Genomic DNA, 56,556 nt, shown 5'->3' on the forward strand with positions numbered 1-56,556 from the left:
GTTGGGCAGGCCGGCATTGGGGTGGGCCGAGACATGGGTATCGGCCTTGGTCGCCAGCTCTTCCAGGTAGGGGCGCAGGTCCTTGGCGCCGAGGGCGCAGTTCAGGCCCACGGAGATCGGCTTGGCGTGGCGCACCGAGTTCCAGAACGCCTCGGTGGTTTGTCCGGACAGGGTGCGGCCGGAGGCATCGGTGATGGTACCGGAAATCATGATCGGCAGCTCGACGCCGTCTTCCTCGAACACCTGCTGCACGGCGAAGATCGCCGCCTTGGCGTTGAGGGTGTCGAAGATGGTCTCGATCAGGATCAGGTCGGCGCCGCCCTCGATCAGGCCACGGGTGGCCTCGGTGTAGTTTTCCACCAGTTCGTCGAAGGTGACGTTGCGGTAGCCCGGGTCGTTGACGTCCGGGGAGATCGAGCAGGTGCGGCTGGTCGGGCCGAGCACGCCGGCGACGAAACGCGGTTTGTCCGGGGTCTCGAGGGTCTTGGCGTCGGCCACCTGGCGGGCGATGCGTGCGCCCTCGACGTTCAGTTCGTAGACCAGCGCCTCCATGCCGTAGTCGGCCTGGGAAATCTGCGTGGCGTTGAAGGTGTTGGTCTCGAGGATATCGGCGCCGGCGTCCAGGTAGGCCTTCTCGATGGCGGCGATGACATCGGGCTGGGTCAGCAGCAGCAGGTCGTTGTTGCCTTTCACGTCGCTTGGCCAATCGGCGAAGCGCGTGCCACGATAGTCGTGTTCCTCGAGGCGGTAACTCTGGATCATAGTACCCATGCCGCCGTCGAGGATCAGTATGCGCTCCTTGAGTGCTTGCTGAAGTGCTTGGAAACGAGCGCTGCGGTCGGACATAGGAACTACCTGGTCGGGCAAATGACAGAGGGTGCGCCATGATAACAAAGGTGCGCGGTTTTTAGACGCATCGCCCGTTTGCATGAATTTCCTTCATGTTCGCGCACCCCCTACCCGCCAGGCACATCGTGATGGCTTACAGGAACCAGGACATTCGGCACATGGTGCATCGCTTACTTGCCGGCGCCTTCGCGCTGCTCATCAGCGGCGTGGCGGCGGGGCAAGCCCCGCAATCGAGCCCGGCAATCTCCTACACCCGGGATATCCAACCGATCTTCACCGAGAAATGCGTGGCCTGCCACGCCTGCAACGACGCCGCCTGCCAGCTCAAGCTGGAAAGCCCCGAAGGGGCGGTGCGCGGGGCATCCAAGGTCCCGGTGTACCAGGGCGACCGCAGCAAGGCGGTGCCCACCACGCGCCTGTTCTACGATGCCCACAGCGAGGAGCAGTGGCGCAAGAAGGGCTTCTACTCGGTGCTCGACAGCCAGGGCAGCCAGGCCGCGCTGATGGCGCGCATGCTCGAACTCGGCCACAAGACCCCGCTCACACCCAACGCCAAGTTGCCCGAGGAGATCGTCCTGGGGCTCAACCGTAACAACATGTGCCCATTGCCCCATGAGTTCGACGCCTATGCCGGCGCCCATCCCAAGGAGGGCATGCCCCTGGCGGTCACCGGCCTGACCGACGCCGAGTACCAGACCCTGCAGCGCTGGCTGGCGGCCGGTGCTCCGGTCGAATACCAGCCGATCCAGCCCAGCGCGGCCGAGGCCAGGCAGATTGCCGAGTGGGAGGAGTTGCTCAACCGCCCGGGCTCTACCGAGGCCCTGGTCGGCCGCTGGCTGTACGAGCACCTGTTCCTTGCCCACATCTATTTTGTCGGTGGCGAGCCGGGCCACTTCTTCCAGTGGGTGCGCTCGCGCACGCCGAGCGGCCAGCCGGTCGACGTGATCGCCACCCGCCGGCCCAATGACCCGCCGGGGACCGACTTCTACTACCGCCTGGTCCCGGTGCAGGGCGTGATCGTGCACAAGACCCACATCACCTACCCGATGGGGCCGCAGAAGCTCAAGCGGGTCAAGCAGCTGTTCTACAGCGGCGACTGGCACGCCACTTCGTTGCCCGGCTATGGCCCGCGTCACCGCGCCAACCCGTTCGAAACCTTCGAGGCGATCCCGGCGGTGGCGCGCTACCAGTTCATGCTGGACAACGCCGAGTACTTCGTGCGCACCTTCATCCGTGGCCCGGTGTGCCGCGGCCAGATCGCCACCGACGTGATCCGCGACCACTTCTGGGCACTGTTCCAGGAGCCGGCCTACGATCGCTATGTCACCGATGCCCGCTACCGTGGCGAGGCCACGCCACTGCTGGCCATGCCGGGGCAGATCGACGACGTCGGCAGCGTGCTGACGCTCTGGCACGCCTACCGCGACAAGCGCAACGCCTATGAGACTCTGCGCCGCGAGGCCTACGCGCAGATGCCGGCGCCGAGCTGGTCGACCCTGTGGGCGGGCAACGACAATGCGCTGCTGACCATCTTCCGCCACTTCGACAGTGCCTCGGTGAGCAAGGGCCTGATCGGTGACGTACCCTTGACCGTCTGGCTATTCGACTACCCGTTGTTCGAGCGCACCTACTACCAGTTGGCGGTCAATTTCGACGTGTTCGGCAACGTCTCGCACCAGCTGCAGACGCGTCTGTACTTCGACCTGATCCGCAATGGCGCCGAGGTCAACTTCCTGCGCCTGATGCCCGCCGACCAGCGCGGCGCGATCCTCGGCGACTGGTACCAGAACAGCGGCAAGGTGAAGATGTGGCTCGACTACGAGGACATCGATACCAGCACCCCGAGCGCGCTCAAGTTGGACGAGCACGACCCCAAGCGCGACTTCGGCCTGAAACTGTTGCAGCGTACCGGCAGCCTCAATGCCGCGCCCGACCCGATCAACCGCTGCCAGGGCGCCTATTGCTCGCGGCCGGGGTTGGCGTCGGAGTTCCGTGACGCCGAGCAGAGCCTCAGCCGCCTGGTGTCGCGCCCGGCCGCAGGCTTGAAGGTGATCGGCCAACTGCCCGAGGCGACCCTGCTGCGCATCGAAGGGCAGGGCGGCCATCGCCAGGTCTACAGCCTGCTGCGCAACCGCGCGCACAGCAACGTCGCCTTCCTGCTCGGCGAGGCCTACCGCTACCAGCCGGGCCTGGACACCCTGACGCTGTACCCGGGCGTGCTCAGCAGCTACCCCAATTTCATCTTCAACATCCCCACCCGTGATGTGCCGGAGTTCGTCGAAGACATGGAGGCGGCCCGTGACGACCAGGGCAAGTTCGAGACCCTCGTCGAGCGCTGGGGCGTGCGCCGTAGCCATCCGCAGTTCTGGCGTTACTTCCATGACCTGAACCGCTACATCCAGGAGACCGACCCGGTGGAGGCAGGCGTGCTGGACATGAACCGCTACGAGAACCTTTGATCGGTCGCCGGGAAGGGCGCCTGACCTTTCCCGGCATCCTGCGGTCCCACGCACGGGCGGTCCCGCTTGGAGCTGCCTGGCCTGTGGGAGCGCCCGCTGAGGAACGGCGCTCCCCCCTGTGAGGCGAGCTTGCCCGCGAGCGCGTGCGAGGCACGTGCCAGGCGATGAAAGCGGGGCCTGAATGCACCAGAAAACGCAGGGCAATCCATGCTGTATTCGCTTCAGGCACTACGGGCGTTCGCCGCCTGGGTGGTGGTCTGCCACCATTTCATGCAGATCTTCTTCGACTTCCATGCCACCGGCCCCATCGGCCGACTGTTCAGCCACCGCGGCGCGGTAGGCGTCGATATCTTCTTCGTCATCAGCGGGATGGTGATCTACCTCTCGACCCGCGACAAAGCGGTCGCCCCTGGGCAGTTCCTGCTCAACCGGGTGTTGCGTATCGTCCCGGCCTACTGGTTCTACACCTTGCTCATGGCCTTGCTGTTGCTCGCCGCCAGCCGTTGGATGCCGCACCAGGTGTTCGAATGGCAGCACCTGCTGCTGTCGCTGCTGTTCATCCCCGCCGAGAACCCAGGAGGCTACGGGCTGTACCCGACCCTCAATGTGGGCTGGACGCTCAACTTCGAGATGTTCTTCTACCTGCTGTTCGGCCTGGCCTTCCTGGTGCGCCAGCGCCATCACCTGGTGCTGGTCAGCGCCGCGTTGCTGCTGGTCAGCGAGGTGCTGGGGCGCCTGGGCGTGCTCAGCCGCTTCTACAACAACGACATCATCTACGAGTTCCTGCTCGGCATCGGCCTGGGCGTGCTGTACCGTCGCGGCATGATCCGCGAAGGGCTGTGGCTGCCCCTGGCGGTGCTGGCGGCGGCAGGCTTTGCGCTCTATCACCTGGACGCCTCGATGCGGCTGCTGCATTGGGGCCTGCCCAGCGCCCTGGTGGTGTTCGCGTTCGTGGCCCTGGAGCCCTGGTTCCGGGGCAACCGGGTGCTCAAGGCACTGGGCGACTGTTCCTACTCGGTGTACCTGATCCATGTGCTGGTGCTCTATGGCGGGTGGTTCGCCAGCCGACGCCTGGGGCTGGACCCCTACCTGGCGTTCGCCTTCTGCGTGCCGCTCATTGGCCTGATGTCGTGGCTCAGCTACCACTGGCTCGAGCGCGGCCTGTACCGGCGACTGCAGGCCTGGTTCGCGGCGCGGCCTGGGCAACGCCAGGCGCTGGCGCTTTCCCGAGTCAAATACTAGGACTTTGTTCAGGCGCCAGCTTGGCGTACACTTGCCGGCAAGTCTGTGAGGAACTTCCATGAGCGCTATAACCATTACCGACGCCGCCCATGATTACCTGGCCGATCTGCTGTCCAAGCAGAACACCCCGGGTATCGGCATCCGTATCTTCATCACCCAGCCGGGCACCCAGTACGCCGAAACCTGCATCGCCTACTGCAAGCCGGGCGAGGAAAAACCCGACGACACCGCCGTGGGCCTGAAGAGCTTCACCGCCTACATCGATGCGGTCAGCGAGCCCTTCCTCGAGGACGCGCTGGTCGACTACGCCACCGACCGCATGGGCGGCCAGCTGACCATCAAGGCGCCGAACGCCAAGGTGCCGATGGTCAACGAGGACAGCCCGCTCAACGAGCGGATCAACTATTACCTGCAGACCGAGATCAACCCGGGCCTGGCCAGCCACGGCGGCGCCGTGAGCCTGGTCGACGTGGTCGAAGACGGCATCGCCGTGCTGCAGTTCGGTGGCGGTTGCCAGGGCTGCGGCCAGGCCGACGTCACCCTCAAGGACGGCATCGAGCGCACCCTGCTCGAGCGTATTCCCGAGCTCAAGGGCGTGCGTGACGTGACCGACCACAGCAACAAGGAAAACGCCTACTACTGATCGGCAGGCGACAGGCGTTTGTCATGTGGGGGCGCTTCGTGCCCCAAGATGGCAAGCGCCGCTTGACCGACTGGCACCTGACCGCGTCTTCATCTAGCAACAAACTGTTACCGATTCAACCCCTGCGACAACAGGCCGCAGCCCGTATTCAAAGGCCTGCAGGCCGATGCCCCATTCGTCGGGTAGAAGACCCGCGGGTGTCATGCCAGAATGCCCCGGTTTTTCGCTGGCCTGTCCCAAGGGCCGGCACCTTCCCTGTAAAGGATGGTTCCATGACTGATCTACTGACCCGGCGTGCTGTCGTCGCCGGGATGGGCGTTCTGGGGCTTGGCCTGCTGGCGGGCTGCAGCCCGGCCCGGGGGCTCGAGTTCAAGTATGGCAAGAACATGAGCAACGAGATCCTCGGGCGCAAGTTCCGCCTGAAGGACACCCAAGGCAACGAGCGCACCCTGTCGAGCTTCTACGGCACGATGCCGATGATCTTCTTCGGTTTCACCCAGTGCCCGGCGGTGTGCCCGACCGCCCTGGCGCGCGCGGTGCAGATCAAGAAGCTGATGGGGCGCGATGCCGGCTTCCTGCAGGTGGTGTTCATCACCCTGGACCCGGAGCGCGACACCCCCGAGGTGCTCGATGCCTACGTCAAGGCCTTCGACCCGTCGTTCACCGCCCTGACGGGCACCCCGGAGGAAATCGCCGAGGTGGCCAAGGAGTTCAAGGTGTTCTACGAGAAGGTGCCGGCCGGCGACACCTACACCATCTCCCATTCGTCCACCAGCTACGTCTACGATTCCCGTGGCACCCTGCGCCTGAGCCTGGGTCATTCCCTGAACGCCAAGGAATGCAGCGAAGACCTGCTCACCCTGATGGAGATCTGCTAAATGGCAATTTCGATGCAACCGATCAAGCGCGGCCTGGCCGCCCTGGCCTTGATGGGCCTGGCCCTGCCGGCCCTGGCCGAAACCACCGTGAGCGACGCCTGGGTCCGCGCCAGCGTGCCGCACCAGCAGTCCACCGGTGCGTTCATGACCCTGACCGCGAGCAGCGACAGCAAGCTGGTGGGCGTGGCCTCGACGGTCGCCAAGACCGTGCAGATCCACGAAATGACCATGGATGGCGACGTGATGGGCATGCGGGAAGTCAAGGCCATCGAGCTGCCTGCCGGCAAGGCCGTGAGCCTGGATCCGAGTGGGTACCACGTGATGCTGATGGGCTTGAACAAGCAGGTCAAGGAAGGCGAGCAGGTGCCGCTGACCCTGACCATCGAGGACGCCAAGGGCGCCAAGCAAACCTTGCAAGTGCAGGCCCCGGTACGCCCGCTGACCGAAGGCGCCGGCCACGGTCACGACCACGCGCACATGCACTGACCGCCCACCTCGCCTGGGGCTGCTGCGCAGCCCATTCGCGGCGGCCCGGCAAGCCCACTCCTACAAAGCCCACGTCGACCACGCATGATACGGCCTGCAGGTTCGTGTGGGAGCGGCCTTGCGTTGCGAAAGGGCCGCAAAGCGGCCCCATTCAGCTACGAAACCGCGGCAACGGTCGTTCGATCGACAGCGATGTCAGGGTCTTGCGCAGCTGGGCTTCGTCGGCTTCCAGGGCCTTGAGGCTTGCGCGGATCTTGCCAGCGGCGGGCACGTCGCCCTGCCGGTCGATCCAGTCGGCGATCTCCTTGCAGGCGCTGCTCAGGCAGGCTTGGCGCTGGTTCATCAGCGTCAGGAGGGTGGTGAGCTCTCTTTCGGACATGGCAGGATCCTCCATTCAGCCTTGTCAGTGTAGCAGCGGCCGGGCAGCTTGCCTGGGGCCAACTGCCGCACGGTGCCAGCGCCGCTGGCGACTGCCGTCACGGCTGCAGGCAGGCTTGCCGATAGGCCCCCGGCGTCACCCCATAGGCTTGCTTGAACTGCCGGTTCAGGTGGCTCTGGTCGGCGAATCCCAGGGCGAAGGCCACGTCCGAGGCGGGCAGGCCGCTCTTGAGGAACTCCCGGGCGCGGGCCAGGCGTCGCTGCTTGAGCCAGGCATGCGGCGGCAGGCCGGTGGCCTGGCGGAATACCCGGGCGAAATGGAAGGGCGAGAGGTTCACGGCACTGGCCAGGGCTTCCAGCGAGGGCGGGTCGGCCAGTTGGCTTTCCAGCAATTCCCGAGCGCGGGCCACGGCCAAGGGCTCGTTGCCCGGCGCGGGCGCCTCGGCGCAATGGCCGTGGCGCTGCACCAACGCCAGTACGGCATGGCGCCAGGCCGTCTGCTGCTCCAGGGCGCTGGCGCCAGACTCGGAGAGCTGGTGCAAGTGGCTGAAGGCCGCGGCCAGGGCCGGGTCCTGGATCACGCTCTGCTTGAAGTGGGGCATGCCGTGGCGGCCCAGCTCCAGCTCCTTCAGCACGCCAGTGACCCGCTCATGCTCCGGATAGAAGCCGCGATAACGCCAGCCCGCCTCATGGGCGGTGGCCCCGGTGTGCAGCTCATCGGGGTTGATCAGCACCATGCTGCCGACCGGTGCCAGGTGCTCGCTGCCACGGTGCCAGAAGCGCTGGGCGCCTGACTCGATCACGGTGAACACATAGCCTTCATGCACGTGCGGGGCGAAACGCTGCTGGAAATACCGCGCATGCAGCATTTCCACGTCGCCCAGGGCCGGTGCCTGCCAGAGATGGGTCTGTTCGCGCAGGGATGTGCTCATGCCAGCCAACTGCGCAGGAGAAAGAAAATCAGCATGCTCGCCAGCATGCTCAGCAATACGCTGCGGGTCAACAGCACCAGGCCGATAGCGACCAGCGCGCCGAGCAGGTAGGGGTTGCCCGGGCTCAGGTCGAGCTGGTGGCCGGGCAGGAAGATGATCGGCCCGCAGATCGCGGTGAGCATGCCAGGCACGGAAAAGCCAAGGAACTGCCGGGCATTGGAACTCAGGCGCAGCGGCAGGCGCGGCTCGAGGAAGGCGTAGCGATTGAGGAACACCACAGCGCCCATGGCGAAGATCAGCAACCAGGTCATGGGCGGGCTCCCGAGAGTTTCTGGCAGACGAAGCCGGCCGCCATGCCCAGCAGGCCGGCGGCGACCAGGGCGGTTTCCCAGTGCCAGTAGCTGAACAGCACCGAACAGAACAGCGACACTGCCACGCAGACCAGCGTCGGCAGGTTGCGCACCAGCGGGGCGATCAGCGCGACGAAGGTGGCGACGATGGAAAAATCCAGGCCCAACCGATCCAGGTGCGGGATGTTCTGGCCGAGGACGATGCCGGCCAGGGTGAACAGGTTCCAGGCGACGTAGAACGTCAGGCCGACCCCCAGGGCGTACCAGCGGTTGAATTGCTGCTGGTCGTACTGGCTGGTCAGGGCGAAGAATTCGTCGGTGAGCAGGAAGCCCAGCCCCAGCCGCCAGCGCAGCGGCTGGCCGGACAGCACCGGGCGCATGGACAGGCCGTAGAGCAGGTGCTGGGAGGTCAGCAGCAAGGTAGTCAGCAGGATCGACAGCAGGTTGGCGCCGCCCTTGAGCATACCGATCGCCACCAGTTGTGCGGCGCCGGCGAAGACGATGGCGGACAGCCCTTGGCCTTCCCAGGGGCTGAGTTTGGCTTCGATGGCCATGGAGCCGGCGAGCAGGCCCCAGGGCGCGACGGCCAGGGACAGGGGCAGGATGGCGACGGCGCCGTGGAGGAAGGCTTGGCGAGCGATGGGCGGACTGCTGGGCATGGTGGCGGCGATGAGTCGACAGGGAAGGACAGCATGCCAGAGGCGCAAGGGGCGTGGCTTGAATGATCTTGCTCTGCTTGCGAGGGCTGTTCGCTGCGATGCTGTTCAACGCTATTGGGGGGCTGCAAAACAGCCCCAAATGCAGCACAACCGACTGACCTTGGGGGCTAGCGAAGCCCCTAGTGGCTGCTGGTCAGCCGCTGCTGGGCCGCGGCGCAGCCGTTGATCTCCACGGCTTTTTGCAGCAGTACCTGGCGATGCTGCGGATCGAGGTCGCCGAGCAGGCGGTAGACTTCGGCCTGGTAGTCGCGCTGGCGCCCCCATTGCATCTCCAGCCCCTGCGGTTGGCTGCGGTTACAGGCCAGGCGCACCGCCGGTTGCGGGTAGTAGGGCGCATACAGGGTGGCCATGCCGGGGATCGCCTCCAAGGCATCGCGATAGGCGGGGCTGGCGTTGTAGGGCGGGCACCAGGTGGCGATCGCCGGCGCCGGCGGCGCGAAGCCCTGCTTGAGACTGGCCTGCAGCAATGGGCAGGCTGCATCGGGAATCTGTGCGGCCGGCAGGTAGGTCATGTAGTACAGGGCCAAGCGGTACTGAGCCACCGGGTGGCCAAGCGCTACTGATTTCTTGAGCAGCGCCACGGCCGTAGGCAGGGTCCTGGCCATGGCCTGGCCTTGGCGGCTGAGCTCCGGATCGCTGTCGACGGCGGTACGCAGGGTGCTGGCGCTGTCGTCCTGGGCGTCGGCCTGTTCGAGCAGGGGCAAGGCCTGGCGATAGAGCAGGTCGGCATGTGGATCGATCTGCACCTCCAGCGCGTGGGCGCCGAGCGGTGCGAGGGCCATGAGCAAGGGCGGCAGGAGCGCGGCACGACTCACGGGCAGACCTCGGTGGCGGACCGTTTACGGCGTGCGGCCAGATGTGGCAGGGCGGCTTCGATGTTCACGGTTACACATGTGCCTCAGGCAAATCAGAACGACAAGCCCGTATTCTAGCCACCGACCGGTACATGCCGGAAGCCCATTTCCCGACCTGTCGGACGAGCCAGACGGGAGGCAGCTTGTAATTCGTACTTTTCCTGGGCCAGCCCCAGCTTGGCGGTGATCACCTTGGCCAGGGCATTGTTGCCCAGGTCGTTGAAGTGCAGGCGATCGACGAACAGGGGCTCGCCGAACACCGGCGAGCTGCTGAGCATGCTGTTCATGTCGTAGCACGGGACTGGCCCGGCCTGGTCCTTGATGCGCCGGAAAAATGCCGTGTGCAACTGGCTGTCGAAAACGTCGGCCAGGAGCCGGTCGAAATTCGTCGGTTGCTGTTGCAGCGCCGTGAGCATGGCCTGTTCGCCGGCCGGCAGGCTCTCCCGGCACCAGGGCAGCAGGGGCTGGAGAATGAAGGTGAGGGTGGCATGGCCGTTGGCCAGGAGCCGGTCCCACTGTTGCAGGGTGCGGCCGATGCAGTCTGCCGCCTGGTTCAGGCGTTTGCCCGGGGCCGGCAGCGTCCAGGCGACCGCTGCGGGCTGGTGGCGGGGCGCGAAGGCCTTGCCCAGGCGCTGCCAGAACGATTCGCGGCGCGGTGCGTCGCAGGCCTGTACCCCTTCGTTGAAACTGTTGAGCACATCCTGGTAGGCGGTGGCCTGCTCGCTCGCCAGGACCTCGCCCAGTGCCTCTTGCGCCAGGGTGTTCAGGCCGCTCAGCACCACGACGTGGCCGATCTGCGCGAAACGGTGCTGATGACTGAGGAAGGTCAGCAGTTCCTGGGTGGCGTTGAGCCCACAGCCGGCCAGGTTCAGCCAGACCTCGCCGGTGAGCCGCGACAGGTAGGACGCCACCGTGTGTTCATCGGAACTGGCGCCAATCCCCAGGGCGGTCGAGCCGCCCACCAGCAGATTGACCCGCTTCGCGCCCTTGTGTTCGGCCACCGAGTAGCGCTTGTCTCCCGCGTGGCTGTAGCGCATCCCGAGGGCGTCGGTATTGATGGTGCCGGATCGATAGCCACGCTCGTGCATGTACAGGGTATGCGGCGCCCGGCGGCTACCCAGCAGCAGGAAGCGCTGGTAGTCCTGGGGCAGAGGAAGGAGGCTGTCCTGGGCGTGCGTGGCGTGATCGATCGGCCTCATGGGCGCTCCTTGTCGAATCGACGGTCTGGGGCGTGCCGGCTTAGCCGGCCAGCGCCTTGATGTTGTAGGCAAGCCCGCCGACGGCGATCAGCAGCAGGGCGACGCCCGATGCCAGGGTGATCAGGCGATTGCTGCGCTGCGAGGTGATCCTGCCGATGGCGAAGATGTACAGGCTGAGCACGGCGAAATCGATGGCGATCCACAGCAGCGACAGCACCACCATGCTTTTTTCGAAGGATTCGGTGATCTGGATGAACTGCGGGAAGAAGGAAATGAAGAAGATGATGTCCTTGGGGTTGGAGATGCCCACCATGAACCCCTGCAGCAGCCCACCGCGCCCGGGCCCGGCGGTGTCGGGCCCGGCCTCGGCGATGGGGGCCTGCAGCGCTTCCCTGAGGGTGCCGATGGCGATGTAGCCGATGAACAGGCAACCCAGCAGGCTCATGCCGCTGAGCCAGGCCTTGTCGACGGCCGCGCTGGTCATGATGATCCAGGCCGCGGCGCCGATCAGTACCAGCGAGGCCCAGTTGGTGCCGACGGCGGTGAACAGGGCCTTGCGCGTGCCGGAGGCCGCGGCGGTGTTGACGATCAGTGCCACCACCGGGCCGGGCGTGGCGATCAGCAGCAGGACGGTGAGGGCGTAGGTGGCGGTCAGTGCGGTATTCACGTTCAGTTCTCGATCAGTGTGTCGGGTGTCGCAAGGGCCTGGAACGGGCAGCGCGGAGGATTCAGCGAGCCCGGTTCCTGGAGTTGGTACTGGCGCCATTCGAAGTTGTCGGCCTGGCCGAAGAAGCCCAGGGTATCGGGCATCACCCCGTCGTTGTAATGGCGCACCCGTTCGCGGATGCGTGCCCGGATGCGTTGGCCGCTTTCGCTGGTGGCGCTGGCCACTTCGTCGAAGCTTTCCCGGGGGTTGATGACGAAGACGATATGCTCGCCCAGGTTGCGGCTCTTCATCTGCTGGTGGGCCGGGAAGTTCATGTTGATGAACAGGGGCATGCCGGCGAAGCAGAACGACCAGCCGCTGTCGTGGGGATCCTTGGGGATGTCCTCCGGCCAGGGCAGCGGGTCGTGCTCATGCAGCTCTTGCAGCACCGACCAGGCCAGCGCCTGCTGCTGCGCCAGGCTGCTGCCGGCATGGGTCTCGAGGAACACCAGCAGTGGGTTGCCGATGCGCTGCTTGAGCGGCACGGGCTCGAGGGCGCGTACGTATTCGGCCAGGCCCCGGGCAATGTCCGCGGCCAGTTGCCCGGCACGGGCGAAGACGATGGAGCAGGTGCCGGCGGCCACCGCCTTGCGGCCGAACAGGCACGGAAAGTCGGGGTTGGCGAGGATGGCGCGAAAGCGTTCGATGGTTTCGTACGCCCAGTGTCGTTGGTTCTGGATATGTTCAGAGGCTAGCTCTAGCGCATCCAGGCGATAGCAGTTCCCATAACCCGTAAACATGATTACCCCAGCAGTTCTTTTGAACTTCCCGCCAGATACAAGCGGTTTCGCTATATATGTTTATTGTTTACCTGCATTTTCTGAGAACACCCCCAGGTTGTAAAACGCCTGGAACTATGACCTACTATTAGCTTCACTCATGCTTCGGACGCTGCGAATGTCGGAACGGATCCAGGCGCTGCATGCCCTGCGTGCCTTTGAAGTGGCATCACGCTACGGCTCTTTCACCCGGGCGGCGCAGGAGCTGGCCCTGACCCAGGGGGCGGTCAGCCACCACATCAAGACCCTCGAGACCCTGTTCGGCTGCGACCTGTTCGAGCGGCGCGGCCCCAAGTTGCGCCTGACCGAGCACGGCCGGCTGCTGGCGCAGGAGCTCAAGGTCGGCTTCAAGATCATCGAGAACGCCTGCGCGCTGTTGCGCCAGGACCGCTACGGCCTGCGCCTGAAGGCCCCCTCGACCCTCACCGTGCGCTGGCTGCTCAAGGCGCTGGATGCCTTCAAGAAGGTCGACAACAGCTGCAGCGTGCAACTCTCGAGCGTGTGGATGGACATCGACACGGTGGATTTCTATTCCGAACCCTACGACTGCGCCATCCTGCTGGGCAGCGGGCGTTTCCCGGCCGACGTCGAGAGCCTCAAGCTGTTCGACGAGTGGCTGATCCCGGTGTGCCATCCCGAGTACCTGGACCAGCCGAAGCCGGACCTGGCGGTGCTGGAGCGCTGCGAGCTTTTGCACCCCTCCGCGGACCGGCGCGACTGGCGGCGCTGGCTGGCGCGCATGGATGCGCTGGACATCAGCATCGACAGGGGGCAGGTGTTCGATACGCTCGACCAGGGCATCTCGGCAGCCCAGCAGGGCCTGGGCATTTCGGTGGTCGACCTGGTGCTGGCCAGCGCCGACCTGGCTGCAGGGCGGCTGGTCATGCCGTTCAAGCATGCGGTGGCCACCGGCGACGGCTACTACATGACCTGGCTCAAGGCCAGCCCCAAGGCGCGGCAGATGCACCGGCTGCGCGACTTCCTGCTCAGCCAGGTGCCGCCATTGGCGCACAAGGACATCGACTACCTGTACGGCTGAGGTTCCTGCTGGCTGCTGCGCAGCCCATCTCTGGCATTCAGCGGTAGAATGCTTCCTTCGCTTGAGCAAAACGATTCGAGGTCGACGCGGTGGAGTTGCAGCAGGGCTTTGTCCTCACCCGGCATTGGCATGACACGCCCGAGGGGACCTGCGTGGAGTTCTGGCTCGCCACCGACCAAGGCCCACGGCAACTGCGCCTGGCACCGCAGGAGTCGGTGGCGTTCGTGCCACTGGCGCATGCCGTGCGCGCCCGTGCCTTGCTGGCCAACGAGCGGGGCGTCGAGCTGCGGCCCCTGCGCCTGCGCGATTTCGAGCAGCGGCCGGTACTGGGCCTGTACTGCCGCCAGCACCGTCAGTTGATCCAGCTCGAACAGCGCCTGCGCAGTGCCGGCATCGACGTCTACGAAGCCGATATCCGTCCCCCGGAGCGCTACCTGATGGAGCGCTTCATCACCGCCCCGGTGCTGTTCAGCGGTCGCCCGGATGCCCAGGGCGTGCTCTGCGATGCCCAGCTCAAGCCCTTGCCGGATTACCGCCCGGCGTTGCGCCTGGTATCGCTGGACATCGAGACCAGCGAGCGCGGCGAGCTCTACAGCATCGCTCTGGAGGGCTGCGGCCAGCGCCAGGTCTACATGCTCGGGCCGGCCAACGGCCAGGCCGATGACCTGGATTTCGACCTGCAGTATTGCGACGACCGTGCCCAGTTGCTCGGCTGCCTGAACCAGTGGCTGGCCCGCCATGACCCGGATGCGATCATCGGCTGGAACCTGGTGCAGTTCGACCTGCGCCTGCTGCACGAGCACGCCACGCGCCTGCAGGTACCGCTGGCCCTCGGCCGCAACGGCGCGCCCCTGGGCCTGCGTGTCCACAGCGGGCGCAACCATGTGTTCGCCGATGCGCCGGGGCGCCTGCTGATCGATGGCATCGAGGTACTGCGCGCGGCGACCTGGAGCTTTCCTTCGTTCAGCCTGGAAAGCGTCGCCCAGGCCCTGCTCGGCGAAGGCAAGGCCATCGACACCCCGTACCAGCGCATGGACGAGATCAACCGCATGTTCGCCGAGGACAAGCCGGCCCTGGCCCGCTACAACCTCAAGGACTGCGAGCTGGTCACGCGGATCTTCGCCCATACCCGGCTGCTCGAGTTCCTGCTCGAGCGTTCCACCGTCACCGGCTTGCCGGTGGACCGCAGTGGCGGCTCGGTGGCCGCGTTCTGCCACCTGTACATCCCGTCCATGCACCGCCTGGGCTTCGTCGCCCCCAACCTGGGCAGCCGCCCGGACGAAGCCAGCCCCGGCGGTTTCGTCATGGACTCGCGGCCTGGCCTGTACGACTCGGTGTTGGTGCTCGACTACAAGAGCCTGTACCCCTCGATCATCCGTACCTTCCTGATCGACCCGGTGGGCCTGGTCGAGGGCCTGCGCCAGCCGGATGACGCCGATTCCGTGGAGGGCTTTCGTGGGGCGCGTTTCGCCCGCCGCCAACATTGCCTGCCAGCCATCGTCGAGCGGGTCTGGCAGGGGCGCGAGGCGGCCAAGCGGGCCGGTAACGCGCCGCTGTCCCAGGCGCTGAAAATCATCATGAACGCCTTCTACGGCGTGCTCGGCTCCAGCGGTTGCCGCTTCTTCGACCCGCGCCTGGCCTCGTCCATCACCCTGCGCGGCCACCAGATCATGCGCCAGACCCGCGCCCTGATCGAAGCCCGTGGCTTCGACGTGATCTACGGCGACACCGACTCGACCTTCGTCTGGCTCAAAGAGGCCCATGACGAAGCGGCCGCCGCGCGCATCGGCCAGGCCCTGGTCGCCGAGGTCAACCAGTGGTGGCGGCAACACCTGCGCGAGACGATGGACCTGGACAGCGCCCTGGAGCTGCAGTTCGAGACCCACTACCGGCGCTTTCTCATGCCGACCATCCGCGGTGCCGACGAGGGCAGCAAGAAGCGCTACGCCGGCCTGGTACAGCGCGGCGAGGGGCGCGAGGAACTGGTGTTCAAGGGCTTGGAGTCGGTGCGCACCGACTGGTCGCCCCTGGCCCGGCAGTTCCAGCAGGAGCTCTACGGGCGGATCTTCCGTGGCCAGCCTTACCGCGACTATGTCCGTGACTATGTGTGCCGCACTCTGGCCGGTGAGCAGGACGAGTTGCTGGTGTACCGCAAGCGCCTGCGCAGGCCGCTGGCCGACTACCAGCGCAACGTGCCGCCCCACGTGCGCGCCGCACGGCTGGCCGATGCGTTCAACAGCCGCCTGGGCCGGCCCCGGCAGTACCAGAACGGTGGCTGGATCAGCTACGTCATCACCACCTCGGGCCCCGAACCCCTCGAGAACCTGCAGTCGCCGATCGACCACGAGCATTACCTGAGCCGCCAGTTGCAACCGGTGGCGGACGCCATACTGCCGTTCGTGGGCGATGATTTCGCGGCCCTGACCGATCGCCAGCTACTGCTCTTCTGACCCGCGGGTATTACCCCTCTAACGCCGTCCGCCGCCTCGCACGGCCTAGGGTGCTGCCTTTTCCGCCACCCAGGAGAGGCAATCGATGGTCACCCACACTCCACCTTCGGCATACGCGGCCGCCCAGGACGCGCTCATCGGTGCGCGTCTGCCGTACTGGCTGCGCTCGGCGAGCGTCGAGCAACTGGCACCGTTGCAGGATGCCATGGGCCTGAGCCTGTACTTTCGCCAGCGGGTTCGGCAGTTACTTGCAGGCCTGCAGGGCATCGACCGCTTCGCCGAGCCCTTGCTGGTCCAGGCGTTGCGGGCGCGCTTCGGCGCAGCGCTGGACATTCATCGCCTGCGTTTTCGCCTGGGGCACCGGGAACCGGTGATCACCTCGCAGCCGATCGGCTATCCGGTGACGGTGCCGGTCTATACCGAGATCAGCCTGTTCGAGGCCGCGCTGCGCAATTTCACCGCGGCAGAAGCCGAGGCAGGGGGGCAGTTGCCCGGCAACGGCCTGGTGGACCCGCTGGATGCCCAGGCCAAGCTGCCGTGCGCGCAGCAGTTCGCCAGCCTGTGCCGTGAACTCGACCTGGGTGGGCGCTACCAGCGCCATTTGCAGGGTATCCTCGAACCGGCCGACGGCGAGGCGCGCCGCCAGGTGCTGTCGTTGCTGGCGCGGGCACGGCGCTACGGCATGCTGGCCGATGCCCATGTGGCCAGGATCAAGGGTGCGTTGAACGAGGCCGAGCTGCAGCTGTTGGTGCGGCTGTGTGGCCTGCATCGCGCGCCCACGCTCGAGGGCAGCCCGGTCATCGCCAAGCGCTTGAGCCTGCTCGGTTGCACGCTGGAGCAGATCGTCGTGCTCGATGTCCGCGATGAAAGCCTCAGCCCGCTGTACAGCACCAGCCGCCGGGTACTGGTGCATATCCCGGACGATCCGCAGGCACCCTGGCAGGCGTTTCCGGACTTGCGTCATTTCGCCAATGCCTTGGGCAAGCGCCTGCGCACCCCGCAGTACCAACGCTTCTTCAGCCGCTTCGTGCGGCGGCGCGACAGCCAGCGCTTCTTTGCCAGCGTGGTCCAGGGCTACCAGGGGGTGTCCGAGCTGGCCAACATCGACCTGGAGGCGCGCATGCATGCCTACCCGGAGCCGCTGTTCGATAGCCTGGCCCGGGCGCGCATCGGCCAGATCAAGGACGATGCCGCCATGATCGCGGTGCCGAAGGCCGAGGTCGATCGCCAGGTCCAGCGCGAGCACGCCCAGCGCCTGGCAGCCGAAGGCTGGACCCTGCTCAACCTCGCCGGGTTGTTCGTCCCGGTGATCGGCGCGGCGCTGCTGGCGGTGAGCGCCTGGGAGCTGCTTGGCGAGGTCTACCACGGTATCGAGGCCTGGCACGAGGGGGAAACCACCGAAGCGCTCGAGCACCTGTTCAATGTCGCCATCGACGTTGCCGTAGTCGCCGCTACCGCTGCGGGCATCACCCTGGTGCGCAACGCCTGGTCCCGCTCCAGCCTTGTCGACAGCCTGTTGCCGGCGCAGTTGGAGGACGGCAGCACACGCTTGTACAAGCTTGACCTGGCGGCCTTTCGCAGCGAGGCGCCACCGCCGCAAGCCGTGCCCGATGCGCAGGGTATCCACCGCCTGGGGGCACAGGCCTGGATCGAGATGGACGGGCATCATTACCCTATCGTCCAGCGCGCCGGTGATGGCCGCTGGCAATTGCGCCCACAGGGCGGCCATGGGCCGCTGCTATGCCACAACGGTGCCGGTGCCTGGCGCCTGTGGTCGGAGCAGCCGGCCCGCTGGGACGATCCTCATCGCCTGTTCCGCCGCCTGGGTGGCCCGTTCGCGCGCCTCGACGACGAACAGATCGACCAGCTCATGACGGCGCATGGCCTGGAGGCCAGTCACCTGCGTGCGCTGCATGTCCAGGGGCAGGCGCCCGAGGCGCAGTTGGTCGACAGCGTCGAGCGGGTATTGCTCGAGCAGCGTATCCGTGAGTTGGTCGGCCGCCTGCGCGGCGGCGAGCCGGTCAGCGACCGCTTCGTGCTGCAGCATGCCCAGGCCTTGCCCGGGGCGGCTGGGCTGCCAGACCAGGGGTTGGCAGAGCTGGCCTGGAACCTGCGCAGGCCATTGTTCCAGCGCCTGTACGAGAGCGCCCAGGGCAGCGACAAGCCCGGTGTCGCGACCCTGCGCCGAGCATTCCCCGGCCTGCATGGCCGGGCTGCCGAAGCGTTGTTGGAGGCGGCCCGGGTCGCGGACCGGCGCCGCTTGCTCGACACCGGTCGGGTTGCGCTGCGCCTGGCCGAGTCGGCGAGGACGAGCGTGGGACAGATACGTGTGGCCAGGGTATTCGAGGCGCTGTACCTGGACACCTTGCAGACGGGCGACCTGGCGCGTGTGGCCCTGGCCATGGCCAGGCAACTGCCGGGCGCGCCGGCGGGGCGCTGGCGCTTGTTCGAGGGTAGCGTGCAAGGGCCATTGCTGCTGGTCCTGGAGCAGGGCGAGGAGGGCGGCGGCTTCGACCTGCTCCACCGCGATGGCCGCTTCCAGTTGCTCGACGAGCAGGGCCAGGTGCTGGCCGGCTGGGGGGAGCTGTTCGAGGTCATCGCCGCCGCCTACGGCGACCGCCAGCGGGATGCCATGGGCATCGGCGAGCCCTTCGCCCATAACCTGCGGGTGCTGGTGGGGCGGCTGGCGGCGCGCCAGCGTGAGGCGGTCGCACGGCTACTGGGGCAGGGCGAGCCCATCGGCTGGTTCCGGCCTCCACGGCGCCTGGACGATGGCCGAGTCGGTTATCCGCTGAGTGGCCGGGGCGCATCGCGGGGCAGGCCGCAGGCGCTGTTCGCCCGGGTGCGGGCGGTGTATCCGACGTTCGACGATGCGCAGATCGATGCCTGGCTGCAGGAGGTGGGGCGCTCGGGCCGGCAGGTGGAGAGCGAACTCGCCCGGCTGGGGCATGAGTTCGAGGCACTGGATGACCACCTGCGGGCCTGGAGCGAGCAGCCCACCAGCGGCATGCAGCGCCGCGAGCGGCGGCATTTCGCCCAGGTCCTGCTCAGTTGCTGGCAGCGCCGGGGGCCGCAGTTGTTCGACCAGCGTGGGCAAGCGACGGGGTATCGCCTGAGTATCTGGGCGCTCAGCCTGGAGCGCTTGCCCGAGCTGCCCGAGGCTGTGAGTTTCCCCCACATCCATGAGTTGTCGCTGATGGGCTTGGGGCTGCGGGAAATGCCACAGCGTTTCCTGGGCGCTTTCCCGAACCTGCAGGTTCTGGAGCTGGCCAGCAACCGCTTGACCCGCCTGCCGCCGGGCCTGGAGGCGCTGACATCGCTGCGTGAGCTGGACCTGTACGACAACCGTGTCGTGCTCGACACCGAGCAGGCCATGACCCTGGCCAACGGCGAAATGCTGGAGTTCATCAACCTGTCGCGCAACCCGCTGGGGCGAACCTTCCCGCTGTACCGGCTGGACCGCTTGCGGCGTCTGTACCTTCGCGCCACCGGGATCAACGAACTCCCGCCCGCCCTGATGGACCGCCTGGAACTGACCATCGCCGACCTGCGCGACAACCAGATCACGACGCTGCCGGAGCGTTTCTATCGTGCACCGATCTGGGTGGGGCGTACCGTGATGCTGACGGGTAACCCGTTGGACGAACAGGCCGCGCAACGCCTGGAGGCCTTTTCCCAGGCCCATGGCATGCCGGCGCCGCAGGTGGCGGGTCCTTCCTCGATGTCGTTGCGCCGACGCTGGCTCGACGCCGCCGACAGTGTCCAACGGGCCGTGCAGTCCTCGACGTGGGACGAGCTGGAAGCCGAGGACGGTGCGGACGATTTCTTCGCCATGCTCGCGCGGCTGCTGGAAACCGTGGATTTTCGCGATCATCGCCAGGCCCTGGCCAACCGGGTGTTCACCCTGCTGCAGAGCATGTGCCGCTACGAAGGGCTGCGCAGCGAGCTGTTCAGCCAAGCGCGCATGCCCCTGACCTGCCAGGACAGCGTGATCCTGAGCTTCAGCGCCCTGGAACTGCGCATGCTGGTCTGGCAGGCGCGGGTCGACGCGGCCGCCGGTGGCCAGGAGCAGGCCCTGGTACGGTTGGGCCGCCAGCTGTGGCGGCTGGACGAGGTCGAACGTATCGCCCTGGAGGACATCCAGGCGCGCCGGGCCACAGGCAGCGATCCGGACGAGATCGAGGTAAGCCTGGCCTACCGCCTGGCATTGCGTGATGCGCTCGACCTGCCGGGGCAACCTGCCGACATGGCCTACGCCGACGTTGCCGGGCTGGACCGGTCGCGCATCGACCAGGCCCGGGAGCGCGTGCTGGCACTGCAGACGCCGGAACGCCTGGCGCAGTCGCTGGTAGAGCGGGACTTCTGGCAGGAACACCTGCTACGCGCCCACGCCGAGGTCTTCGAGGCCCTCGATGCGCCGTTCCATCGCCGCGTCGAGGCATTGATGGAGAGATCGTCGGCGTTGCCGGAGGGCCAATACCTGGCGCGGATGAATAGCATCGGCAGCGAGCGCCAGGCGGCTCGGCGCGAGCGGATGCTGGCCCTGACCCGCATCGCCCTGGCCGAGGCGCCGCCTGCCAGTGACGACACCCCGGGGGCCTCCTGAGGCGAGGGGTAGGGCGAGCACCTGCCGCGACCCCGGTGGCTTTCGGCTATGCTCAGGTTCGGGTGTCGGCATTTTCCGGAGATGCCGTAGGCCTGATCTGGAAACCGGAAGTTACCTTTGACCTGACCACCTGCCCAGGCAGGTGGTTTAGGCTCGCAGGCCGGATCTTTCTCCCCGATCTGTAGTCATTTGGTTCATCGAGACAATAAGGAGATGCGCATGCTCGTCCGGTCACTGACCCTCGCCACCTTGCTCGCCGTCGCCGGCCCCTTGCTCGCTGCGGACAGCGATGCACCGTTGGCCAAGGAGCTGGGCAAGGCCAGGCCGCTGATCATCATCGCCCCCAGCACCGCCGACCCCACCTTGCGCGGCCTGAACGAGGCCCTCAAGGACCCGGCCACCCAGGCCGCGTTCAAGGAGCGCAGCCTGGTGCTCTACAGCGTCGCCAACATGATGGGCAAGCGCGAGGACAAGAACCTCGAGCAGCAGACCACCATGGCCTTGATCCGCGAGCTCAAGCTTGGTGCCAGCAAGGGCACCAAGGTGATCCTGGTGGGCAAGGATGGTGAGCGGCACATGCTCAAGGATGACGACAGCGGCGAGCAGCTCGACCCGCAGGTGATCTTCAAGGCGGTGGACGAGCTTCCCGCCAGCGAGAAGGCGGTGACCGCGCCCGAGCCGGTGGCCAGCAGCACCGAGAAGGCCAAGGACAGCAAGCCCGGCAAGCCGACCAAGCCCCTGGCGCCGCCCAAGCCGCTGGAAGACTGAGGATGTGCCGCGCGGGGTGGGGCGCCGGCGACGCCTCGTCCCCGACCCTTCGCTGATAGCCGCGAGGCGATGTTCCAGTGCTCTGTATCTGACTGTATCCAGCCACCTGGTCGACCCACTCCCATACAGAAAGCCCACCTGCCTGATACACCTGCGATACACCACTGCGGCGAAATGGCTCCACCTCTCAACCACAGTGGAGCACCAGCATGAAACATTCGAAGAACACCCTTGGCCTGCTCAGCGTCGCACTGCTCGGCGGCATGGCCCTGGGCAACAGCGCGTTCGCTGTCGAGCCCCTGGCCCAGGGCTACCAACTGGCCGCAGCCAAGACCCCAGGCGAAGGCAAATGCGGCGAAGGCAAGTGTGGGGGCAGCGGCAAGGCCACCCAGGGCGAAGGCAAGTGTGGCGAAGGCAAGTGTGGCGAAGGCAAGTGTGGCGGTAGCGCCAAGGCCGGCCAGGCCGAGGGCAAGTGCGGGGAGGGCAAGTGTGGCGATGCCTCCTTCGCCCGTACCGACAGCAACCATGACGGCAAGGTCTCGCGCGAGGAGTTCCTCGCCGTGGCCAAGGACCGCGCCGCCGACTTCGACAAGATCGACAGCAACCACGACGGCATGATCTCCGAGCAGGAGGCTTACGACCACCTCAAGGCCCTCTACCAGGCCAGCGGCAAGCCGATGCCCGAGGGGCTGTTCAGCCACCTGGCTGGCGAGTCCTGATCGAGCGGGCTCCCACGGACTGCCTGCGGGCGGTGATGTGGGGGCCTTGTCGCAGCGCCTTGTGGAGAACCGAAAATGAACGACCACCCCTTGCGCACCGGCCTCGGCTTGCGCCGTGGCCTGCTGCCCGAGCTGCTGACGATGGCGGACGGCGTGGTGGATTTTCTCGAATGCGCGCCGGAAAACTGGATCGGTGTCGGCGGAGCCTATGGCCAGGGCCTGGAGCGCCTGGCCGAACGCTTCGCCATCGCCTGCCACGGCCTGTCACTGTCACTGGGCGGCAGTGCACCGCTGGACCAGGCCTTTCTCGCGCGTACCCGGCAGTTTCTCGAGCGCTACCAGGTACGCCTGTACAGCGAGCACTTGAGCTACTGCAGCGACGATGGTCACCTCTACGACCTGATGCCGATCCCGTTCACCGACGAGGCCGTGGTGCATGTCGCGGCGCGCATCCGCCAGGCCCAGGACCAGCTTGGCCGCCGCATCGCCGTGGAGAACATCAGCTACTACGCCGCGCCCTACCAAGCCATGAGCGAGCTGGCGTTCATTCGCGCCGTGCTCGAGGAGGCCGACTGCGACCTGCTGCTGGACGTCAACAACATCGTCGTCAACGCCTGCAACCACCGTTATGACGCGCTGGCGTTCCTCCAGGGCCTGCCGGTCGAGCGTGTGGTCGGCATGCACGTGGCCGGGCATTACGACGAAGCACCGGACCTGAAGGTCGACACCCATGGGGCGCCGGTGAAAGAAGATGTCTGGTCATTGTTCGCCAGTGCCTGCCAGCGCTTCGGCGTGCAACCGACGGTGCTGGAGCGCGACTTCAATTACCCGCCCCTGGACGCGCTGCTCGACGAGACGGCACGCATCCGCCAGTTGCAGCAGGCGGCAGGGAGTGTGCGCGATGAATGAAACCTTGCGTCAGCAGCAGTTCACCCTGGCCCGCCATCTGCGCGATCCCGCAGCCAATCCACCACCGCCGGGCATCGAGGCGCGGCGCCTGAAGGTCTATCGGGAGCTGTTCTACAACGCCATCGAGGGTTTGCTGGCCGGCAGCTTCCCAGTCATGCGCCAGACCCTCGGCGAGGCCCGCTGGCATGCCCGGGTGCGTGACTTCCATGCCCACTATCGCAGCCAGACGCCGCTGTTCACCGAGGTCGCCGAGGTGTTCATCGACTACCTGCACGGCATCGAGGCGGATGCACCCTGGCAGTTGGAACTGGCCCACTATGAATGGTTGGAGGCGCAGTTGTACCTGAGCGATGCCGAGGACCCAGAGCACCGGCCCGAGGGGGATCTGCTCGAAGGCGAGCCGTTGCTCTCCTGCGTGGCCCGGGTGCTCGCCTACCGCTGGCCGGTGGAGCGCATCGGCCCCGGCTACCAGCCTGCCGAGCCCCCCGATACACCCACCTTGCTGCTGGTGTATCGCGACGCCGACCTGCAGGTGCGCTTCGCCCGCCTGACGCCGCTGGCCTACCAGTTGCTGGCAGGGCTCCAGGGTAGCGGGCGCGAGCGGTTGCAGGCCTTGGGAGGCGAAGAGATCCAGCGTCAGGGGCTGGCTTTGCTTGAGGCTCTGCGCGGGCAGGGGATCATCGTCGGTACGCGATAGGTTGTCCCAAAGCGGCTGTGCGCGAGGCTCAACGCTTGGCCGGCTTCAACCGCGACACCCCGAACAGTACCAGCGCCAGCCCCGCGATCTGGTAGGCCGAGATCGACTCGCCGAGGATCGCCCACGACGCCAGCACCGTCAGCATCGGCCCCAGGTTGCCGACCGCCGCGGTCTGGGTCACGCCCATGCGCTGGATCGCCAGGGCTACCCAGTAGATCGGCAGCACGGTGGAGAACACCGCCATCATCGCCGCATGGGTCCATACCGCCGGCGGCAGTTGCCACAACTGGGCCGTGTCCGCCACCAGCAGGTAGTGCGCCAGCACCATCAGCGACGAGGCCGTGCCACACAGCCCGGCCAGGCGCATGGAGCCCATGCGCTTGAGCATCATGCCGGTGCCGGCGTAGTACAGGGCATAGGTCACCGCGCTGGCGAACACCCACAGCGCGCCGACGAGCACCTGCTGGCCGCCCCCCGACATGCCGAGGTCGTGGACGAAGGCGATGCCCAGGCCGAGGTAGCACAAGCCCATGGCCGACAGGGTGCGAAGGCTGGGCCGTTCACGCAGGGCGACGGCCTGGAACACCAGCACCAGGGTCGGGTAGGTGAACAGGATCAGCCGCTCCAGCCCGGCACTGATGTACTGCAGGCCATAGAAGTCGAACAGGCTGGCCAGGTAATAGCCGAACAGGCCGAGCAGCGCTACGCGCAGGCCATCCCCCAGCCCAAGGGCAGCGCTGGACGAGCCACGGCTGAACCACACCAGCCAGACGAACAAGGGCAGCGCGATGCCCATGCGCATGGCCAGCAGGCTGATAGCGTCCACGGGGCCTGCCGCGTAGGCGAGTTTGACGAAGATGGCCTTGAAGCTGAAACCCAAGGCCGCGAGCACGGCATACAAGGCACCGTTGTGCAGTTGGCGTTGCAAGTGGGCGCGGATGGCGAGCATGGCGTGTCCGAGAAAGGGGAGTGGCGAGGCTTATTCTGGGCAGAAGGCGCTGGCGCTAGAATCGCTTTTTATCGAACATGGCGTTCTGATTTGGAGAAGCCCCATGCATTTCGACCTGCCTGACCTGCGCCTGCTCGCCGCCATCGCCGCCACCGGTAGCCTGAGCAAGGCGGCGGCGACCTTCCCGGTGGCGGTGTCGGCCGCCAGTACCCGCTTGCGGCTGTTCGAGGAACGTTGCGGCCTTGCCCTGTTCGTACGTCGGGTCGACGGCATGCAACTGACCCCGGCCGGCCGCCTGGTGCTCGAAGCCGCCCGCAGTGTGCTGGGCGAGGCGCAGAGGCTGCAGGACACCTTGCAGGAGCTGGCCGGCCAGCGGCGCATCACCTTGCACCTGGCTGCGTCCACCGTGACCAACAGCACCCTGCTGCCGGCGGTGCTTGGGCCGTTTCTGGCCGACTATCCGGAGGTGGACCTGCAACTGGTCGAGCACAAGAGCCTGGACGTGCTGCGCGTGGTGCTGGCCGGTGAGTGCGAGATCGGCGTGTACGACGGTAACCTGGCCAACGAGGGGCTGGTGTCGCTGCCGTTTCGTACCGAGCGTCTGGTCCTGCTGACGCCCGCCGACCACCCCTTGGCGTCCCGCGGGCAACTGCGGCTGGTCGATGCCCTAGGGTTTCCCTTCGTCTGCCTGCCGGCCGAGCGTGCCATGCAACGTTTCGTCGAGGAGCTGGCGATGAACCTGGCCATGCCCCTGAAGGTCCGGGTGCGTGCGCCGAGCTTCGAGGCCATCGCCCAACTGGTGGCCCAGCGCGCCGGCATCGCCATGTTGCCCGAGACGGCAGCCCTGCGTGCCGAGCAGGAGCTGCCGGTGCGCCGGCTGGCGCTGGAGGAGCGCTGGGCGACGCTGGAGTTGCGGGTGTGTTTTCGTGGTTGGGAGAGCCTCAGCTCCCATGGGCGTCAGTTGGTGGGGTTCCTCTCCGGGCAGTGAGCTATCTGTGACTGCGCATCCGGTGCCGCTGCGCGCCCCATCGCCGGCAAGCCGGCTCCCAGGGGCCCTGCAATCCGCATGATGTGTGGCCGACTCGCATCTTGTGGGAGCCGGCTTGCCGGCGATGGGCTGCAAAGCAGCCCCGCCTGCCTCAAGCGGCTCAGACCTTGAACTGCGCCACCATGCCATTCAACTCCACCGCCAGTCGCGACAGGTCCTGGGCCGCCGCGCTGGTCTGGTTGGCCCCGGCCGAGGTCTGCATGGCCAGGTCGCGGATGTTGACCAGGTTGCGGTCCACCTCGCGGGCCACCTGCGCCTGCTGCTCCGATGCGCTGGCGATCACCAGGTTGCGTTGATTGATCGAGGCGATGGCCTCGGCGATCACCTCCAGAGCCTGGCCGGCCGATTGGGCCACTTCCAGGGTGCCGGTGGCACGCCCCTGGCTGGTGTGCATGGCCGTGACCGCGCGCTCGGTGCCGGACTGGATCCCGACGATCATCTGCTCGATCTCGGCGGTGGACTGCTGGGTACGGTGGGCCAGGGCGCGTACTTCGTCGGCGACCACGGCGAAACCGCGTCCGGCCTCGCCGGCACGGGCCGCTTCGATGGCGGCATTGAGCGCCAGCAGGTTGGTCTGCCCGGCGATCGCGCCGATCACGTCGAGCACGCGGCTGATTTCGTTGGCGTTATTGGCCAGTTGCTCGATTTCCTCGGATGTGCCGGTGACATCGTTGACCAGGTGCTGGATCGAAGCCAGGGCCTGGTTGACCTGGTCGCGACCATCACGGGTGGTCTGATCGGCCCCTTTGGAGGCATCGGCGGTGTTCACCGCGTTGTTGGCCACTTCCTCGACGGCGGCGGTCATCTGGTTGACCGCCGTGGCCGCCTGGTCGATCTCCGCGCTTTGCTGGTGCAGACCGCGGCTGGTGTCTTCGGTGACTGTGTGCAGTTCTTCCGAGGCCGAGGCCAACTGGTCCGAGGAGGCGGCGATCTTGCGGATGGTCTCGCGCAGGCTCTGCTGCATGCGGGCCAGGGCACGCAGCAGCAGGGCCGGCTCGTCGCGGCCGTGGACCTGGATGTCGCGGGTCAGGTCGCCGGTGGCCACGCGCTCGGCCACGGCCACGGCGTCGGCCAGGGGGATGACGATGCTGCGGGTGAGCAGGGTGGCGAAGGCCGCCAAGGCCAGGATGATCACCACCAGGGAGGTGATGATCAGCGAGAAGGCCTGCTCGAACACACTGCTGCTGCGCCGGGAGGCCGTTTCAGCGCCGTCGGCGTTGTACTGGATCAGCGCATTGAGGGCCTGGAGCATGGTGTCGGCGTATTCGGCCAGGGGGCCGTTGATCAGGCGCCGGGCCTCGTCGAGACGGTCGGTGGCGACCGCGTCGCGGATCGACTTCTGCAACCGGTGGTAACGCTCGCTCAGCTTCATGAAGGTGTCGAACAGGGCGCGATCGTCATCGGCGATGATGGTGCGTTCGTAGGCGTTCAGGTCGCTTTCCAACTGCTGGTTGACCTGGACGATCGAGGCCAGTGTCGCCTGCCTGGCGCTGGGCTGTTCCTCCAGCACGCTGCGCAGGGTCAGCGCCCGCGCCCGGCCGAGGTTGTTGCTGACATCGCCCAGCGCGATGACTGCCGGCATCCAGGTCACGCGGATCTCGTCGGTGGCACGGTCCATCTGGCGGGTTTCGTAGAGTGCGAACAACCCCATGGCCAGGACCAACAGGCCCAGTAGGGTGAATACGGCGGCGGCCCGTATGCCGATCTTCATGTTCCGGAGTTGCATTGAATGCTCCTTGGCGTTGGCAGCCCCAAGAGCGCTAGACGGCACAGGAGGGTGATCAGGCTCTCGACGGGCTGCAAATGTGGGTTAAGTCCCTAGAGTTGATGGTGTTTTTGCTGAATGATGCCATATAGCCACTATCGATTGAACAGGTATCCAATAAAATTGTATACAGACAATAGACAGAAGGCCGCCTCCCGCCCCCTCGCGGCATCGAGCCGCAGGGGAGACGCGAAGCGGCCCCGGTGACGATCGGGTCTGTCTACACGATCGGAATCAGTGGATCGGCTGCCGCCAGGGCCTGGGCGCGATCGGCGGCCGGCGGGTAGATCCACACCGAGTTGATCTGGCGCTTGAGGGCCTTGCCCTCCTGGCCCTGCAGCTTGAGCTCACGCTCCCAGCCCTCGCTGAACGCCGCGCCCCAGTCGCCCAGGTCGAGGCAGGTCACGTACTTGGGCTGGCGATACACCACCGGTGCCACGCCCAGCAGGTCGGCCGCCACGTTGTTGCCGCTGTGACGGCCCATGGGAATGGCGTGCTGGCAGGTCATCAGGGCATGGTTGCCTCGCTCGTCCACCGCGGCCCAGGCCACGTCGCCGGTGGCATAGATGTGCGCCTGGCCGATCACTTTGAGGTGCTCGTCGACGCGCAGGCGGCCCAGGGCATCGCGTTCGCCCGGCACTTGGGCGGTCAGCGGGCTGGCCTTGACGCCCACGGTCCAGATCACGGTCTTGCTGGCGATGTAGTCGCCGTTGTCCAGCGTCACGCCGCCGGCGTCGATGCCCATCACCGAGGTACCTGCCAGCCACTCCACGCCGGCCTGCTCGCAGGCTGCGACGATCGCCGGGGTGATGCCCGCGCCCAGCGCTGCGCCGATGCTGGCGCCCCGGTCGACGACGATCACCCGTGGTGCTGCGTCGTTACCGAGGATGGCGCGCAGGCGGGCGGGCAGCTCGGTGGCGGTCTCGATGCCAGTGAAGCCGCCGCCGCAGACCACCACGGTATTGCGGGCAGGGGAGGCGGGCAGCGCGGCCAGGTCGACCAGATGCCGCTCCAGGCGCATGGCCGACTCCATCTGGTCGACGTCGAAGGCATGCTCGGCCAGGCCCGGCACGGCCGGGCGTGCCACCTGGCTGCCGGCGGCCAGGACCAGGCGGTCGTAGCCGATCCGCTGACGCTGGCCGTGATTGTCGGTGTAGCCGACGCTGCGGCCGTCCACGTCGATGGTGTCGGCATGGCCCTGGATGAAGGTCACGCCCACCGCCTCGAACAGGGCGCCCAACGGTGCCTTCATGCCGTGTACGTCGCTTTCGTAGAAGCGCGGGCGGATGCGCAGCTCAGGCTGGGGCGCGAGCACGCTGACCGTGACGTCGCCGCGCTGGGCCTGGTCGAGCAGGCGTGCGGCGCTCAGGGCGCTCCAGACACCGGCGAAGCCGGCACCGATGATCAGGATGTGTGGGTTCATGAGGGTGCTCCGCTGGATTGCATGGGGGGTGAAAGGTGTACGGCGTGGATTCGTGTACCCGCCGAATAACTACGACTGTATTGATCGTAGTTTGTGACGGCAAGTCTTTTTTTCGCCGAAGGTCTTCCTGCATGCCCCGCTGGCCCCTTCGATAATGCTGTATTTCCGGGCTTACAGGGCTGTATCGTGAGCCGAGAAAGACGACGGATGGCGCCAAGGCACTTTGCTCGCCGGCAGGAGAAGGCGTAGTATTTACGACAAAATTAGTCGGAGATTGACATGTCGCTATACAGTGCCGGCGTCGAATACGGCCTCCATTGCCTGCTGTTCCTGGTGGACGAGCGTGGCGATACCCGCGAGTCCAGCGTGCGCGACCTGGCCGAGTTGCAGGGGGTGCCCCAGGAGTACCTGGCCAAGGTCTTCACCAAGCTGGCGCGCGCGGGGTTGGTGGCCGCCACCGAAGGCGTGCGCGGGGGCTTTCGTCTGGCGCGGCCGTCCGACGAGATCACCGTGCTCGACATCGTCACCGCCATCGATGGGCCGAAGAAGATCTTCGACTGCCGCGAAATCCGCGAGCGCTGCACGCTGTTCGAAGGCGCGGCGCCAGGTTGGGCGACCGAGGGTACCTGCGCCATCCATGCCGTGATGCTGGGGGCGCAGAAGCGGATGGAAGAGGCGCTCGCGCAGCAGACCATCCTCGACCTGGCCCGGCGTTTCGGGCGCAAGGCCCCGACGGAGTTCGGGGTGAAGGTCAATGAGTGGATGAGTGAGCGGCGGGAAGGCAAGGGGAGCGGGGGGGAGATCGCGGTTACCCAGGTGTAAGGGTAATGGCTGGACCTGTGGGGTTGCCTCGAGGTCAGTCAGTCAAGCGGCCCCAGATGTCTTCAGCCTGCCCGGGCCTCATGCCGCTTGCGGTACGCTCCCGGCTGCACCCCCACCGCCTTGGCGAACGCCCGGGTAAACGCCGCCACCGACTGATACCCCACCTGCGCCCCCACCTGCTCCACGGTATTCCCCGCCTTGAGCAACTGGCAGGCATGGCGCATGCGCAAGGCCAGCAGCACCCGGCCGGGCGACTGCCCCGCCAGCTCGTTGAAGCGCTTGAAGAACGCTGAACGCGACAACCCCGTGCAGGCCGCCATGCTTTCCAGGTGCCAGGCCTGACCGGGCTGCGCGATCAACTGCTCCAGCAACGCCGCGAAGGCCGGCTGGCGGGCGAGGGCGACCAACCCACCCAAGGATCGCCCGGCGTGTACCTGCTGGCGCAATACATACAGGAACAACAGGTGGGTCAAGCGCTCCAGCAGCGCCTGCGACGGCGTGGGCGTGCGCCGGCACTCCTCGAGGATCAGCTCGAACAGCGAGCGTGCGGCATGCCCCGCAGGCTCTGCGGCGCGCAACAGGATCCAGTCGGCCAAGCCTTCGACGATCAGCGACGACAACCCCGAGCGAAAATGAAAAAAGCCGCAGACCAGGCCAACGCCGTCGCCGGCTTCGCTGTCCAGTGGCTGCATCGTCTGGCGTGGTTGGGCACAGGCGCTGGCCGGGTCTTCGTCGCCAGACAGCCGATAGGCCAGGTCGCGCAGCAGGAACACCGCATCGCCGCTTTCCAGCCGTATGGGCCCGGGTTGCCCGTCGATGTGCAGCCAGCAGTGCCCCTGCACCACCAGGTGGAAGCTCGCCCGACCCATGCCTTGGGTGCTGGCGTGCCAGCCGCCGCAGTAGCGGCCGACATGGAACAGGCTGGCATCGAGCTCCAGGCTCTCTAATAACCAATCGACAGGGTGGCAGGATGAAATCATCTAATGCAAAGACTCAGGAGCAAGGAAAGGCGACTGATGAATATGGAGGGTAATTCTTATAACCAACAGACTGTACGCACCCCCCACCAAAGGAGACCACGCCATGTCCTCGCGCATTACTCTACACACTCTGCAGAGCGCCCCGGAAGCTGCGCGTCCGTTCCTCGAGAACGCCCTGAAGAACTCCGGCTTCATCCCCAACCTGTTGGGTATCCTGGCCAACGCCCCTGCGGCGCTGGAAACCTACGTCACCGTCTCGGCGCTCAACGGCAAGTCGCAGCTGTCCTTGGCCGAGCGCGAGGTGGTACAGCTGATCGCCGCCACCCACCACGGGTGCGACTTCTGCGTGGCCGGCCACACCGCCGTGGCCCTGAACAAGGCCAAGCTGCCTCAGGACGTGGTCGACGCCCTGCGTGCCCGTGGCGAGCTGCCCGATGCCAGGTACGAGGCCCTGGCCGAATTCGCCCGCGAAGTGATCGCCACCCGTGGCAATGTCGGCGAGGCCACCTACGCGGCGTTTCGCGAGGCCGGCTACAGCGAGGGCAACGCCCTGGAAGTGATTCTCGGGGTGAGCCTCGCAACCCTGTGCAACTTTGCTAATGTGTTCGCGCAGACGCCGCTCAACGACGAACTCGGCAAATACCGCTGGCAGCCGTCGGCGTGAGCCGCGCGCGGTGCCGTTCGGGCCGCGTTTCGTAAAGGAGAAGGGACATGCTTGATTCCGCATTTCGACAATGGCTGGACGCCAATGCCGAGGCTATCGACCTGGGCCAGTGCGACCCGCACCTGGTCCTGGGGCATATCGCCGAGTCGCAGCTGCTGCGCGTGGGCATCGACCCCGCCTTGGGCGGTTCGGGCGGCCAGATTACCGACGCGGTGGAAGCCATCGCCGCCATCGCCAGCCGTTCGCTGGCGGCGGCCTTCGTCTGCTGGGGCCAGCGCGCGTTCATCGAATACCTGCTGCAAAGCCCTAACCTGGCCCTGCGCGAACGCCTGCTGGCGGACCTGCTCAAGGGCGAGCTGGCTGGCGCTACCGGGTTGTCCAATGCCATGAAGTACCTGTCTGGCATCGAGGCCCTGCAGGTGCGAGCCCGCCCCCAAGCCGCCGGCTGGACGCTGGAAGGCCGCCTGCACTGGGTGACCAACCTGCGCAAGAGCGGTTTCGTGGTTGCCGCGGCGGTCGAAGAGGATGCCGGTGCTGCGCCGTTCGTCCTGGCGATCCCGTCCACTCAGGTGGGCGTGGAGCGCTCCGAGGACCTGCGATTGATGGGGCTGCAATCGAGCAACACCGCCGCGCTGGCCTTCCACCAGGTCGAGCTGGGCCGTGACTGGCTGCTGCACGAGAACGCCCGCGAGTTCCTGCCCAAGGTGCGGCCGGCCTTCCTGGCGTTGCAGTGCGGCATGGCCATCGGCCTGGCCCGACGTGCCCTGGAAGAGGTGAGTGGGCATCTGCAAGGGCGCGGTTCGTTCCTCGAAGAAGCCCGCCAGGTGCTGGCCAAGCGCCTGGAGAATACCGTGGATGCACTCAAGCAGGGCCTGTTCGATGGCCACTTCGTCAGCCAGCCGGCGGCGCTGTTCAAGTTGCGCATCATCCTGGCCGAAAGCGCTGCCGATGCCGTGCAGCTGGAGCTGCAGGCCAGCGGCGGCAAGGCCTACCTGGACGCCTATGGCGCCGGCTTCGCCCGCCGCTGGCGCGAGTCGGCGTTCGTGCCGATCGTCACCCCGAGCCTGGTGCAACTGCGTGCCGAACTGCAACGCCAGGCGGCCGCGGCATGAGCCAGGCAGTGCTCGAAGCCCGTGACATCTGCCTGGGCTACCCGCGTGAAGGTGGCTGGCAAGCGGTGCTGGAACAGTTCGACCTGAGCCTGGCGCCGGGCGAGGTGGTGAGCATCCTCGGCCCTAGCGGGGTCGGCAAGTCCAGCCTGTTGCGCGTACTGGCAGGCCTGCAGCAGCCCCAGGGCGGCCGCGTGGCCCTGCACGGCGAGCCCTTGCTGGGCCCGCACCCGCGCCTGGCGGTGGCCTTCCAGGACCCGAGCCTGCTGCCCTGGTTGAGCCTGGAGAAGAACGTCGCCTTCGGCCTGGACTTCGCGCGCCAGCCAAAGCTGGCGGCGGCCGAGCAGCGCGCGCGCATCGACCATGCCATCGAGGCGGTAGGCCTGGCCCATGCGCGCAACCAGTACCCGGCGCAACTGTCTGGCGGCATGGCCCAGCGCACCGCCCTGGCACGCTGCCTGGCGCGCCAGCCGCAGGTGCTGCTGCTCGACGAACCCTTCGGTGCCCTCGACGAGGTGACCCGCGCCGACATGCAGCAATTGCTCCTGCAACTGATCGCCACCCACGGGACGGCGGCGGTGCTGATCACCCACGATATCGACGAAGCCCTACTGTTGTCCGACCGGGTCCTGCTACTGGGCAACCACCCGGCGCACACCCTTGGCCAATGGCACATCGATCTGCCGCAACCGCGTGGGCAGTGGGTCGAGGAACTGGGCGCGCTGCGTATCGAGATCCTCAAGACCCTTCGGCGGGCAAGCCGCATCAGCGAACCTTCTTCTTCCCCCTTGCCATTGCCGTCGGAGGCTGCCCATGTGCATGGATGACTGCTGTTCCTCTACTTCCCGCCGCGATTTCATCAAGCTCGGCGCCATGCTCAGTGCCGCCGGGGCGCTGCCATTGCTGACGAGCCTGCAGGCGCGCGCCGCCGCCGAGCCGGACGCGCCGGTGCGCATCGGCTACCTGCCGATCACCGACGCCACGCCGTTGCTGGTGGCGCACAACAATGGCCTGTTCGAGGCCGAGGGCATCAAGGCCGAGCGCCCGGTGCTGCTGCGTAGCTGGGCGCAGGTGATCGAGGCGTTCATCTCCGGCCAGGTCAACGTCATCCACCTGCTGTCGCCGATGACGGTCTGGGCGCGCTATGGCAGCAAGGTGCCGGCCAAGGTGGTGGCCTGGAACCACGTCGGTGGTTCGGGGCTGACCGTGGCGCCGGACATTACCGACGTGAAACAGCTGGGCGGCAAGACCGTGGCCATTCCGTTCTGGTACTCGATCCACAACGTGGTGCTGCAGCAGATGTTGCGCGACCACGGCCTCACGCCGGTGTCGAAGCCGGCCAGCGCGCAGTTGGCGGGCAGTGAAGTCAACCTGCTGGTGTTGCCGCCGTCGGACATGCCGCCGGCCCTGGCCAGCAAGCGCATCGCTGGCTATATCGTCGCCGAGCCGTTCAATGCGCTGGCCGAGGACCTCAAAGTCGGCCGTGTGCAGCGCTTCACCGGCGACGTCTGGCGCAACCATGCCTGCTGCGTGGTGTTCATGCACGAGCACGACCTGACCAATCGCCCCGAGTGGTCGCAGAAGGTGGTCAACGCCATCGTCAAGGCCCAGCTGTGGACCCGCGACCACCGCGCCGAGGCGGCCGCGTTGCTGTCCAAGGCCGGCCCCAACAAGTACACCCCGCACACCCCGCAGGTGCTCGGCAAGGTGCTGGCGCCTGCCGCCGAGGACCGTGCCGGCTACATCGCCAGCGGTGCGATCCGCCACCAGCAGTGGGATGAGAGGCGCATCGATTTCCAGCCCTATCCGTTCCCCAGCTACACCGAGGAACTGGTCAAGCGCCTGAAGCACACGCTGATCGAGGGCGACAGCAGCTTCCTGGCCGGCCTGGACCCGACCCTGACCGCCCGCGACCTGGTGGACGACCGCTTCGTGCGCAACGCCATCGCCGCGGCGGGCGGCCTGTCGGCCTTCGGCCAGCCCGAGGGGTTCGAGCGTAGCGAGGAGTTTTCGGTCTGATGCGCAAGCACGTCGTACAAGGTGCCCTGGGCCTGGCTGGCCTGGCGGCCCTGCTGTTGCTGTGGTGGGCGGGGGTCGGCGTGTTCGGCGAGGCCGATGGCCTGTCGGCGCGCTTCTCGCCCGAGGCGACCCTGGCCAGCCTGGTCGAGCTGCTCGGTCAGGGTGAGGTCTACGGGCATGTCTGGGTGAGCCTCAAGCGCATCCTGGTCGGCTTGCTGCTGGCGCTGCTGATCGGCGTGCCCCTGGGGCTGCTGGTGGGCAGCTACCGGCACCTGGAGGCGGCGACCACGCCAGCGTTCCAGTTCCTGCGGATGATCTCGCCGCTGTCGTGGATGCCCGTGGTGGTCATGCTGATGGGCGTGGGCGACCAGCCGATCTACTTCCTCCTGGCCTTCGCCGCGCTGTGGCCGATCCTGCTCAACACCGCCGCTGGCGTACGCCAGCTCGACCCGCGTTGGTTGCAGCTCTCGCGCAGCCTCAGCGCCACGCGCTGGGAAACCCTGTGCAAGGTGATAATCCCGGGGGTGATCGGTCATGTGCTGACCGGCGTGCGCCTGGCCATCGGCATTCTGTGGATCGTGCTGGTGCCGTGCGAGATGCTCGGGGTCAGTGCGGGGCTGGGCTACTTCATCCTCGATACCCGTGACCGGCTGGCCTATTCGGAGCTGATGGCCATGGTGCTGTTGATCGGTGTGTTGGGGTTCATGCTCGATGCCTTGGCCCGGAGCCTGCATCGTCGCTGGGTGCATGCCTGAATCTGGGCTGCAAAGCAGCCCCAGGATGAGAATCCTGGGCACCCGCAGGGCATGCGGGCGTAAAATACCCCTTTGCCCACCCCGAGCCCTTCATGCCTGCCCCCATCGAACTGCTCCAGACCCACCCCGACCAGGCCGAGCTGATCCGCAACCTCTACCAGTTCTATGCCTACGAGTCCTCCGACTGGGAACAGGAGGACGTCGAGGCCGATGGCCGCTTCTACATCCACGACGAACACCTGCAGCGCTACTGGCAGTCGCCCGGCTGGAGCGCCAGCCTGGTGCTGGTGGACGGCTTCATCGCTGGCTTCGTGCTGATCGAGCGCAGTGAGCTGCCAGGCCTGGAGGCCAGCGAACTGGCCGACCTGTTCATCCTGAAAAAATATCGCCGCCAGGGCATCGGCCAGACTGTGGCGCAGTCGCTGCTGGGCAGCGGGGAGGGCGACTGGTTGCTGCGCTGCTATCGCCAGGACCCGGTGGCCGTGGCGTTCTGCAAGGCCGTGCTGGCCGGCTTGCCACGCGCGTCGAGGGCGATCGCGCTGGAAGACGAGCCCGATCTGTTGAATTTCCTGGTGAGCGCCTCGCGTCATTGACGGCGCCGGTCAGGGTTCGGGTGGTGCCGCAGTGACGGATTTATGTGAACTGCTTCACAAAAAAATCCGACAAGCGGCATAATGCCAGCACGTCATCATCCAGGCCCGGCCCTGTCGGGCTGGCGATCCGTTTCCGTGCGTGCCGCAGGTTCAGGTAAAGCCTATGTCGCTAGTCGCAAGTCCCGACATCATGTACCGGTTGTTGATCCAGAGCGTAGCGGACTACGCCATCTGCCTGTTGACCCCCGAGGGGGTGGTGGCCAACTGGAACCCGGGGGCGCAGCGGGCCAAGGGCTACGAGGCGCAGGAAATCATCGGGCGGCACTATTCGCTGTTCTACCCGCAGGCCGAGCGCGACGCCGGGGTGCCCGAGCAGAACCTCGACCAGGCGCGCCGTACCGGTCGCTTCGAGGCCACTGGCTGGCGCCTGCGCAAGGATGGTTCGGCCTTCCAGGCCCATGTGGTGATCGACGCGGTGCACGACGACGATGGGCGCCTGGTGGGGTTCGCCAAGACCACCCGTGACATCTCCGAGCGCCGCCGCTACGAGGAGGCGTTGGTCCAGGCCAAGGAACTGGCCGAGCGATGCAGCCAGGAGACCGGCACCCTGTCGCGCTTCCTCGATTCGGTGATCGCCAACATTCCCGCCAGCGTCATCGCCCAGGACCTCGACAGCCAGCGCATCCTGCTGGCCAATCAGCAGGCCGAGCGCCTGTTCGGCGGGCAGCAGACAAGCATGGTCGGCCTTCGCCCCGACGAGTGCCTGACACCGGCCATCGCTCAGTACCTGGAGCAGCAACTGGCCCGCGGTGCGCGCAGCACCAAGGGGTACGCCGCCGAGACCCGCGTCGACACCGCTTGCGGCCTGCGGATCCTGCGTAGCCGCGCGCTGCTCAGCCAGAACCGCGAAGGCCAGGCCGACTATGTGCTGTTCATCGCCGAGGACGCCACCGAAGAGCTGGCCGCCCATGCCCAGATCCACCACATGGCCCATCATGATGCCCTGACCGGGCTGCCCAACCGTGTCCTCTTCCACGAGCGGCTCAAGCAAGCCTTGGTGCGTGGCGACGACAGCGGCAAGCTGACCGCGGCGCTGTGCCTGGACCTGGACAACTTCAAGAACATCAACGACTCCCTCGGCCATGCCTTCGGCGACAAGCTGCTGCGTGCCCTGGGCAAGCGCCTGCGCCGTGAGCTGCGTGAGCACGACACCCTGGCACGGCTGGGGGGCGACGAATTCGCCGTGGTCCTGGTCGGGCTGGAGAGCCGCGAGTCCGCCTGCAGCACTGCCCAGCGCCTGATCGATGCGGTCTGCCCACCGTTCCACATCGAGGGCCACCAGTTCTCGGTCGGCGTGAGCATCGGCATCGCCATCGCCCCGGACGATCACGAACAGGCTGAACAGTTGCTCGGCTATGCCGACATGGCCTTGTACGAGGCCAAGCGCAATGGCCGCAACCGCTACGAATGCTTCCAGGTCGAGCTGGATGTCGCCGCGCGTCAGCGTCGCCTGGTGGAAACCGACCTGCGCACCGCCCTGCACATGGGGCAGTTGCAACTGCACTACCAACCCGTGGTGGACCAGCAGAGCCGTAGCGTCACCGGCTACGAGGCGCTGCTGCGCTGGGAGCACCCGACCCGGGGCATGGTCATGCCCATGGACTTCATCCCCATCGCCGAGGAAACCGGGCTGATCCACGAGATCGGTGCCCGCGCCCTGAACCTGGCGTGCCAGGAGGCGGCCACCTGGGACAGCGAGCAGACCGTGTCGGTGAACCTGTCGCCGGTGCAGTTCAAGAGCGCCAACCTGGTGCACAGCGTGGCCCTGGCCTTGGCTGACTCGGGCCTGGCGCCCCATCGGCTGGAGCTGGAGATCACCGAGTCGGTGCTGCTGGGCAACAGCGAGGAGAACGTGCGTACCTTGCGTGCGCTCAAGGACCTGGGGGTGTCGATTTCCTTGGACGATTTCGGCACGGGCTATTCGTCGCTCGGCTACCTGCGTTCGTTCCCCTTCGACCGGATCAAGATCGACAAGTCGTTCGTCCATGACATGTGCGAGAGCCGCGAGGCCATGTCGATCATCCGCGCCATCACCGAGCTGTCCAACAGCCTGATGATCAAGACCACCGCCGAGGGCGTGGAGTCGCGGGAACAGATGGCGCGCCTGGCCGCCGAAGGCTGCTCGCATTTCCAAGGCTACCTGTATGGTCGACCGGCACCGGCGAGCCAGCGGTTGAAGAGTGTCGTGGCTATGTAGTCAGCCGCCGCCATTGGGGGCGCGAAGCGGCCCCAACATTTGCCAAGGCCCCCAGAATCTGGTCGATCAGCGAACGGAAACCGCTCCCGGACCAGGCCCCACGGCCTGGCGGGTTTCTCATCCCGCTCCATCTCTTCTAGAATCCGTCCCATGCCCCAGGCCCGCACAGGCCAGGGCGCCTCCCAGGCGCAGCATCGGGCCGCGCCGTCGTCGAGAACACCATGAGTTCCAGCACACCGTTGTCCGGGGTCAACCATCCGCTACGTGGCATCGCCCTGGTGGTGATGGCGACCTTCCTGTTCGCCAGCCATGATGCCCTGTCCAAGTTCCTGGGGGGCCTGTACCCGATCATCATGGTGGTCTGGGCGCGCTACCTGGTGCATACCTTGCTGATGGCCGGCATCTTCCTGCCCAAGGCCGGCCTGCGCGTGCTGCGTACCCGTCGGCCAATGCTGCAGACCCTGCGTGCCCTGAGCCTGCTGAGCACCAGCCTGCTGTTCACCGCTGGCCTGCAGTACCTGCCGCTGGCCGAGGCGACGGCGGTCAACTTCCTCGCCCCGGTGCTGGTCACGGCCCTGTCAGCGCCGCTGCTCAAGGAGCGGGTCAGCCTGGGGCAGTGGGTGGCGGTGGTGATGGGCTTCATCGGTGTGCTGGTGGTGGTGCACCCGGGCGGGGCGATGTTCACCCCGGCGATCCTGTTCCCCTTCGGCTCGGCCCTGGGTTTTTGCTTCTACCAGTTGCTCACGCGCAAGCTGGCCGCCCATGACAGCCCGACCACCAGCAACTTCTACGCCGGCCTGTGCAACACCCTGGTGATGACGGCGCTGGTGCCGTTCTTCTGGCAACTGCCGCAGTGGGAGCATGCGCTGCTGATGCTGGCCCTGGGCGGATGCGGCATGACCGCGCACTTGCTGCTCACCCAGGCCTTCCGTCATGCCGCGCCGGCGCTGCTGGCGCCGTTCAGCTATTGCCAGATCGTCTTCGCCGGGCTGCTGGGCCTGCTGATCTTCAGCCAGATGCCGGACAACACCAGCCTGGTGGGCATCGCCATCATCTGCCTCAGCGGCCTGGGCGCCGCCTGGATGCACCGCAAGTAGCGTCGCTCACGCCCTGGGGTGGCTGCGCAGTGCCGCTTCGGGGCGCTGACAGAGTGACGCTATCGCCACTGAATACTGGCTCTATTAGACCTCTGCGCAAGCTCGACTAGTCTTTCCCCTGGCCCCGCGAAAAACGCGCAGGCGGCGTGCCCGTACCTGCCGTCCAACGCCCGCCAGCGCTTCGCAAGCCCGTGTCGGCGCGAGACCGACCAGACCTGATGAGGGGTAGGCATGAGCCACCGTGCTCGGCTGATCGAATACCTGGCATAGACCGGAAATCTGGATAACCGACCCAAAGGTAAACGCAGATGGCGAACGAATCGAAATGCCCGTTCCATCAAACCGCAGGTGACGGCCCCACCCTCCAAGACTGGTGGCCTGACTACCTGAATCTCAGGATCCTTCACCAGCATTCGTCCAAGTCCGACCCGATGGAGCCGGATTTCGACTATGCCAAGGCGTTCAAGAGCCTCGACTTCCAGGCTCTCAAGCAAGACCTGCACGCCTTGATGACCGACTCCCAGGACTGGTGGCCGGCCGACTTCGGCCACTATGGCCCACTGTTCATCCGTATGGCCTGGCACAGCGCCGGTACCTATCGCATCGGTGACGGCCGTGGCGGTGCGGGTTCTGGCCAGCAGCGCTTCGCCCCGCTCAACAGCTGGCCGGACAACGTCAGCCTCGACAAGGCTCGGCGTTTGCTCTGGCCGATCAAGCAAAAGTACGGCCGCAATATCTCTTGGGCCGACCTGATCGTCCTCACCGGCAACGTCGCCCTCGAGTCCATGGGCTTCAAGACCTTTGGCTTCTCCGGCGGGCGTGTCGATGCCTGGGAGCCGGACGAAGATGTCTACTGGGGCTCGGAAACGACCTGGCTCGGCGGTGACGTGCGCTACGCCAGCAGCGGCGAAGGCCCACTGGTAGCCCAGCCACAACTGCACGGCAGCGAGGAGAGCCGCAACGAGGCACCTGGGCGCAACCTGGAAAACCCCCTGGCCGCCGTGCAGATGGGCCTGATCTACGTCAACCCGGAAGGCCCGGACGGCACCCCCGACCCGGTGGCCTCGGGCAAGGACATCCGTGAGACCTTCGGCCGCATGGCCATGAACGACGAGGAAACCGTGGCGCTGATCGCCGGTGGGCACGCCTTCGGCAAGACCCATGGCGCCGCCTCGGCCGAGAACGTCGGCCCTGAGCCTGAGGCTGCGGGCCTGGAGATGCAGGGCCTGGGTTGGCACAACAAGTACGGTACCGGCAAAGGCGCCGATACCATCACCAGCGGCCTGGAGGTGATCTGGACGTCCACCCCGACCCGCTGGAGCAACGAGTACCTGGAGAACCTGTTCAAGTTCGACTGGGAACTGACCAAGAGCCCGGCCGGTGCCCACCAGTGGCGGCCGAAGAATGGCGAAGGGGCAGGGCAGATCCCCGATGCCCACGACCCGAGCAAGCGCCATGCCCCGGCCATGCTGACCTCCGACCTGGCCCTGCGTTTCGACCCGATCTACGAGCCGATCGCCCGCCGCTTCAAGGACAACCCGGACCAGCTGGCCGACGCCTTCGCCCGCGCCTGGTACAAGTTGATCCACCGTGACATGGGCCCGTTGTCGCGCTACCTGGGCCCGGAAATGCCCCAGGAGGAGCTGCTCTGGCAGGACCCGATCCCGGCGGTCGACCACCCGCTGGTGGGCGAGCAGGACATCGCCGAGCTCAAGACCAAGGTGCTGGCCTCGGGCCTGAGCGTGTCGGAACTGGTGGCCACGGCCTGGGCCGCGGCGTCCACCTTCCGCGGCTCGGACAAGCGCGGTGGCGTCAATGGCGCGCGCCTGCGCCTGGCGCCGCAACGCTTCTGGGCGGCCAACCAGCCCGAACAGTTGGACAAGGTGCTCAAAGTGCTGGAGAAGATCCAGGCTGACTTCAATGCCACGGGCAAGAAGGTCTCCCTGGCCGACCTGATCGTCCTGGCCGGCAACGCAGCGGTGGAAAAGGCCGCCAAGGATGCCGGGCACGATGTCCGCGTCCCGTTCAGGCCAGGGCGCATGGACGCCTCCCAGGAGCAGACCGACGTCGAGTCGTTCAGCGTGCTGGAGCCGTTGGCCGATGGGTTCCGCAACTTCTCCAAGGCCCGCTACAGCGTCAAGGCCGAGCGGCTGCTGGTGGACAAGGCCCAACTGCTGACCCTCACCGCGCCGCAGATGACCGTGCTGGTCGGTGGCCTGCGGGTGCTGGGGGCCAATACCGGCGGCAGCAAGCATGGCGTGTTCACCGACCGGCCGGGCGTGCTCAGCAACGACTTCTTCACCAACCTGCTGGACATGGGCGTGGAGTGGAAACCGACCTCCGAGGACAACGAGACCTTCGAAGGCCGCGACCGCAAGACCGGCCAGGTGAAGTGGACCGGTACCCGCGTCGACTTGGTGTTCGGCTCCCATGCCCAGCTGCGGGCCCTGTGCGAGGTGTATGGCAGCGGTGACGGCAAGGACAAGTTCGTCAAAGACTTCGTCGCGGCCTGGAACAAGGTCATGGAGCTGGATCGGTTCGACCTGGCGTAATCGTTGTCATGGGGGCGCTTCGCGCCCCCAAGCAGTTAGTCGCTGCCGACAGGCACATCAAGCCGGCAGATGGCCGGCCTGCACCTCGGGCAGGGGCGAGCGCTGCCAGCCGCGCCCGGAATCCACCCAGAAATTCACCGACAACGAGGTGGAGCGCGACTCCACCTGGTGGAACCACCCCTCCGGCAGGAACAGCAGGTCGCCAGCCTGCAGGATCACCTCGATGAAATGCACTGCTCTGCACCCTGGGAAGCGCGCGAAGTCCGGCGCTCTGGGGTCGACGTCGCAGCCTTCCAGGCCGCCGTTGGGCGAGGTCGCCCAGCAGCTCAGGGCATCGCGGTGATGGGGCGCGGCGAGGATGAAGGACTTCTCCCCCCACACCTGGGCGAACAGGTTGTCGCTGTCGTCCCGGTGCAGCGGGGTCAGGGTGCCTTTCGGACCGATCCAGATGCGCGGCGGGATGAACTGGTCGGGCTCGAAGTAGGCGGGGTAGCGGATATGTTCGAGCAACTGCGTGGGCAAGATGTTGTTGCCCATGTAGGCCGGCGGTTGGCCGTCGCGGGTCGCGGGTGCCGGCGCGTCCAGGCTGGCGATGAACTCGGCCATGGAGGTGGAGCGGAAGTCGCGCTCGGTGGAGAAGGTCTTCTTCACGTAGTCGCCATGGCGCGTGATGCCCTGTAGGTTGGCGAACAGCTCCAGCGAGGCCTGGCGGCCGATGCTGAACAACGGCCAGTCGTGCAGGGCGTCGCTGATCACCACAGGGATGCCATGGCGCATGTAGCGTTCGCGGAACTCCTCCACCGACAGGCCGCTGCGTGGCCGGCGTTGTATGGCGAGCAGGGGCGCCTGGCAGGCCGAGAGCCGGTCGCTGGCGCGTGGCCGCGCCGGGTAGCGTCGATTGGCCTCGACCGCAGGAGCACGGGTACCGCGTAGCGCCGTGTGAATCGCCTGGGGCAGCAGCGTGGCCAGCCCCAGGTTGCCCCCGATCTTCAGCCGGCCGTTGGCGAACAGCTCCTCGACATTGGCCTTGCCGGCCATGATGTTCATGAAGTCGCCGCTGGCCACCTCGATGGTCACATCCGCCGCCGGGTGTCGGCCCTGGCCGCTGCCCCCTTGGCCGCCGGCCTTGAACCAGAGCGCGGTATGGCCGTCGAAGACGAACTGGAAGAGGCCCTTGAGGCCGACGCTGTCGGCGCTGGCAAACAGTTTGCCCAGAATGGTCTGCAGGTCCACGGCACGCTCTCTCGTTGGTTGTTCTGAACAGAAGACGAGGCGTGCGTAGGGAAATTTATCCGTCAGCGCCGCTGGCCATTTCGCCAATTCCAGGTCGGATAGGTACAAAAGCTCCCTTGGGCGTTCTGCTGCAATGCATCTCAGGCGACCGGCCTGAAACAGCGTGCTCACAACGACAAGGAATACCCGACCATGCAAATGCCCAAGACCCTGAACATCCGCAATGGCCAGAAGGTCCAGCCGACCTTTTCCGAGCAGGAATATGCCGCCCGCCAGGCCAGGCTGCGTGCCTACATGGCCGAGCAGGACATCGAGGCGGCGATCTTCACCTCGTACCACAACGTCAACTACTACAGCGACTTCCTCTACTGTTCCTTCGGTCGGCCCTACGCGCTGGTGGTGACCCAGGACAAGGTGGTGTCGATCAGTGCCAACATCGACGGCGGCCAGCCCTGGCGGCGCACGGTCGGCACCGACAACATCGTCTACACCGACTGGCAGCGCGACAACTTCTTCGTCGCCATCCAGCAGGCCCTGCCGCTGGCCTCGCGCATCGGCGTGGAGTTCGACCATCTCAACCTGCAGAACCACGGCAAGCTCGCCGCCTGCTATCCCAAGGCCGAACTGGTGGACATCGCTGCACCCTGCATGCGCATGCGCATGATCAAGTCGCGCGAGGAGCAGGCGCTGATCCGTCATGGCGCACGCATCGCCGACATCGGTGGTGCGGCGGTGGTGGAGGCGCTGCGCGACCAGGTGCCCGAGTACGAAGTGGCGCTGCACGCCACCCAGGCGATGGTCCGCGAGATCGCCCGCAGCTTCCCCGAGGCCGAACTGATGGACACCTGGACCTGGTTCCAGTCCGGGATCAACACCGATGGCGCGCACAACCCGGTCACCAGCCGCCGGGTGAACAAGGGCGATATCCTCAGCCTCAACTGTTTCCCGATGATCGCTGGCTACTACACCGCCCTGGAGCGCACGCTGTTCCTCGACCACTGCCCGGATGAGCACCTGCGCCTGTGGCAGGCCAATGTCGAGGTTCACGAGGCAGGCCTGAAACTGGTCAAGCCCGGCATGCGTTGCTGCGACATCGCCCGTGAGCTGAACGAGATCTTCCTGCGCCACGACCTGCTGCAGTACCGCACCTTCGGCTACGGCCACTCCTTCGGCACCCTTAGCCACTACTACGGCCGCGAGGCAGGCCTGGAGCTGCGCGAGGACATCGATACGGTGCTGGAACCGGGCATGGTGGTGTCGATCGAGCCGATGATCATGCTGCCAGAGGGGCGGCCGGGCGCGGGTGGCTATCGTGAGCACGACATCCTGATCGTCAACGAGAGCGGCGCCGAGAACATCACCCAGTTCCCCTACGGCCCGGAGCACAACATCATCCGCAAGTGATCGCGTTGCCCCTTGGCGGGCCGGTCGGTTGCCGACCGGCCCGCCAAGGGCGCGGTACTGGCGCCAGCGGCGCTTGCGGCCAGGAGGTGGGCCGCGTTCTTCCAAGAAAAAACACCTCCAGTGTGACCGTTAGACCCTGCCACCAACTACAAGAACAGAGGGTACCCGTCATGTCCCAGCGTCACGATTGCTGTGTCTCGAGCCGTATTTCGCACGCCGTCCGCGGAGGTGCGCGATGAGTCTCCCTGGCACTACCACCATGAGCACACCAGATCTCGGCGTCCAGGCCCGTGATGCCGAACGCCAGGCCTTGCGCAAGGCCGCGCGGGCCAGCTTCATGGGTAACTTCGTCGAGTGGTTCGACTACGCCGCCTACGGTTACCTGGCCACCATCATCGCCGTCACCTTCTTCCCCGAGGCGGACAAGACCACCGGCCTGCTGGCCACCTTCGCGGTATTCGCCCTGTCGTTCATCGTGCGCCCCCTGGGCGGTGTCGTATGGGGGCATTTCGGCGACCGGCATGGTCGGCGCAACGCATTGTCCTGGTCGATCCTGATCATGTCGGTGTCGACCTTCTGTATCGGTATCCTGCCGGGGCATGCGCAGATCGGCCTGTGGGCACCGTGCCTGCTGTTGCTGATCCGCCTGGTGCAGGGCTTCTCCGCCTCGGGCGAGTACGCCGGTGCCGCGGCCTTCCTCGCCGAGTACGCACCGCCCGGCCGGCGAGGTTTCTATACCAGCATCGTGCCTGCCAGCACGGCGGCCGGCCTGCTGTTCGGCGCGGCCTTCGTCGCCACCCTGCACGCGCTGCTCAGCACCGAGGACCTGCACAGCTGGGGCTGGCGCCTGCCATTCCTGCTGGCCGCGCCATTCGGCCTGGTGGGCCGCTACATCCGCATGAGCCTGCAGGACACGCCGAAGTTCCTGGAGATGGAGCAGCGTCTGGAAAGCAAGGCCTGCGCGACGCCATCACCGATCCGCGAACTGCTGACCCAGCACTGGCGTGCCGTGCTCATCGGCATCGGCGTGACCTGCCTGAACGCGGTGGCCTTCTACCTGCTGCTGAGCTACATGCCCACCTACCTGTCCAACGAGATGGGCATGAGCGAGCGGGATTCGTTCATCGCCTCGACGGTGTCGCTGGCCACCTACATCGGCCTGATCTTCCTCATGGGCCGGCTGTCCGACCACTTTGGCCGCAAGGCCATGCTGGTGGTCGCCTCGCTGCTGTTCCTGGGCCTGACCGTGCCGCTGTTCAGCCTGCTCGACCACCAGCCGCTGTTGGTGATCCTGGCGATCCAGATCCTCTTCGGCGCGATGCTGGCGATGAACGACGGCACCTTGCCGTGCCTGCTGGCCGAGATCTTCCCGACCCGGGTGCGCTTCAGTGGCTTCGCCCTGAGCTTCAACATCGCCAATGCGTTGTTCGGGGGGACCGCGCCGTTCATCGCTACCTGGCTGATCCAGCTGACGGGCAACAAGCTGGCGCCGGCCGGGTACCTGCTGGCGGCGGCCGCGGTGGCCCTGGTGGCGATGCTGGCCTGTCGGGAGACGGCGCACCGGGCGTTGAAGGACTGAAACCAGGGGATGAAGGGCAAGCCTCATACCCCTTCAATGCAACGAAGCCTGCCGCCGCTCACCCAGCGGCGACAGGCCGAAGAAGCGGCTGTAGCTCTTGGAGAAATGCGCAGGCGAGGTGAAGCCGCAGGCCAGGGCGATCTCGCGTACCTGCGCATCGCTGCGCAGCAGCAGCTCCCGGGCCCGTGACAGGCGCAGCTCCAGGTAGTACTGGCTGGGCGTGCGCTGCAGGTACTTGTGGAACAGCCGCTCCAACTGGCGCACGGTCACGTCGTTGAGGCTGGCCAGCTCCTCCAGGCCCAGCGGCTCCTCCAGGTTGGCCTCCATGATCGCCACCACCTGGCTGAGCTTGGGCTGGGCCGTACCCAGGAGGGTACGCAGGGGTACCCGCTGGCGCTCGCGCTCGCCACGTACACGATCGCACAGCAGCAGTTCGGCGGCCTTGGCGGCGATGGCCAGGCCGTCATCTTGGCGCGCCACCAGCTGCAGCATCATGTCCATGGCGGCCACGCCACCGGAGCAGGTGTAGCGGTCGCGGTCCAGCTCGAACAGCTGGTTGGAGATGATGATGCCGGGAAAGCGCTCCTTCAGCGCCTCGATGTCTTCCCAATGGATGGTGCAACGGTAGCCCTTGAGCAGGTCGGCCCGCGCCAGCAGATGGCTGCCGGTGCAGATGCCGCCCAGCGGCACGCGCTGGCGCGCCAGTTGGCGCAGCCAGTCGATCAGTGGCCGGGTGCTGCGGTCGTTGCTGATCGGGTTGGCGCCCACCACGAACAGGGCGTCGAGCGCCGGGGCATCGGCGATGCCGTGGTCGGGCAGGATGCGCATGCCGTTGCTGGCGGTGACCGGGTCGGGGGTGGCGGCGATGAGCACACTGCGAAACAGGGTGCGCCGGGCGGCCAGGTTGGCCATGCGCAGGGTCTCCACCGCCGAGGCCAGGCCGATGGTGGTGAAGTTGGGCAGCACCAGGAAACCGTAGGTCCTGGGGGCGGTTGGGGAGGGCTGGAGCATGTCCGATCTTCCTGTGCAGGCTGAGGTATCGTTCGTCAGGGCAGAGAAAATCGAGCCTCGAGGTGTTTGTTGTCGTGGGTCGTGGCGGCCTGATAGTACACCTGTATGGCAGGCGCCGGAATGCACCGCTGAGCGGGTGCAGCCATGCCCGGGAAGAGCAGCGCTACAGCGCTGCGCCCCGGCGCCTGGCCCACAGCCAGTGGTCCAGGCTCAGGCGACCGGCACCCTTGAGCAGCAGCGGCAGCAAGGCCACCAGGTAGATCAGCGGCAGCTTGAAGTTGCCGTGGCCCTGGTCGGTGATCGCATAGCCTTGCGCCAGCTCTGCCAGGCTCGACCAGTGTGCCGGCCAGTGCACGGCGGCGATCGCCACCAGGGTCACCACCATCAGTACCGCCGAGGCCAGGCGGGTGCCCAGGCCGAGCAACAGCAGCAGCGGGCAGAGCAGCTCGGCCCACAACGACAGTTGCCAGTTCAGGTCTGGCGGCAACAGGTCGAAGGGGAAGGGAAAGCTCGCTTGCAGGTCGGCGAACCAGTTGCTGCCGTTGAATTTTTCCCAGCCGGATTCGAAGAACTCCCAGGCCAGGAACAGCCGTAGCGGCAGGTCGGCGCTCCATTGGCCGAAACGCTCGAGGGTGGCGAAGGTGCGGGTCAGGGTGGTCATGGTGGGCATCTCGCAATCAGCAGGAAGGGACGGCTACAGCGCGACGCTTGCGCTGGGCCAGCTTGGCGGTGAACTTGAGGGCGATGGCGGCGAACATCAGGGCGAAGGCCAGCGGGTACCAGCCGCCCATGGGGATGCGCTTGTAGAACGACAGGCAGAACACTGCCGCCAGGGCCCAGCTGCCGGTGCTGTGCAGGGCCTTCCACGGGCCGGCGCCGAGCAGGCGCATGGGGGCCTTGAACGAGGTCAGGGTCAGCAGCAGGAGGAACAGGTAGCCGACCGTGCCCGGCAGGCTGGAGGTGACCGTGCGACCTGCCCAGAACAGTTCGGGGTACTGCCGGGCATAGAGGTAGATGAGTACGGCGTGCACGCTGTGCGAGAAGGCGAAGGCCAGCCCCAGGTAGCGCCGCTCACGCAGCAGGCGTCGGCTGCTGGTCCCGGGCAGCAGGGTGACCAGCGACGAGGCGAGGAAGGCCAGCAGGAACAGCGCGAAGGAGCTGCGCGCCGTGGCGCGGATGGCGCTGCGCAGGCCGTCCGAGCCCAGTGGGTGGGCGGCCAGTACCACGGCGGTCATCAGCAGGGTCAGGCCGGCCAGGGCGGCGAACAGCCTCCAACCGGAGGGTAGGGCGGAAGGTTTCATGCGTGAGGCTCCCAGGGTGTCCGGCGACGGCGGGGGCTGTCGCCTTGATGTGTCCGGGAGTGTGCGGGGGCGGGGTATCTGCAGTGTGTCGGTGGGCTGGGGGTTGTGTATCGTTGTGTAGAGGTTGGTGCCTAGGTGGCCGTGCATTGGGGCTGCAAAGCAGCCCCAGGTGCTGTAGCGGTGGCTTTGCTCGCGAAGGGGAAGGTCGCTTTCACCTCAACTCGACCTGGGCACAGAGCCCGCCACCTGCCCGGTTGCTCAGGGTCAGTTGCCCGCCCATGGCCTGGGTCAGTTGCTGGGCGATGGCCAGCCCCAGGCCGGTACCGCCGGTACTGCGGTTGCGCGAACCCTCGACCCGGTAGAACGGCTTGAGCACCTCGTCCAGCTCGTCGGCGGGAATACCGGGTCCGTCGTCGAGTACGCATATCCGCGTGACACCATCTCGATGGCTGACCTCCAGCTGCGCCGCCCCGGCGAACTTCAGGGCATTGTCCACCAGGTTCACCAGCACCCTGCGCAAGGCATGGGGGCGGGTATGCAGGGTGACATCGGTACTGCCGAGGCGCTCGACCTGCGCGCCGCTGTCCTGGTAGTCGAACACCAGGCTGTCGAGCAAGGCATCGAGGTTGACCCGGCAGGGCGCCTCGGTACTGCTGTCCATGCTGCGGGCATAGGCCACGCCTTCGCGCACCAGATGCTCCATGGCCGTCAGGTCGCTCCACAGCTTGTCCTTCTCCAGGCCGTCGTCCATCACCTCGACCCGCAGCTTCATCCGCGTGATCGGCGTCTGCAGGTCGTGGGAGATGGCCGCCAGCAGTTGCATGCGCTCCTTGAGGTAGGCGCTGATACGCGCCTGCAGGGCATTGAAGGCCACGGCGGCGTAGCGCACCTCGCGAGGGCCGCTTTCGTCCAGCTGTGGGCCTGGCCGGTCCGGGTCGAGGTCGTCCACCGCCCTGGCCAGGCGGGTCAGCGGGCGGATCGCCAGGCGTACCGCTAGCCAGGTGCAGAGCAACAGCAGCACCAGTTGAACCAGCAGCACCACCGGCAACCACGACGCCAATGGCACGCCCGCCGGGGTGACGTCGATGGTCAGCGGCGCGCCGTCGGCCAGGCGCAGGTGTACCTGGAAATGCGCATGCGGGCCGGGAATCTCCTGGAAGGTCAGGGCATAGTCCTGGCCGATCGCCTTGACGATCGACTCGGCAGCCATGGGGGGCGCCTCGCTGGGCATGGCCTGGCCGGCTTCGCCCTGGTCCAGCCGGTAGCGGTAGCTGTGGCGCGCCAGGCGCGGCAGCCAGGTGGCGCGCTCGGCAGCCGGCAAGCGGTCGAGGATGGCCACCGAGGTGGCCACGTCCAGTTCCAGGTTGCTCAGCATCATCGAGCGGCTGCTGATGTAGCGCTCGTAGAACTGCAGGCTGAACGACAGCCCGTAGGCCAGTACCAACCCGGTGAGGAAGATCAGGGCCAGGCGCGAGGCCAGGGTACGTGGCCACCTCATGACGGCGACTCGAGCAACTGCACCGGCAGGGAGAACACGTAGCCCTCGCTGCGCACGGTCTTGATGCAGGTCGGCTCGCGGGCATCGTCGCCCAGGCGCTGGCGCAGGCGGCTGACCAGCAGGTCGATGGAGCGGTCGAAGATGTCCGCCTCGCGGCCCTGGGTCAGGTTGAGCAGTTGCTCGCGGCTGAGTACCCGCTGCGGATGGTCGAGAAACACCCGCAACAGGCGGTATTCGGCGCCGCTCAGGGCTACCAGCGTGCCTTGGGTGTCGAGCAGGTGGCGGGCGGTGGTGTCCAGGCGCCAGTGGCCGAAGCCGATCAGTCGGCTGCTTTCGCTGATGGTCAGGTTGGGCGGCAGCATCCGCGTGCGGCGCAGCACGGCGTTGATCCGCGCCAGCAGCTCGCGAGCGGAGAACGGCTTGGTCAGGTAGTCGTCGGCGCCCATCTCCAGGCCGATGATGCGGTCGGTCTCGTCGTTGCGGGCGGTGAGCATCAGCACCGGCGTATTGCGATGCTTGCCGGCGCGCAGTTCGCGGCACAGCAGCAGGCCGTCGTCGCCGGGCATCATGATGTCGAGGACGATCAGGTCGACGCTGTTAGCCTCGAGGAACGTACGCATCTGCCGGCCATCGGCGACGATGCTGGTGCGCAGGCCGTTCTTCTTCAGGTAGTTGCCGACCAACTCGCGGATTTCCCGGTCGTCGTCGACGATCAGGATGTGATCGACGTGTTCCATCGGAGGGTTCCTGTCTGGGTGGGATGGGCGCAGTGTACCGGGGGCGGGGGCGCTTGCCTGCGGGGTTTTGTATTGCAGTGTATCCCGCGCCGCCAGGGATACAGGAAGAAGCACGTCGCCCGCTGCTTGGACACATCCGCGATACCTGGCGAGCGTGAAATGGCTCTCGACCGGGGAGATTCCACTCCCCACCTGCAAACCTTGCACAGGAGAGATGCCATGAACTTCAAGACCTTCGCCAGCGCCAGCCTGTTCGCCGTGCTCGGCCTCGGTGCCATCGCCGCCCAGGCTGCGACCAGCCCGACGGAAGACAGCCGGGTGATGCAGTACCGCTATGGCGACCGGCTGGACGTACAAAAAGTCCTGTCGGTGATGGACGACCCGAGCAATGCCTGCGGGGTGGTCAACACCCGCATGGACTACCTGGACTCCCAGGGCCGGCACCAGAGCGTGGAGTACCGCACCTACGCCACTGGCGGTTGCCATGAAAGCTGATCGACGCTTGTTGCTGAAGGCCGGCGGCGTGCTGCTGGCGCTGACGGGGCTGGGCCTGGCCGGCCAGTTGTTGGCCCGCGACAGCTACGGCGCCATGCCGTCGCTGTCTGGCGCCAGCGCCTGGCTCAACTCGCCGCCGCTGGACACCGAGGCGCTCAAGGGCAAGGTGGTGCTGGTGGACTTCTGGACCTGGGACTGCATCAACTGCCAGCGCAGCCTGCCGCATGTCGACGACTGGGCACGGCGCTATGCCGACCAGGGGCTGGTGGTGGTCGGTGTGCACACGCCGGAGTACGACTACGAGCACGACATCGGCCAGTTGCGCCGACAGGTGGCCAGGCTCGGCATCGGCTATCCGGTGGCGGTGGACAACGACTACCGGGTCTGGAACGCCTGGGGTAACCAGGCCTGGCCGGCCCATTACTTCGTCGATCGCCAGGGGCAGGTGCGCCATGTGCATTTCGGGGAGGGTGACTATGGCGGGCAGGAGAAGGTGATCCAGGCGTTGTTGGATGAGCGATTACCCAGCCCTTCGGACCGAGTCGGCCACGAATGATGCCCCTTGCAGGGGCCGGGTTGAGGCTTGTTCTGATGCTGGGGCGCGAAGCGCCCCCGCTTTCACAGGAAACTGGCGAAGTGCGCCTGCATCCGACCGGCATCCGCCACCCGCCCGCTGAACAGCTCGAACGCCTTCACCGCCTGGAACACCGCCATGCTCCCGCCGTCCAGCGTGCGGCAGCCCAGGGCCCGGGCATGGCGCAGCAGTTCGGTCTCCAGGGGGAAGTAGATGATTTCCGCCACCCATAGCCGGGCGTGCAGCAGCTCTACTGGCACCGGTGTGCCAGGCAGCTTGGCCATGCCCACCGGCGTGGTGTTGACCAGGCCGTCGGCGGTCGCCAGTGCATCGGCCAGGTCCGTGCCCAGCACGGCGCGATCGTTGCCGAAGCGGGCTTGGAGATTGTCCACCAGCGCCTGGGCACGGGCGCTGTCCACATCGAACAGCACCAGCCGCCGAACCCCTTCGCCGAGCAAGGCATGGGCCACCGCCGAGCCCGCGCCACCGGCGCCCATCTGTACCACCTGGTGTCGCGCCACGTCCGCCAGGCCACGCCGGAAGCCTTCGGCGAAGCCCAGGCAATCGGTATTGTGGCCGACCCGCTTGCCATCCTTGAGCACCACGGTATTCACCGCACCGATGCCGCGGGCCTCCTCCGACAGTTCGTCGAGCAGCGGCAGGATCGCCTGCTTGAAGGGGTAGGTGATGTTCAGCCCGGTGAAGCCGGTGTGCTGGGCGGCCTCGAGCAGGCCGGGCAGGGCGCTGTCGTCCAGGCCCAGTTGGTCGGCATCGATCAGCCGGTAGAGGTAGCGCAGGGCCTGGGCATCGCCTTCGCGTTCGTGCAGCGCCGGGGTGCGTGAGGCCTGGATGCCGCGGCCGATCAGCCCGGCGAGGATGCTCGGGCGGTTCATGCGGCCTGCTCCCCGAGCAACCGGGCGAAGTGTGCCAGAGCCAGGCGGTAGCCGTGGCTACCCAGGCCGCAGATGACCCCGATGGCGATCGACGACACGAACGAGATGTGCCGGAACGGCTCGCGTTTGTGCACATTGGACAGATGCACCTCGATCACCGGCAGTTCGCTGGCCACCAGGGCGTCACGGATCGCCACCGAGGTGTGGGTCCAGGCACCGGGGTTGATCAAGATTCCGGCACAACGGCCGCGGGCAGCGTGGATCCAGTCGATCAGCTCGCCTTCGTGGTTGGTCTGGCGGAACTCGATCTGCAGGCCCAGCGCGTGCGCGCTGTCGGCGCAGCCGTGGGCCAGGTCGGCAAGGGTTTCATGGCCGTAGTTGGCCGGCTCGCGGGTGCCGAGCAGGTTCAGGTTGGGGCCGTTGAGCACGAGGATCAAGGGTGTCATGGCGGGCATCGCTTTGTTGTTGTTGGATGCCTGATAATTGTACTACCTGGTTAGTTTCGTCAATTGAGGGGCACCGTTGGCGAATGAAAGTGGGCGATTATCGAACGCAGCGGGGTTGCCTGAACCAACCCCGCCGCGAAGAGCACGCCGGGTACAGCGCCTAACCGAGCTCCTTGACCGCCTGAGGCTGCTGGCTGCCGCAGCTTTCGTCATGCAGCGAGATCCGCGAGGTTTCCGGCAGGGCCAGCCCTCCCACCAGCGCTACCAGGGCGATGACCACCAGGTAGAACGCCGGCGCCAGGCTGCTGCCGGTCTGGCTGATCAGCCAGGTGGCCACCAGCGGTGCGGTGCCGCCGAACAGGGTGTAGGCCACGTTGTAGGTGATTGCCGAGGCGGTGTAGCGGGTGCGGGTCGGGAAGCTCTCCGAGAGCAGCGCGGCGGTGACCACACCGCTGAGCAGGGCGCCGATCGCCAGCAGGATCACCCCCAGCAGCGCCCCGGACAGCGACCCGGAACTGGCCAGCCAGTAGGCCGGGAACACCGCCACCATCACCCACAGGCAGGTGAAGCCGATGGTCCGGCGCCGGCCGACCCGGTCGGAAAAGGCCCCGGCCAGCGGGCAGCCGACGGCAGCGAACAGCAGGGCCACGGTGGACACCAGCAGCGACTGGGCGCGGGTCAGGTTGCCGACCATCTGCAGGTAGGTGGAGAAGTAGGTGGTGAACATGTAGAACGACAGCGCCGTCAGCGAGATGAACGCTCCGAGGTTGCGGATCGCCCGGCCATGGTGGCGCAGGGTTTCCTTGAGCGGCGAATGGGCGTGCTCTTTACCCTGCTTGCCCTGCGCCATGGCTTCGCGGAACGCCGGCGTTTCCTCCATGCGCCAACGCAGGTAGAGGCCGACCAGCCCCAGGGGCGCGGCCACCAGGAAGGGAATGCGCCAACCCCAGGCGTTCATCGCCTCGGGCGACAGGCTGGCTTCCAGGGCGTAGGCGATCACGGCCGCGCAGGCGAAGGCGGAGAAGGTCGAGACAGGGACGAAGCTGCCATAGAAGGCGCGCTTGTCGTTGGGGGCATGTTCCATCAGGTAGGCACAGGCGCCGGCGTATTCGCCGCCGGCGGAAAAGCCTTGCAGGCAGCGGGCCAGGGTCAGCAGCGCCGGGGCGGCCAGGCCGATGCTGGCGTAGGTCGGCAGCAGGCCGATCAGGGTGGTGGAGCCAGCCATCAGCAGGATCGTCAGCGACAGGATGCGCTTGCGCCCCAGGCGGTCGCCCAGCGCGCCGAAGACGATGCCACCCAGCGGACGCAGGGCGAAGGCCACGGCGAACACGGCGAAGGTCTTGAGCAGGGCGACACTGGCATCGCCGCTGGCGAAGAATTGGCTGGCGATCAGGGTGGCGAGGAAACCATAGACGGCGAAGTCGAACCATTCGACGAAGTTGCCGATGGCCGAGGCGGCGATCACCCGGCGCAGGGTGGCGGGGGATACCTCATGGGGTGCGGGCATGCGGATGCTCTCCGGTCTGGGTAGGCAGCCTGGACGGAAGTGGCGCGGTCAGGCCGCGCCATCGTTGTTGTCTGGCCCAGTAGACCGGCAGCGGGGGGCGGGTGCTTCTTCATGGGCGACATCGGGATGCCTGTTTCGACCGCCGTACCGGTCTTCCGTGGCGCGAAGCGGCCCCAAGGCAGGGGCCTCAGCCAGCCCTCGCCTGGCCCCTCAGAAGCGCAGGTCCATGGCCACCTCGAACGTCCGCGGCGCGCCCATGTAGTACTGCCCGCCATAGGCCTGCTTGGCATACAGCTCATCGGTCAGGTTGCGCACCCGTGCGGTGAGCGCGGTGTGTTCGTCCAACCGGTAGCGGGCGAAGGCGCCCAGCAGGGTGTAGGCCGGTGCCTTGAGGGTGTTGGCATTATCGGTGTACACCGAGTCGACATAGCGCGCATCCATCCCCACCGCCCAGGCCGGGCCGAAGCTGTAGGTCAGCCACAGGTTGCCGACGTTGGCCGGCACGTTCACCGGGGCATTGCCCTTGCGCGACACCGACACGCCATTGACTGCCTCGTTGAATTCGTCGTACTGCGCGTCGACATAGGCATAGTTGGCCTCGGCCAGCAGTTGCGGCGTGACCTGCAGGCGCGCGGACAGCTCGATGCCGCGAGAGGTCTGCTGGCCGGCCTGGACGGTCAGGTTGGGATCGCGGGAATCGCGCACGGCGAAATCCTTGCGCACGATCTGGTACACCGCCACGGTCGCCGCGCCACGCCCGTCGAGGAAGTCGAACTTGCTGCCGGCCTCCCACTGCTCGCCCTTGGACAGGTCGAACAGGCCCACGTTGGAGTAGGTCGCCGAGGCCAGCGAGCCGGCAGGCAGGTCGGCGGAGGTGCTGTACTGCAGGTAGACGCTGGCCGAAGGTGTCAGCTCGTAGGTCAGCCCCACACGGCCGCTCAGCGGCTCCCAGCGCCGTTCGAAGAACGCCGGGCTGGTGGGCGTGACCGTGCCATAGTTGGTCACCTCCATGTCCAGGTAGTCGTAGCGCAGGCCGGTGAGCAGGGCCAGGCGTTCGGTCAGCTGCAAGCGGTTCTCGGCGAACAGGGCACGGTTGGTCACCTCGTGGCGGCGTTGCTTGGTGAGGCCCGCGTTCACCCCGGGGATGTCATCGAAGCTGCCCGGATCGAAATGCTCCGGGTCGACCACGTCGCTCCAGCTGCCGGAGGTCGGGTACAGGGTCTGGCGCATGCGCGAGTAGTCCAGGCCCAGCGACCACTGGCTGGCCAGGCCCAGCACCTGGTTGTCGTGGCGCAGCTCTACTCGGTCGCCCAGCACGTTCTGCTGGTGGCGCTGCAGGTAGGGGCTGGCGCGCACGACCTTGCCGTCGTTGTCGTAGCGGTAGCTTTCGAGGTTGCGATAGTCGCGCTCGGCGTTGTAGTGGTACAGGGTGTTCTGCACGCTGGTGCTGTCGCCGAGCTGGTAATCGAGGATCGAGCGCACCCAGCGCACCCGCTGTTCGTAGCGGCCGTCGCCGACGTTGTAGTTCTCGAAGCGGCGGCTCTTGTCGATCTTCATGGTGCTACGGCCCGGCAGGATCGGCGAGCCCCAGTAGGGGCTGTCTTCCTTGTCCTCCTGGTACTCCAGCGCCAGGGTATGGGTGAGGTTGGGCGACAGGTCGCTGAGCACGGAGAAGGCCAGGCTGTCGGTCCAGCGTTCGTTGCGGTCGACATAGCCGTTGCCATGTCCGTGGCTGAAGTCCAGGCGGGCGAAATGCCGGGCATCGGCGGGGTTGTCGGCCAGGGCCTGGTTGATGCCGAAGGCGATCTCGGAATCATCGTAGCTGCCATAGCGCAGCCGGCCGTCGAAGGTCTGTGCGTCGCGGCTGGCCAGCTTGCTGATGTAGTTGATCGAGCCGCCCACGGCGCCGGCGCCATGCAGGAACGACGACGGCCCGCCGATCAGCTCGACGCGGTCGATCACCCAGGCGTCCAGCGGGCGGGTGGCGCTGCTGTAGCCAAGGTTGATGCCGTTGAACAGCTGGGTGACCTGGTTCTGGGTGAAGCCCCGGTAGGACACGAAGCCGCCATAGCCTGGGTTGGCCGAGGCGTTCACTCCGGTCATGGCATTGATCACGTCCTGGGTGTCCTTGGCGCCGCGCGCCTCGATCACGTTGCGGTCCGAGACGCTCACCGAGGCGGGTG

The 56,556-nt window shown here is 66.6% G+C and carries 50 protein-coding genes (2 of these 50 cut by a window edge); 27 read left to right on the top strand and 23 right to left on the bottom strand.

Features of this window, described 5'->3' with window-relative positions:
* On the bottom strand, nt 1-846 hold the start of the coding sequence (gene metH / locus ABFA30_RS13695; protein WP_253091203.1) for a methionine synthase. The gene continues 2,862 nt to the left of window position 1, outside the view; only the first 846 of its 3,708 coding nucleotides appear in the window; it begins with the start codon at nt 844-846; the stop codon falls past the left edge of the window.
* Between the two features lie 161 nt (nt 847-1,007).
* On the opposite strand from metH, the gene ABFA30_RS13700 reads away from it, so the two are divergent.
* From ABFA30_RS13700 to ABFA30_RS13720, 5 genes are all read left to right on the top strand, one after another.
* Entirely contained in the window at nt 1,008-3,308 is a 2,301-nt protein-coding gene (locus ABFA30_RS13700) for a fatty acid cis/trans isomerase (RefSeq protein WP_410045567.1), read from the top strand.
* A 207-nt stretch (nt 3,309-3,515) separates the two neighbouring features.
* Complete coding sequence (locus ABFA30_RS13705; protein WP_410045568.1) at nt 3,516-4,550, top strand: acyltransferase family protein; 1,035 nt, start codon at nt 3,516-3,518, stop codon at nt 4,548-4,550.
* A 58-nt stretch (nt 4,551-4,608) separates the two neighbouring features.
* Nucleotides 4,609-5,193, top strand: a complete 585-nt coding sequence (gene nfuA / locus ABFA30_RS13710; protein ID WP_253080340.1) for a Fe-S biogenesis protein NfuA — start codon at nt 4,609-4,611, stop codon at nt 5,191-5,193.
* Nucleotides 5,194-5,465: 272 nt separating this feature from the next.
* A complete protein-coding gene (locus tag ABFA30_RS13715) occupies nt 5,466-6,071 on the top strand; it encodes an SCO family protein (RefSeq protein ID WP_225789721.1) in 606 nt (201 codons plus the stop codon).
* 6 nt (nt 6,072-6,077) lie between these two features.
* On the top strand, nt 6,078-6,557 hold the full coding sequence (locus ABFA30_RS13720; RefSeq protein ID WP_368815322.1) for a copper chaperone PCu(A)C: 480 nt from the start codon (nt 6,078-6,080) through the stop codon (nt 6,555-6,557).
* Nucleotides 6,558-6,708: 151 nt separating this feature from the next.
* Here the strand turns inward: ABFA30_RS13720 and ABFA30_RS13725 are convergent, their stop codons facing one another.
* From ABFA30_RS13725 to ABFA30_RS13760, 8 genes are all read right to left on the bottom strand, one after another.
* Complete coding sequence (locus tag ABFA30_RS13725) at nt 6,709-6,936, bottom strand: hypothetical protein (protein ID WP_225789719.1); 228 nt, start codon at nt 6,934-6,936, stop codon at nt 6,709-6,711.
* Nucleotides 6,937-7,033: 97 nt separating this feature from the next.
* Complete coding sequence (locus ABFA30_RS13730) at nt 7,034-7,867, bottom strand: AraC family ligand binding domain-containing protein (RefSeq protein WP_410045569.1); 834 nt, start codon at nt 7,865-7,867, stop codon at nt 7,034-7,036.
* On the bottom strand, nt 7,864-8,178 hold the full coding sequence (locus tag ABFA30_RS13735) for an AzlD domain-containing protein (protein ID WP_410045570.1): 315 nt from the start codon (nt 8,176-8,178) through the stop codon (nt 7,864-7,866). The genes ABFA30_RS13730 and ABFA30_RS13735 overlap by 4 nt, the downstream gene beginning before the upstream one ends.
* Complete coding sequence (locus ABFA30_RS13740; protein WP_225789716.1) at nt 8,175-8,876, bottom strand: AzlC family ABC transporter permease; 702 nt, start codon at nt 8,874-8,876, stop codon at nt 8,175-8,177. Before ABFA30_RS13740 ends, ABFA30_RS13735 begins: the two co-directional genes overlap by 4 nt.
* A gap of 179 nt (nt 8,877-9,055) precedes the next feature.
* Nucleotides 9,056-9,718, bottom strand: a complete 663-nt coding sequence (locus tag ABFA30_RS13745; RefSeq protein WP_368815320.1) for a sel1 repeat family protein — start codon at nt 9,716-9,718, stop codon at nt 9,056-9,058.
* Nucleotides 9,719-9,864: 146 nt separating this feature from the next.
* Entirely contained in the window at nt 9,865-10,989 is a 1,125-nt protein-coding gene (locus ABFA30_RS13750) for a hypothetical protein (RefSeq protein ID WP_225789715.1), read from the bottom strand.
* A 40-nt stretch (nt 10,990-11,029) separates the two neighbouring features.
* Nucleotides 11,030-11,656, bottom strand: a complete 627-nt coding sequence (locus ABFA30_RS13755; protein WP_225789714.1) for a LysE family translocator — start codon at nt 11,654-11,656, stop codon at nt 11,030-11,032.
* Between the two features lie 2 nt (nt 11,657-11,658).
* Complete coding sequence (locus tag ABFA30_RS13760) at nt 11,659-12,435, bottom strand: YqcI/YcgG family protein (protein WP_225789713.1); 777 nt, start codon at nt 12,433-12,435, stop codon at nt 11,659-11,661.
* Nucleotides 12,436-12,592: 157 nt separating this feature from the next.
* Here ABFA30_RS13760 and ABFA30_RS13765 point away from each other — a divergent pair, with 157 nt between their 5' ends.
* The 7 genes from ABFA30_RS13765 to ABFA30_RS13795 all read left to right on the top strand — a co-directional run bounded on the left by ABFA30_RS13765 (nt 12,593) and on the right by ABFA30_RS13795 (nt 23,662).
* Nucleotides 12,593-13,513 carry a LysR substrate-binding domain-containing protein gene (locus ABFA30_RS13765; RefSeq protein WP_225789712.1) on the top strand — a complete coding sequence of 307 codons (921 nt, stop codon included), beginning with the start codon at nt 12,593-12,595 and terminating at the stop codon, nt 13,511-13,513.
* An 89-nt stretch (nt 13,514-13,602) separates the two neighbouring features.
* Nucleotides 13,603-15,963 carry a DNA polymerase II gene (locus tag ABFA30_RS13770; RefSeq protein ID WP_410045571.1) on the top strand — a complete coding sequence of 787 codons (2,361 nt, stop codon included), beginning with the start codon at nt 13,603-13,605 and terminating at the stop codon, nt 15,961-15,963.
* An 85-nt stretch (nt 15,964-16,048) separates the two neighbouring features.
* Complete coding sequence (locus ABFA30_RS13775) at nt 16,049-20,569, top strand: NEL-type E3 ubiquitin ligase domain-containing protein (protein ID WP_410045572.1); 4,521 nt, start codon at nt 16,049-16,051, stop codon at nt 20,567-20,569.
* Nucleotides 20,570-20,788: 219 nt separating this feature from the next.
* Nucleotides 20,789-21,337, top strand: a complete 549-nt coding sequence (locus ABFA30_RS13780) for a DUF4174 domain-containing protein (RefSeq protein ID WP_225789709.1) — start codon at nt 20,789-20,791, stop codon at nt 21,335-21,337.
* A 209-nt stretch (nt 21,338-21,546) separates the two neighbouring features.
* Nucleotides 21,547-22,056, top strand: a complete 510-nt coding sequence (locus ABFA30_RS13785; protein ID WP_410045573.1) for an EF-hand domain-containing protein — start codon at nt 21,547-21,549, stop codon at nt 22,054-22,056.
* A 75-nt stretch (nt 22,057-22,131) separates the two neighbouring features.
* Nucleotides 22,132-22,965, top strand: coding sequence for a DUF692 domain-containing protein (locus tag ABFA30_RS13790; RefSeq protein WP_410045574.1), 834 nt, complete (start codon nt 22,132-22,134; stop codon nt 22,963-22,965).
* The gene (locus tag ABFA30_RS13795) at nt 22,958-23,662 is read left to right on the top strand and encodes a DUF2063 domain-containing protein (protein ID WP_225789706.1); all 705 of its coding nucleotides are present in this window, start codon (nt 22,958-22,960) and stop codon (nt 23,660-23,662) included. Before ABFA30_RS13790 ends, ABFA30_RS13795 begins: the two co-directional genes overlap by 8 nt.
* 28 nt (nt 23,663-23,690) lie before the next feature.
* Here the strand turns inward: ABFA30_RS13795 and ABFA30_RS13800 are convergent, their stop codons facing one another.
* On the bottom strand, nt 23,691-24,611 hold the full coding sequence (locus ABFA30_RS13800; protein WP_225789705.1) for a DMT family transporter: 921 nt from the start codon (nt 24,609-24,611) through the stop codon (nt 23,691-23,693).
* A gap of 103 nt (nt 24,612-24,714) precedes the next feature.
* Between ABFA30_RS13800 and ABFA30_RS13805 the strand changes: the two genes are divergently transcribed.
* Nucleotides 24,715-25,599 carry a LysR substrate-binding domain-containing protein gene (locus tag ABFA30_RS13805; RefSeq protein ID WP_225789704.1) on the top strand — a complete coding sequence of 295 codons (885 nt, stop codon included), beginning with the start codon at nt 24,715-24,717 and terminating at the stop codon, nt 25,597-25,599.
* A 160-nt stretch (nt 25,600-25,759) separates the two neighbouring features.
* Here ABFA30_RS13805 and ABFA30_RS13810 read toward each other — a convergent pair whose 3' ends face one another.
* On the bottom strand, nt 25,760-27,385 hold the full coding sequence (locus tag ABFA30_RS13810) for a methyl-accepting chemotaxis protein (RefSeq protein WP_253080331.1): 1,626 nt from the start codon (nt 27,383-27,385) through the stop codon (nt 25,760-25,762).
* 259 nt (nt 27,386-27,644) lie between these two features.
* Entirely contained in the window at nt 27,645-28,847 is a 1,203-nt protein-coding gene (locus ABFA30_RS13815) for an NAD(P)/FAD-dependent oxidoreductase (RefSeq protein WP_410045575.1), read from the bottom strand.
* Nucleotides 28,848-29,126: 279 nt separating this feature from the next.
* On the opposite strand from ABFA30_RS13815, the gene ABFA30_RS13820 reads away from it, so the two are divergent.
* Nucleotides 29,127-29,669 carry an RrF2 family transcriptional regulator gene (locus tag ABFA30_RS13820; RefSeq protein WP_225789701.1) on the top strand — a complete coding sequence of 181 codons (543 nt, stop codon included), beginning with the start codon at nt 29,127-29,129 and terminating at the stop codon, nt 29,667-29,669.
* 62 nt (nt 29,670-29,731) lie between these two features.
* Here ABFA30_RS13820 and ABFA30_RS13825 read toward each other — a convergent pair whose 3' ends face one another.
* Complete coding sequence (locus ABFA30_RS13825) at nt 29,732-30,649, bottom strand: AraC family transcriptional regulator (RefSeq protein WP_225789700.1); 918 nt, start codon at nt 30,647-30,649, stop codon at nt 29,732-29,734.
* A 103-nt stretch (nt 30,650-30,752) separates the two neighbouring features.
* On the opposite strand from ABFA30_RS13825, the gene ABFA30_RS13830 reads away from it, so the two are divergent.
* The 9 genes from ABFA30_RS13830 to katG all read left to right on the top strand — a co-directional run bounded on the left by ABFA30_RS13830 (nt 30,753) and on the right by katG (nt 41,695).
* A complete protein-coding gene (locus tag ABFA30_RS13830; protein WP_410045576.1) occupies nt 30,753-31,313 on the top strand; it encodes a carboxymuconolactone decarboxylase family protein in 561 nt (186 codons plus the stop codon).
* A gap of 47 nt (nt 31,314-31,360) precedes the next feature.
* Nucleotides 31,361-32,425: an acyl-CoA dehydrogenase gene (locus tag ABFA30_RS13835; RefSeq protein WP_410045577.1), complete on the top strand. Its 1,065-nt coding sequence runs from the start codon at nt 31,361-31,363 to the stop codon at nt 32,423-32,425.
* The gene (locus tag ABFA30_RS13840; RefSeq protein WP_225789697.1) at nt 32,422-33,249 is read left to right on the top strand and encodes an ABC transporter ATP-binding protein; all 828 of its coding nucleotides are present in this window, start codon (nt 32,422-32,424) and stop codon (nt 33,247-33,249) included. Before ABFA30_RS13835 ends, ABFA30_RS13840 begins: the two co-directional genes overlap by 4 nt.
* A complete protein-coding gene (locus ABFA30_RS13845; RefSeq protein ID WP_225789696.1) occupies nt 33,236-34,441 on the top strand; it encodes an ABC transporter substrate-binding protein in 1,206 nt (401 codons plus the stop codon). The genes ABFA30_RS13840 and ABFA30_RS13845 overlap by 14 nt, the downstream gene beginning before the upstream one ends.
* A complete protein-coding gene (locus ABFA30_RS13850) occupies nt 34,441-35,196 on the top strand; it encodes an ABC transporter permease (RefSeq protein ID WP_253102797.1) in 756 nt (251 codons plus the stop codon). Before ABFA30_RS13845 ends, ABFA30_RS13850 begins: the two co-directional genes overlap by 1 nt.
* Nucleotides 35,197-35,288: 92 nt before the next feature.
* Nucleotides 35,289-35,789 (top strand): GNAT family N-acetyltransferase, encoded by a 501-nt coding sequence (locus ABFA30_RS13855; protein ID WP_253102798.1) that lies wholly within the window; start codon nt 35,289-35,291, stop codon nt 35,787-35,789.
* A 163-nt stretch (nt 35,790-35,952) separates the two neighbouring features.
* Nucleotides 35,953-38,046 carry an EAL domain-containing protein gene (locus tag ABFA30_RS13860; RefSeq protein ID WP_368815233.1) on the top strand — a complete coding sequence of 698 codons (2,094 nt, stop codon included), beginning with the start codon at nt 35,953-35,955 and terminating at the stop codon, nt 38,044-38,046.
* A 221-nt stretch (nt 38,047-38,267) separates the two neighbouring features.
* Nucleotides 38,268-39,143: a DMT family transporter gene (locus tag ABFA30_RS13865; protein ID WP_225789692.1), complete on the top strand. Its 876-nt coding sequence runs from the start codon at nt 38,268-38,270 to the stop codon at nt 39,141-39,143.
* Nucleotides 39,144-39,451: 308 nt separating this feature from the next.
* Nucleotides 39,452-41,695, top strand: a complete 2,244-nt coding sequence (katG, locus tag ABFA30_RS13870; protein ID WP_253102799.1) for a catalase/peroxidase HPI — start codon at nt 39,452-39,454, stop codon at nt 41,693-41,695.
* Between the two features lie 57 nt (nt 41,696-41,752).
* Here katG and ABFA30_RS13875 read toward each other — a convergent pair whose 3' ends face one another.
* A complete protein-coding gene (locus tag ABFA30_RS13875; protein WP_410045578.1) occupies nt 41,753-42,928 on the bottom strand; it encodes a cupin-like domain-containing protein in 1,176 nt (391 codons plus the stop codon).
* Nucleotides 42,929-43,120: 192 nt separating this feature from the next.
* On the opposite strand from ABFA30_RS13875, the gene ABFA30_RS13880 reads away from it, so the two are divergent.
* Nucleotides 43,121-44,332, top strand: coding sequence for a M24 family metallopeptidase (locus ABFA30_RS13880; protein WP_225789689.1), 1,212 nt, complete (start codon nt 43,121-43,123; stop codon nt 44,330-44,332).
* A gap of 259 nt (nt 44,333-44,591) precedes the next feature.
* On the top strand, nt 44,592-45,911 hold the full coding sequence (locus tag ABFA30_RS13885; RefSeq protein ID WP_225789688.1) for an MFS transporter: 1,320 nt from the start codon (nt 44,592-44,594) through the stop codon (nt 45,909-45,911).
* Between the two features lie 33 nt (nt 45,912-45,944).
* Here the strand turns inward: ABFA30_RS13885 and ABFA30_RS13890 are convergent, their stop codons facing one another.
* The 5 genes from ABFA30_RS13890 to ABFA30_RS13910 form a co-directional block, all read right to left on the bottom strand.
* Nucleotides 45,945-46,922, bottom strand: a complete 978-nt coding sequence (locus ABFA30_RS13890) for a GlxA family transcriptional regulator (RefSeq protein WP_225789687.1) — start codon at nt 46,920-46,922, stop codon at nt 45,945-45,947.
* A 163-nt stretch (nt 46,923-47,085) separates the two neighbouring features.
* Entirely contained in the window at nt 47,086-47,583 is a 498-nt protein-coding gene (locus ABFA30_RS13895; RefSeq protein WP_225789686.1) for a DoxX family protein, read from the bottom strand.
* A gap of 16 nt (nt 47,584-47,599) precedes the next feature.
* Nucleotides 47,600-48,223 carry a ferric reductase-like transmembrane domain-containing protein gene (locus tag ABFA30_RS13900; RefSeq protein ID WP_225789685.1) on the bottom strand — a complete coding sequence of 208 codons (624 nt, stop codon included), beginning with the start codon at nt 48,221-48,223 and terminating at the stop codon, nt 47,600-47,602.
* Between the two features lie 211 nt (nt 48,224-48,434).
* The gene (locus ABFA30_RS13905; protein ID WP_225789684.1) at nt 48,435-49,721 is read right to left on the bottom strand and encodes a sensor histidine kinase; all 1,287 of its coding nucleotides are present in this window, start codon (nt 49,719-49,721) and stop codon (nt 48,435-48,437) included.
* Nucleotides 49,718-50,458 (bottom strand): response regulator, encoded by a 741-nt coding sequence (locus tag ABFA30_RS13910; protein WP_225789683.1) that lies wholly within the window; start codon nt 50,456-50,458, stop codon nt 49,718-49,720. Before ABFA30_RS13910 ends, ABFA30_RS13905 begins: the two co-directional genes overlap by 4 nt.
* 219 nt (nt 50,459-50,677) lie before the next feature.
* Here ABFA30_RS13910 and ABFA30_RS13915 point away from each other — a divergent pair, with 219 nt between their 5' ends.
* Together ABFA30_RS13915 and ABFA30_RS13920 are read left to right on the top strand one after the other, a co-directional pair.
* Nucleotides 50,678-50,953: a DUF2790 domain-containing protein gene (locus ABFA30_RS13915; protein ID WP_225789682.1), complete on the top strand. Its 276-nt coding sequence runs from the start codon at nt 50,678-50,680 to the stop codon at nt 50,951-50,953.
* The gene (locus tag ABFA30_RS13920; protein WP_225789681.1) at nt 50,943-51,509 is read left to right on the top strand and encodes a thioredoxin family protein; all 567 of its coding nucleotides are present in this window, start codon (nt 50,943-50,945) and stop codon (nt 51,507-51,509) included. Before ABFA30_RS13915 ends, ABFA30_RS13920 begins: the two co-directional genes overlap by 11 nt.
* 62 nt (nt 51,510-51,571) lie before the next feature.
* Here ABFA30_RS13920 and ABFA30_RS13925 read toward each other — a convergent pair whose 3' ends face one another.
* From ABFA30_RS13925 to ABFA30_RS13940, 4 genes are all read right to left on the bottom strand, one after another.
* Nucleotides 51,572-52,420 (bottom strand): shikimate dehydrogenase, encoded by an 849-nt coding sequence (locus ABFA30_RS13925; protein ID WP_253080326.1) that lies wholly within the window; start codon nt 52,418-52,420, stop codon nt 51,572-51,574.
* Complete coding sequence (aroQ, locus tag ABFA30_RS13930; protein ID WP_225789679.1) at nt 52,417-52,866, bottom strand: type II 3-dehydroquinate dehydratase; 450 nt, start codon at nt 52,864-52,866, stop codon at nt 52,417-52,419. The genes ABFA30_RS13925 and aroQ overlap by 4 nt, the downstream gene beginning before the upstream one ends.
* A 160-nt stretch (nt 52,867-53,026) precedes the next feature.
* A complete protein-coding gene (locus tag ABFA30_RS13935) occupies nt 53,027-54,373 on the bottom strand; it encodes an MFS transporter (RefSeq protein ID WP_253080325.1) in 1,347 nt (448 codons plus the stop codon).
* Nucleotides 54,374-54,583: 210 nt separating this feature from the next.
* Nucleotides 54,584-56,556: the 3' portion of a TonB-dependent receptor gene (locus tag ABFA30_RS13940; RefSeq protein ID WP_410045579.1), read on the bottom strand. It continues 178 nt past the right edge of the window; the window shows 1,973 of its 2,151 coding nt (coding positions 179-2,151); the start codon falls outside the window, past its right edge; the stop codon is at nt 54,584-54,586.

It is taken from the genome of Pseudomonas sp. HLMP, from assembly GCF_046365545.1.
Lineage (GTDB): Bacteria > Pseudomonadota > Gammaproteobacteria > Pseudomonadales > Pseudomonadaceae > Aquipseudomonas > Aquipseudomonas guariconensis_B.

Coding starts and splice junctions, on each gene's coding strand:
- ABFA30_RS13780 (WP_225789709.1), top strand. CDS start 20,789: ATGCTCGTCCGGTCACTGACCCTCGCCACCTTGCTCGCCGTCGCCGGC.
- ABFA30_RS13830 (WP_410045576.1), top strand. CDS start 30,753: ATGTCCTCGCGCATTACTCTACACACTCTGCAGAGCGCCCCGGAAGCT.
- ABFA30_RS13935 (WP_253080325.1), bottom strand. CDS start 54,373: ATGCCCGCACCCCATGAGGTATCCCCCGCCACCCTGCGCCGGGTGATC.
- ABFA30_RS13900 (WP_225789685.1), bottom strand. CDS start 48,223: ATGAAACCTTCCGCCCTACCCTCCGGTTGGAGGCTGTTCGCCGCCCTG.
- ABFA30_RS13795 (WP_225789706.1), top strand. CDS start 22,958: ATGAATGAAACCTTGCGTCAGCAGCAGTTCACCCTGGCCCGCCATCTG.
- ABFA30_RS13740 (WP_225789716.1), bottom strand. CDS start 8,876: ATGCCCAGCAGTCCGCCCATCGCTCGCCAAGCCTTCCTCCACGGCGCC.
- ABFA30_RS13835 (WP_410045577.1), top strand. CDS start 31,361: ATGCTTGATTCCGCATTTCGACAATGGCTGGACGCCAATGCCGAGGCT.
- ABFA30_RS13765 (WP_225789712.1), top strand. CDS start 12,593: ATGTCGGAACGGATCCAGGCGCTGCATGCCCTGCGTGCCTTTGAAGTG.
- ABFA30_RS13845 (WP_225789696.1), top strand. CDS start 33,236: ATGTGCATGGATGACTGCTGTTCCTCTACTTCCCGCCGCGATTTCATC.
- ABFA30_RS13880 (WP_225789689.1), top strand. CDS start 43,121: ATGCAAATGCCCAAGACCCTGAACATCCGCAATGGCCAGAAGGTCCAG.
- ABFA30_RS13715 (WP_225789721.1), top strand. CDS start 5,466: ATGACTGATCTACTGACCCGGCGTGCTGTCGTCGCCGGGATGGGCGTT.
- ABFA30_RS13785 (WP_410045573.1), top strand. CDS start 21,547: ATGAAACATTCGAAGAACACCCTTGGCCTGCTCAGCGTCGCACTGCTC.
- ABFA30_RS13840 (WP_225789697.1), top strand. CDS start 32,422: ATGAGCCAGGCAGTGCTCGAAGCCCGTGACATCTGCCTGGGCTACCCG.
- ABFA30_RS13810 (WP_253080331.1), bottom strand. CDS start 27,385: ATGCAACTCCGGAACATGAAGATCGGCATACGGGCCGCCGCCGTATTC.
- ABFA30_RS13730 (WP_410045569.1), bottom strand. CDS start 7,867: ATGAGCACATCCCTGCGCGAACAGACCCATCTCTGGCAGGCACCGGCC.
- ABFA30_RS13700 (WP_410045567.1), top strand. CDS start 1,008: ATGGTGCATCGCTTACTTGCCGGCGCCTTCGCGCTGCTCATCAGCGGC.
- ABFA30_RS13725 (WP_225789719.1), bottom strand. CDS start 6,936: ATGTCCGAAAGAGAGCTCACCACCCTCCTGACGCTGATGAACCAGCGC.
- ABFA30_RS13860 (WP_368815233.1), top strand. CDS start 35,953: ATGTCGCTAGTCGCAAGTCCCGACATCATGTACCGGTTGTTGATCCAG.
- nfuA (WP_253080340.1), top strand. CDS start 4,609: ATGAGCGCTATAACCATTACCGACGCCGCCCATGATTACCTGGCCGAT.
- ABFA30_RS13890 (WP_225789687.1), bottom strand. CDS start 46,922: ATGCTCCAGCCCTCCCCAACCGCCCCCAGGACCTACGGTTTCCTGGTG.
- ABFA30_RS13800 (WP_225789705.1), bottom strand. CDS start 24,611: ATGCTCGCCATCCGCGCCCACTTGCAACGCCAACTGCACAACGGTGCC.
- ABFA30_RS13705 (WP_410045568.1), top strand. CDS start 3,516: ATGCTGTATTCGCTTCAGGCACTACGGGCGTTCGCCGCCTGGGTGGTG.
- ABFA30_RS13805 (WP_225789704.1), top strand. CDS start 24,715: ATGCATTTCGACCTGCCTGACCTGCGCCTGCTCGCCGCCATCGCCGCC.
- ABFA30_RS13915 (WP_225789682.1), top strand. CDS start 50,678: ATGAACTTCAAGACCTTCGCCAGCGCCAGCCTGTTCGCCGTGCTCGGC.
- ABFA30_RS13825 (WP_225789700.1), bottom strand. CDS start 30,649: ATGATTTCATCCTGCCACCCTGTCGATTGGTTATTAGAGAGCCTGGAG.
- ABFA30_RS13905 (WP_225789684.1), bottom strand. CDS start 49,721: ATGAGGTGGCCACGTACCCTGGCCTCGCGCCTGGCCCTGATCTTCCTC.
- ABFA30_RS13910 (WP_225789683.1), bottom strand. CDS start 50,458: ATGGAACACGTCGATCACATCCTGATCGTCGACGACGACCGGGAAATC.
- ABFA30_RS13885 (WP_225789688.1), top strand. CDS start 44,592: ATGAGCACACCAGATCTCGGCGTCCAGGCCCGTGATGCCGAACGCCAG.
- ABFA30_RS13745 (WP_368815320.1), bottom strand. CDS start 9,718: ATGGCCCTCGCACCGCTCGGCGCCCACGCGCTGGAGGTGCAGATCGAT.
- katG (WP_253102799.1), top strand. CDS start 39,452: ATGGCGAACGAATCGAAATGCCCGTTCCATCAAACCGCAGGTGACGGC.
- ABFA30_RS13850 (WP_253102797.1), top strand. CDS start 34,441: ATGCGCAAGCACGTCGTACAAGGTGCCCTGGGCCTGGCTGGCCTGGCG.
- ABFA30_RS13760 (WP_225789713.1), bottom strand. CDS start 12,435: ATGTTTACGGGTTATGGGAACTGCTATCGCCTGGATGCGCTAGAGCTA.
- ABFA30_RS13815 (WP_410045575.1), bottom strand. CDS start 28,847: ATGAACCCACACATCCTGATCATCGGTGCCGGCTTCGCCGGTGTCTGG.
- ABFA30_RS13775 (WP_410045572.1), top strand. CDS start 16,049: ATGGTCACCCACACTCCACCTTCGGCATACGCGGCCGCCCAGGACGCG.
- ABFA30_RS13895 (WP_225789686.1), bottom strand. CDS start 47,583: ATGACCACCCTGACCCGCACCTTCGCCACCCTCGAGCGTTTCGGCCAA.
- aroQ (WP_225789679.1), bottom strand. CDS start 52,866: ATGACACCCTTGATCCTCGTGCTCAACGGCCCCAACCTGAACCTGCTC.
- ABFA30_RS13865 (WP_225789692.1), top strand. CDS start 38,268: ATGAGTTCCAGCACACCGTTGTCCGGGGTCAACCATCCGCTACGTGGC.
- ABFA30_RS13855 (WP_253102798.1), top strand. CDS start 35,289: ATGCCTGCCCCCATCGAACTGCTCCAGACCCACCCCGACCAGGCCGAG.
- ABFA30_RS13735 (WP_410045570.1), bottom strand. CDS start 8,178: ATGACCTGGTTGCTGATCTTCGCCATGGGCGCTGTGGTGTTCCTCAAT.
- ABFA30_RS13820 (WP_225789701.1), top strand. CDS start 29,127: ATGTCGCTATACAGTGCCGGCGTCGAATACGGCCTCCATTGCCTGCTG.
- ABFA30_RS13750 (WP_225789715.1), bottom strand. CDS start 10,989: ATGAGGCCGATCGATCACGCCACGCACGCCCAGGACAGCCTCCTTCCT.
- ABFA30_RS13925 (WP_253080326.1), bottom strand. CDS start 52,420: ATGAACCGCCCGAGCATCCTCGCCGGGCTGATCGGCCGCGGCATCCAG.
- ABFA30_RS13790 (WP_410045574.1), top strand. CDS start 22,132: ATGAACGACCACCCCTTGCGCACCGGCCTCGGCTTGCGCCGTGGCCTG.
- ABFA30_RS13920 (WP_225789681.1), top strand. CDS start 50,943: ATGAAAGCTGATCGACGCTTGTTGCTGAAGGCCGGCGGCGTGCTGCTG.